The sequence below is a fragment of the Xanthobacter sp. NM-59 genome, assembly GCF_021401125.1.
GTDB lineage: Bacteria > Pseudomonadota > Alphaproteobacteria > Rhizobiales > Xanthobacteraceae > Xanthobacter.
Genome location: NZ_JACBFQ010000008.1, coordinates 54,331 through 111,217 on the forward strand (window position 1 = coordinate 54,331; position 56,887 = coordinate 111,217).

The 56,887-nt window shown below is 64.7% G+C and carries 53 protein-coding genes (1 of these 53 cut by a window edge); 8 read left to right on the plus strand and 45 right to left on the minus strand.

Annotation, left to right across the window (positions count from 1 at the left end):
• A protein-coding gene (locus L0966_RS14740; protein ID WP_234052707.1) for a hypothetical protein crosses the window boundary here: on the plus strand, window positions 1-914 show its 3' portion. The gene continues 520 nt to the left of window position 1, outside the view; only the last 914 of its 1,434 coding nucleotides appear in the window; its start codon lies beyond the left edge, outside the window; the stop codon is at window positions 912-914.
• 12 nt (window positions 915-926) lie between these two features.
• Here the strand turns inward: L0966_RS14740 and L0966_RS14745 are convergent, their stop codons facing one another.
• The 11 genes from L0966_RS14745 to trbB are packed head-to-tail and all read right to left on the minus strand — an operon-like array spanning window position 927 to window position 10,524.
• The gene (locus L0966_RS14745; RefSeq protein ID WP_234052708.1) at window positions 927-1,160 is read right to left on the minus strand and encodes a DUF2274 domain-containing protein; all 234 of its coding nucleotides are present in this window, start codon (window positions 1,158-1,160) and stop codon (window positions 927-929) included.
• Window positions 1,161-1,162: 2 nt separating this feature from the next.
• Window positions 1,163-2,299: a TrbI/VirB10 family protein gene (locus L0966_RS14750; protein WP_234052709.1), complete on the minus strand. Its 1,137-nt coding sequence runs from the start codon at window positions 2,297-2,299 to the stop codon at window positions 1,163-1,165.
• Entirely contained in the window at window positions 2,296-3,291 is a 996-nt protein-coding gene (gene trbG, locus L0966_RS14755; protein ID WP_234052710.1) for a P-type conjugative transfer protein TrbG, read from the minus strand. Before trbG ends, L0966_RS14750 begins: the two co-directional genes overlap by 4 nt.
• On the minus strand, window positions 3,288-3,977 hold the full coding sequence (trbF, locus tag L0966_RS14760) for a conjugal transfer protein TrbF (protein WP_234052711.1): 690 nt from the start codon (window positions 3,975-3,977) through the stop codon (window positions 3,288-3,290). The genes trbG and trbF overlap by 4 nt, the downstream gene beginning before the upstream one ends.
• Window positions 3,974-5,359, minus strand: coding sequence for a P-type conjugative transfer protein TrbL (trbL, locus tag L0966_RS14765; protein ID WP_234052712.1), 1,386 nt, complete (start codon window positions 5,357-5,359; stop codon window positions 3,974-3,976). The genes trbF and trbL overlap by 4 nt, the downstream gene beginning before the upstream one ends.
• Before the next feature lie 2 nt (window positions 5,360-5,361).
• Window positions 5,362-5,649, minus strand: a complete 288-nt coding sequence (gene trbK-alt, locus L0966_RS14770; RefSeq protein ID WP_234052713.1) for a putative entry exclusion protein TrbK-alt — start codon at window positions 5,647-5,649, stop codon at window positions 5,362-5,364.
• Between the two features lie 14 nt (window positions 5,650-5,663).
• Entirely contained in the window at window positions 5,664-6,431 is a 768-nt protein-coding gene (gene trbJ, locus L0966_RS14775) for a P-type conjugative transfer protein TrbJ (RefSeq protein WP_234052715.1), read from the minus strand.
• A gap of 50 nt (window positions 6,432-6,481) precedes the next feature.
• The gene (trbE, locus tag L0966_RS14780; RefSeq protein WP_234052716.1) at window positions 6,482-8,920 is read right to left on the minus strand and encodes a conjugal transfer protein TrbE; all 2,439 of its coding nucleotides are present in this window, start codon (window positions 8,918-8,920) and stop codon (window positions 6,482-6,484) included.
• A gap of 13 nt (window positions 8,921-8,933) precedes the next feature.
• Entirely contained in the window at window positions 8,934-9,215 is a 282-nt protein-coding gene (locus tag L0966_RS14785; RefSeq protein ID WP_234052717.1) for a VirB3 family type IV secretion system protein, read from the minus strand.
• On the minus strand, window positions 9,215-9,547 hold the full coding sequence (locus tag L0966_RS14790) for a TrbC/VirB2 family protein (protein ID WP_234052718.1): 333 nt from the start codon (window positions 9,545-9,547) through the stop codon (window positions 9,215-9,217). Before L0966_RS14790 ends, L0966_RS14785 begins: the two co-directional genes overlap by 1 nt.
• Window positions 9,544-10,524 carry a P-type conjugative transfer ATPase TrbB gene (gene trbB, locus L0966_RS14795; protein ID WP_234052719.1) on the minus strand — a complete coding sequence of 327 codons (981 nt, stop codon included), beginning with the start codon at window positions 10,522-10,524 and terminating at the stop codon, window positions 9,544-9,546. The genes L0966_RS14790 and trbB overlap by 4 nt, the downstream gene beginning before the upstream one ends.
• A gap of 209 nt (window positions 10,525-10,733) precedes the next feature.
• Here trbB and L0966_RS14800 point away from each other — a divergent pair, with 209 nt between their 5' ends.
• Window positions 10,734-11,303, plus strand: coding sequence for an adenylate kinase (locus L0966_RS14800; protein ID WP_234052720.1), 570 nt, complete (start codon window positions 10,734-10,736; stop codon window positions 11,301-11,303).
• A gap of 17 nt (window positions 11,304-11,320) precedes the next feature.
• Here the strand turns inward: L0966_RS14800 and L0966_RS14805 are convergent, their stop codons facing one another.
• The 13 genes from L0966_RS14805 to L0966_RS14865 all read right to left on the minus strand — a co-directional run bounded on the left by L0966_RS14805 (window position 11,321) and on the right by L0966_RS14865 (window position 22,562).
• Window positions 11,321-11,773, minus strand: a complete 453-nt coding sequence (locus L0966_RS14805; RefSeq protein WP_234052721.1) for a GNAT family N-acetyltransferase — start codon at window positions 11,771-11,773, stop codon at window positions 11,321-11,323.
• A 127-nt stretch (window positions 11,774-11,900) separates the two neighbouring features.
• The gene (locus L0966_RS14810; RefSeq protein ID WP_234052722.1) at window positions 11,901-12,380 is read right to left on the minus strand and encodes a CopG family transcriptional regulator; all 480 of its coding nucleotides are present in this window, start codon (window positions 12,378-12,380) and stop codon (window positions 11,901-11,903) included.
• Between the two features lie 10 nt (window positions 12,381-12,390).
• Complete coding sequence (locus tag L0966_RS14815; protein WP_234052723.1) at window positions 12,391-14,376, minus strand: conjugal transfer protein TraG; 1,986 nt, start codon at window positions 14,374-14,376, stop codon at window positions 12,391-12,393.
• Between the two features lie 130 nt (window positions 14,377-14,506).
• Complete coding sequence (locus L0966_RS14820; RefSeq protein ID WP_234052724.1) at window positions 14,507-15,430, minus strand: LysR family transcriptional regulator; 924 nt, start codon at window positions 15,428-15,430, stop codon at window positions 14,507-14,509.
• Between the two features lie 134 nt (window positions 15,431-15,564).
• The gene (locus tag L0966_RS14825) at window positions 15,565-15,924 is read right to left on the minus strand and encodes a helix-turn-helix transcriptional regulator (RefSeq protein ID WP_234052725.1); all 360 of its coding nucleotides are present in this window, start codon (window positions 15,922-15,924) and stop codon (window positions 15,565-15,567) included.
• Window positions 15,902-16,360 (minus strand): SRPBCC family protein, encoded by a 459-nt coding sequence (locus L0966_RS14830; RefSeq protein ID WP_234052726.1) that lies wholly within the window; start codon window positions 16,358-16,360, stop codon window positions 15,902-15,904. Before L0966_RS14830 ends, L0966_RS14825 begins: the two co-directional genes overlap by 23 nt.
• Window positions 16,361-16,429: 69 nt before the next feature.
• Window positions 16,430-18,337: a relaxase/mobilization nuclease domain-containing protein gene (locus L0966_RS22555; protein ID WP_370640981.1), complete on the minus strand. Its 1,908-nt coding sequence runs from the start codon at window positions 18,335-18,337 to the stop codon at window positions 16,430-16,432.
• 460 nt (window positions 18,338-18,797) lie between these two features.
• Window positions 18,798-19,571 (minus strand): lytic transglycosylase domain-containing protein, encoded by a 774-nt coding sequence (locus L0966_RS14840; protein ID WP_234052727.1) that lies wholly within the window; start codon window positions 19,569-19,571, stop codon window positions 18,798-18,800.
• A complete protein-coding gene (locus L0966_RS14845) occupies window positions 19,568-20,062 on the minus strand; it encodes a DUF736 domain-containing protein (RefSeq protein WP_234052728.1) in 495 nt (164 codons plus the stop codon). Before L0966_RS14845 ends, L0966_RS14840 begins: the two co-directional genes overlap by 4 nt.
• A 34-nt stretch (window positions 20,063-20,096) precedes the next feature.
• The gene (locus L0966_RS14850; RefSeq protein ID WP_234052729.1) at window positions 20,097-20,642 is read right to left on the minus strand and encodes a S26 family signal peptidase; all 546 of its coding nucleotides are present in this window, start codon (window positions 20,640-20,642) and stop codon (window positions 20,097-20,099) included.
• The gene (locus L0966_RS14855) at window positions 20,639-21,157 is read right to left on the minus strand and encodes a DUF2840 domain-containing protein (RefSeq protein WP_234052730.1); all 519 of its coding nucleotides are present in this window, start codon (window positions 21,155-21,157) and stop codon (window positions 20,639-20,641) included. Before L0966_RS14855 ends, L0966_RS14850 begins: the two co-directional genes overlap by 4 nt.
• A 58-nt stretch (window positions 21,158-21,215) precedes the next feature.
• The gene (locus L0966_RS14860; protein WP_234052731.1) at window positions 21,216-22,292 is read right to left on the minus strand and encodes a replication initiator protein A; all 1,077 of its coding nucleotides are present in this window, start codon (window positions 22,290-22,292) and stop codon (window positions 21,216-21,218) included.
• Window positions 22,293-22,562: an AlpA family transcriptional regulator gene (locus L0966_RS14865; RefSeq protein ID WP_127520390.1), complete on the minus strand. Its 270-nt coding sequence runs from the start codon at window positions 22,560-22,562 to the stop codon at window positions 22,293-22,295.
• A 457-nt stretch (window positions 22,563-23,019) separates the two neighbouring features.
• Between L0966_RS14865 and L0966_RS14870 the strand changes: the two genes are divergently transcribed.
• Window positions 23,020-23,307: a DNA -binding domain-containing protein gene (locus tag L0966_RS14870; protein ID WP_234052732.1), complete on the plus strand. Its 288-nt coding sequence runs from the start codon at window positions 23,020-23,022 to the stop codon at window positions 23,305-23,307.
• A 17-nt stretch (window positions 23,308-23,324) separates the two neighbouring features.
• Here the strand turns inward: L0966_RS14870 and L0966_RS14875 are convergent, their stop codons facing one another.
• From L0966_RS14875 to L0966_RS14915, 9 genes are all read right to left on the minus strand, one after another.
• Window positions 23,325-23,804 carry a DUF2285 domain-containing protein gene (locus tag L0966_RS14875; protein WP_234052873.1) on the minus strand — a complete coding sequence of 160 codons (480 nt, stop codon included), beginning with the start codon at window positions 23,802-23,804 and terminating at the stop codon, window positions 23,325-23,327.
• A gap of 88 nt (window positions 23,805-23,892) precedes the next feature.
• Entirely contained in the window at window positions 23,893-24,108 is a 216-nt protein-coding gene (locus tag L0966_RS14880) for a transcriptional regulator domain-containing protein (RefSeq protein WP_234052733.1), read from the minus strand.
• A gap of 194 nt (window positions 24,109-24,302) precedes the next feature.
• Window positions 24,303-24,830 carry an antirestriction protein ArdA gene (locus tag L0966_RS14885; RefSeq protein ID WP_234052734.1) on the minus strand — a complete coding sequence of 176 codons (528 nt, stop codon included), beginning with the start codon at window positions 24,828-24,830 and terminating at the stop codon, window positions 24,303-24,305.
• Between the two features lie 211 nt (window positions 24,831-25,041).
• Window positions 25,042-26,964, minus strand: a complete 1,923-nt coding sequence (locus L0966_RS14890; RefSeq protein ID WP_234052735.1) for an ATP-binding protein — start codon at window positions 26,962-26,964, stop codon at window positions 25,042-25,044.
• Between the two features lie 39 nt (window positions 26,965-27,003).
• Window positions 27,004-29,502: an ATP-binding protein gene (locus tag L0966_RS14895; RefSeq protein ID WP_234052737.1), complete on the minus strand. Its 2,499-nt coding sequence runs from the start codon at window positions 29,500-29,502 to the stop codon at window positions 27,004-27,006.
• Window positions 29,499-29,714, minus strand: coding sequence for a hypothetical protein (locus L0966_RS14900; RefSeq protein ID WP_234052738.1), 216 nt, complete (start codon window positions 29,712-29,714; stop codon window positions 29,499-29,501). Before L0966_RS14900 ends, L0966_RS14895 begins: the two co-directional genes overlap by 4 nt.
• A gap of 22 nt (window positions 29,715-29,736) precedes the next feature.
• On the minus strand, window positions 29,737-32,328 hold the full coding sequence (locus tag L0966_RS14905; RefSeq protein WP_234052739.1) for a DEAD/DEAH box helicase family protein: 2,592 nt from the start codon (window positions 32,326-32,328) through the stop codon (window positions 29,737-29,739).
• A gap of 4 nt (window positions 32,329-32,332) precedes the next feature.
• Entirely contained in the window at window positions 32,333-34,159 is a 1,827-nt protein-coding gene (locus tag L0966_RS14910; RefSeq protein WP_234052742.1) for a site-specific DNA-methyltransferase, read from the minus strand.
• Window positions 34,156-34,479, minus strand: a complete 324-nt coding sequence (locus tag L0966_RS14915) for a HigA family addiction module antitoxin (protein WP_234052743.1) — start codon at window positions 34,477-34,479, stop codon at window positions 34,156-34,158. The genes L0966_RS14910 and L0966_RS14915 overlap by 4 nt, the downstream gene beginning before the upstream one ends.
• A gap of 832 nt (window positions 34,480-35,311) precedes the next feature.
• Between L0966_RS14915 and L0966_RS14920 the strand changes: the two genes are divergently transcribed.
• Together L0966_RS14920 and L0966_RS14925 are read left to right on the plus strand one after the other, a co-directional pair.
• Window positions 35,312-36,145, plus strand: a complete 834-nt coding sequence (locus tag L0966_RS14920) for a restriction endonuclease (RefSeq protein WP_234052744.1) — start codon at window positions 35,312-35,314, stop codon at window positions 36,143-36,145.
• A gap of 55 nt (window positions 36,146-36,200) precedes the next feature.
• A complete protein-coding gene (locus L0966_RS14925) occupies window positions 36,201-36,926 on the plus strand; it encodes a hypothetical protein (protein ID WP_234052745.1) in 726 nt (241 codons plus the stop codon).
• 418 nt (window positions 36,927-37,344) lie between these two features.
• Here L0966_RS14925 and L0966_RS14930 read toward each other — a convergent pair whose 3' ends face one another.
• The 11 genes from L0966_RS14930 to L0966_RS14980 form a co-directional block, all read right to left on the minus strand.
• On the minus strand, window positions 37,345-37,743 hold the full coding sequence (locus L0966_RS14930; RefSeq protein WP_234052746.1) for a hypothetical protein: 399 nt from the start codon (window positions 37,741-37,743) through the stop codon (window positions 37,345-37,347).
• Window positions 37,744-37,760: 17 nt separating this feature from the next.
• On the minus strand, window positions 37,761-37,976 hold the full coding sequence (locus L0966_RS14935) for a hypothetical protein (RefSeq protein WP_234052748.1): 216 nt from the start codon (window positions 37,974-37,976) through the stop codon (window positions 37,761-37,763).
• 360 nt (window positions 37,977-38,336) lie between these two features.
• Window positions 38,337-39,782 carry a hypothetical protein gene (locus L0966_RS14940; protein ID WP_234052749.1) on the minus strand — a complete coding sequence of 482 codons (1,446 nt, stop codon included), beginning with the start codon at window positions 39,780-39,782 and terminating at the stop codon, window positions 38,337-38,339.
• On the minus strand, window positions 39,779-41,314 hold the full coding sequence (locus L0966_RS14945) for a VWA domain-containing protein (protein WP_234052751.1): 1,536 nt from the start codon (window positions 41,312-41,314) through the stop codon (window positions 39,779-39,781). The genes L0966_RS14940 and L0966_RS14945 overlap by 4 nt, the downstream gene beginning before the upstream one ends.
• Window positions 41,307-42,299 carry a VWA domain-containing protein gene (locus L0966_RS14950; RefSeq protein WP_234052752.1) on the minus strand — a complete coding sequence of 331 codons (993 nt, stop codon included), beginning with the start codon at window positions 42,297-42,299 and terminating at the stop codon, window positions 41,307-41,309. Before L0966_RS14950 ends, L0966_RS14945 begins: the two co-directional genes overlap by 8 nt.
• Complete coding sequence (locus tag L0966_RS14955; RefSeq protein WP_234052753.1) at window positions 42,296-42,826, minus strand: DUF4381 domain-containing protein; 531 nt, start codon at window positions 42,824-42,826, stop codon at window positions 42,296-42,298. The genes L0966_RS14950 and L0966_RS14955 overlap by 4 nt, the downstream gene beginning before the upstream one ends.
• Window positions 42,819-43,805, minus strand: a complete 987-nt coding sequence (locus L0966_RS14960) for a DUF58 domain-containing protein (RefSeq protein ID WP_234052755.1) — start codon at window positions 43,803-43,805, stop codon at window positions 42,819-42,821. The genes L0966_RS14955 and L0966_RS14960 overlap by 8 nt, the downstream gene beginning before the upstream one ends.
• A 113-nt stretch (window positions 43,806-43,918) precedes the next feature.
• A complete protein-coding gene (locus L0966_RS14965; protein ID WP_234052756.1) occupies window positions 43,919-44,896 on the minus strand; it encodes a MoxR family ATPase in 978 nt (325 codons plus the stop codon).
• The gene (locus tag L0966_RS14970) at window positions 44,893-47,442 is read right to left on the minus strand and encodes a fused MFS/spermidine synthase (protein ID WP_234052757.1); all 2,550 of its coding nucleotides are present in this window, start codon (window positions 47,440-47,442) and stop codon (window positions 44,893-44,895) included. The genes L0966_RS14965 and L0966_RS14970 overlap by 4 nt, the downstream gene beginning before the upstream one ends.
• Before the next feature lie 97 nt (window positions 47,443-47,539).
• A complete protein-coding gene (locus tag L0966_RS14975) occupies window positions 47,540-49,156 on the minus strand; it encodes an arylsulfatase (RefSeq protein WP_370640753.1) in 1,617 nt (538 codons plus the stop codon).
• A 537-nt stretch (window positions 49,157-49,693) separates the two neighbouring features.
• Window positions 49,694-50,449, minus strand: coding sequence for a hypothetical protein (locus L0966_RS14980; protein ID WP_234052758.1), 756 nt, complete (start codon window positions 50,447-50,449; stop codon window positions 49,694-49,696).
• A 593-nt stretch (window positions 50,450-51,042) separates the two neighbouring features.
• On the opposite strand from L0966_RS14980, the gene L0966_RS14985 reads away from it, so the two are divergent.
• Window positions 51,043-52,665, plus strand: coding sequence for an AAA family ATPase (locus L0966_RS14985; RefSeq protein ID WP_234052759.1), 1,623 nt, complete (start codon window positions 51,043-51,045; stop codon window positions 52,663-52,665).
• Entirely contained in the window at window positions 52,666-52,995 is a 330-nt protein-coding gene (locus L0966_RS14990; protein ID WP_234052760.1) for a hypothetical protein, read from the plus strand.
• An 11-nt stretch (window positions 52,996-53,006) separates the two neighbouring features.
• On the opposite strand, the gene L0966_RS14995 is transcribed toward L0966_RS14990, so the two are convergent.
• A complete protein-coding gene (locus L0966_RS14995) occupies window positions 53,007-54,032 on the minus strand; it encodes a YafY family protein (protein WP_234052761.1) in 1,026 nt (341 codons plus the stop codon).
• 286 nt (window positions 54,033-54,318) lie between these two features.
• Between L0966_RS14995 and L0966_RS15000 the strand changes: the two genes are divergently transcribed.
• Complete coding sequence (locus tag L0966_RS15000; RefSeq protein ID WP_234052762.1) at window positions 54,319-56,664, plus strand: PD-(D/E)XK nuclease family protein; 2,346 nt, start codon at window positions 54,319-54,321, stop codon at window positions 56,662-56,664.
• The last annotated feature ends 223 nt before the right edge of the window (window positions 56,665-56,887 follow it).

Here is a 56,887-nt window from a genome sequence, read left to right on the forward strand (position 1 = left end):
CCTTCGAGCTACTAGGTTGGTTGCAGACCTGTGTGCAGGACGTTCTAAACGACCGGCCAACCGAAGCGGCGCTTCAAGTTCAGGCATTTATTGCGAACCTCAAAGGCCATACGGCTCCGCTCGACCCAGCGACGAAACAGACCATTGAACGCCGCTTCACAGAACTGCCAAGCCACCTATGCGGAAGTCTGCTGAGGACTGTTTTCGGAATCTATGTCGCCCCGGATACTGACCCAGGAGTTCGAAAGAATATCGCGATCCTCGCGCCTGCGCTCTGGAATACCTGTGCGGATGAACCACGCTATCGGCTTGGGATCGTGCTGGAAGGATACAATACCAATCTTTACAAGGATAAATATACGCTCGGGGAGCAATTCTTTGCTCTAGTTTCTGGAAATGCATATCGTTCCCCGTCTGAACGCCTCGTTATAGTCGATACGCTGATTACGGAGCTACTGGATAAGCATAACGGTTGGGACAATTTTCATCATGAGGCTCCGGTTGCCGCCAACCTTTGGTCCTACGTCCCGGATCAAAACTCGATATTCGACAATCTTGCCGAACGCCTTTTCAAAACGGTGCTACTTTGCCGGATCGGCAGGGGTGTGTCTTACAACAATGGCGTTTCACCGGGTGGAAAGCGCTACTACGATGCCATCCTAAACCTCGTCGGTGACAAGTTCGCACCGCATGTTATGGCTGCGTTCACGCACTACGAGGTTTCCGGGCAGTTGGGTCGCTCGATATGCCGCACGCAGGCCAAGCAAGCTCTGGAAGCTGCTCGCGCCAATGTAATAAACCAACGGCTGATTGAGTGCATGACCTACCTCGTCGATAATATTGATACGAATCCTGCATGCGCGACCAGCACGGATTTCAAGCGACTGTCAGCCGATTACATTCGGTGGAACTGATAAGTGCTCGCCTTAAACAGATTTTAATTTTGTCTGACGCCGTGCCTTCGCGAAACCGCGATCCGTTGAGATGAACCGCTCCAGCATGGGCACGATCAGCCTGACGGGATCGGCGGCGGGCTGGCCGCTCTCGCGGGCCAGCACCTCGGCATAGGCGACCAGATCGCGGTGGAGCGGCGCAGGAAGCTCCACCGTCACCTTGACGGGCTTGTCGTCGGGCAGCGGGCCGAGTTTCAGCTTGGTCATGGTCAACCTCCTGTCAGCTCGAACACAAGGTCGCGGGTTACGATGATGCGAACCGGGAACCCCGGCCGGATGGTCAGCGTGGGCGCGACCTGCAACTGGCGCTGGACGATCTGCTGGCCCGCCTGATTGACGGTATCCTGCGCCCCGTCGCGGATGGCCCGGATAAGCCGGTCCTCGTCGCTGGTCGCCAGCTCCGTGCCGACTGCGAGCAGCGTGGACAGCCCTGCGGCTTTCATCAGATCCCACCAGTGATAATCAACACCATCCTCAAGGCCGGCGTAACCGCTGGCATCTGCGCCGGGCAGGCGCTCCAGAACAATGGAACGGCCGCCCGGCAGGATCAGGCGGTTCCACACCAGCAACACGCGGCGCTGGCCGAAGGTCACGCCATCATCATATTGGCCGATGATGCGCGTTCCCTGCGGGATCAGGAGCAGCGAGCCGGTTGGGCTGTCATAGACGTTCTCGGTCACTTGCGCTGTGATCTGGCCCGGAAGATCGGACCTGATGCCGGTGATAAGCGCGGCCGGGATCACGGCCCCGGCCTGAAGGATGTAGGGCGAGGCTGGCGGCGTGACACGATCCGGGGCGACGGTCTGCCGGTCCACGGGTCCATTGAGGAACGCCGCGTGCCGGTTCTGCGTCGCGGGCTGTCCGCCGAGGCCGAGACCGGCAAGGCCGGGCATGGCCGTTCCGGCTGGTGTTCCCGTGCGCGGCCCGGACTGAAAAAACACGTTGCTCAAGCGCGCGGCTTCTTCCTCGGCGAGACGGCGCTGTTCGTCGGGATCGACGGCGGGGGTCGCCATCGTAGGCGGTGCGACGGGCTGCCCTCGGTTCTGGGCGTCGAGGATCGGACGGCCGAGGTCGCCCGGCAGCGCCGGGCCGAGCACCGGGCCAGTGTAGTCGCGCGGCAGGCCGGATAGCCCGTCCGCCGTGGGCCGGTTCTCGGTGGAATACAGTTCTTCGCCGCCCGGTCCCGCATCGCGGGTCTGGAGCGCGTAGATCAGCGCCCCGCCGACGCCCAACAGCGCGACGGCTCCGACGCCTGCCAGCATCTTGCGAGACAGGCGGGTGACGCGGGGCGGCTCGGCGCGCAGCCGCATGGGTGCAGCGGTGTCGGTGATGGTGTTGTCGGTCATGACGGGGAGTCTCCGGTCGCGCTGGCGGGCTGCGCGGCGGCGGCCTGCGTCGGGTTAATGCGGACGATCCTGACGACCTGCTGGCGGTTGCCGCTGCCAAGGCGCAGCTCGGCCGTGCCGAACAGCCGGTCAACGATCAGGACGTTCTGGTGGACTCGACTGTTGACGATCTGCGGCTCGCCGTCCGATCCGAGCACGAAGATCGGCGGCATCTCGCCCTGCACGATTCCGGCCGGAAAGACGACATAGACGCGGCGGCCATCGTCGAAGACAGAGATGGGCCGCCATGGCGGGCTGTCGCCTGTCAGGCCATAGCGGTAGTTCCTAGCAGCCTCGGCCGGGACGACGGGCGCGGCCGGAACGGTCTGGCGCTGGCCGGCAGGCGGTGCGGGATAGGCCCATGCGACGGCAGGCATGTAGAGCGAGTCCCGCGCGCGCAGCTCGATCATGTAGGTGCGCCGGTCGGTGGTGACGACGAGGTTGGTGTAAATGTCCGGGCGCGTCGGCTTCACGAGGATATGGACGCGGCGGTTTGCGCCCGAACCGGATTCCGTATCGCCGATGACCCAGCGGGCGGTGTCGCCGGCCGCGATCGGCCCCGCGCTGGTCAGGCTCTCGCCCGGCTCCAGCGCAATGGTCGTGATCTGCCCGACTGCGGCATAGACCTGATAGAGCGCGCCTTCCGACCACGGATAAATCTGGATCGCGTTATAGTAACCTTCCCGGCGCGGCTCGACGCGGGCAGCGGCGTTGGCGTTCTCGACGCGGCCGGTCGGCGTGCCGGCGGCGGTGCCGCCGCGCGCCACGGTCCATGCCGGGGGCACATGCAGCGGCCGGGGCGTGTTGTCGGTCGCCGCCGCCTGAACGGTCGGCAGCGGTGGCACGCTGGCGTCGTAGCTGAATTGCGGCGTCCGGTTAGTGGCGCAGCCTGCGAGCATGGTAGCCGAAAGCAGCAAGGCCGCGATTGTCGGGGTGCGGGTGATCGTCCTCATTGGCTCATCTCCCGCGACCACGAAATTGCGTTGACGTAGATGCCCAAAGGATTGGCGCGCAGGCGCTCGGCGTCGCGCGGGGGCTGGATGACGATGGTGAGGATGGCCGTCCATCGTTCCGTGGTGGAAAGCTGGCCGTTCTCGAAATGGCGTTCGGTCCACGCCACGCGGAAGCTGTTGGGAGACGCCCGGATGACGCTAGAGACCTCGACGGCGACCTGCTGACGACCGACGCGCGTGAAGGGATCGTTCGCCCTTGCGTAGTCGTTCAACGCCGCCGCCCCGCGATCCGTGGTCCACTCATACGCCCGAAGCCAGTTCTGGCGGACAATGATCGCGTCGGCCGGGATCGCGCGGACCTGCTCGATGAAGCGGCCGAGATGGAAAGCGATCTGCGGATCGGTCGGGCGATAGTCGGCCACGGCCGGCGCGACGGTTTGCGCCTGTCCGAGATTATCGACCTGCACCACCCAAGGCACCACGGTCCCGCGTGCGGACTGCCACACTAGCGCCGAGGCGAAGCCGGCCGAAAGGATCAGGGAGCCGAAGGCCATGAGCCTCCAGTTCCTCGCCTGCACGCGGGCCGAGCCGATACGCTCGTCCCAAGCCTGCGCGGCCTTCTGATAGGGCGTCTCGGGTTCCGGCGATTTGCCGTAATGGGTTGCTGGTCGTTTGAAGATGCTCATGAGCGGTCACTTTCGGAAAGGTTGACGGAGGAACCGGAGCCGTGGCTGTCGCCGGAGCGGACGGCATGGGCTGTCATGGTGGTGCCGTGGTTGATTGCCTGCCGGCGCTGCATCCGCTGCGCCCAAGCCGGGGGGCTGCCGGCCGGGCTGGATGGCGCGGCTGCGGGTTCGGCGCTTGCGCCGCCGACCGTGCCCATCGTGGAGCTGCCGCCCGTCACGCCGAAACCGGCCTTTGCGCCAGCGGAGAAGCTGGACTTGACGCTTTCGCTTGCTTGGGATGTTGCGCTGGAGGCAGCACGCTTGAGCGGGGAGATAGCGGCCGAGCCTGCGGCGCGTGCAACACCGCCAAGGCCGGAAGCAACGCCTGCCGCGCCGGTCTGGCCGAGCGAGCCAAGGCTATATGCAGCGGTCGCCGCGCCCGCGGCTGTCGCGCCGCCGCGAACGGCCGCGGCTCCACCAGACAGGGCAGCAGCGCCGCCCTTCGCGGCAAGCATGGCACCGCCGCCAGCAGCCGCACCGCCGGCAAGCACCATGCCGCCGGCGGCGAGCCCCGTGCCAACGGCCGCGCCCGCGCCGAGCTGCGGGCCACCCGAGACGATGCCGTTGGCGATACCGGGACCGAAGATGCCGAGGCCGAGCAGCGACAGGGCTGCCAGCACAATCGCCATGGCGTCGTCGATGCTCGGAGTCTGGCCGCCGAAACCGGCCGTGAACTGCGAAAACAAGGTGCTGCCGATGCCAATGATGACGGCGAGCACCAGAACCTTGATGCCGGACGACACCACGTTGCCAAGCACGCGCTCGGCCATGAACGCGGTCTTGCCGAACAGGCCGAAGGGGATCAGCACAAAGCCGGCGAGCGTGGTCAGCTTGAACTCGATCAGGGTGACAAAGAGCTGGATGGCGAGGATGAAGAAGGCCACCACCACCAGCGCCCATGCAAACAGCAGGCACGCGATCTGGATGAAGTTCTCGAAGAAGGCGATCCAGCCCATAAGGTCGGAAATGGAATCGAGCAGCGGGCGGCCGGCGTCGAGGCCGGTCTGCGCGACGCGGCCGGGCCGCATCAGGTCTTCGACGGAAAAGCCGGTGCCCGACGCCATCAGGCCAAGACCGGCGAAGCTCTCGAAAACGATGCGGGCCAGATTATTCCAATTGCTGATGATGTAGGCGAAGACGCCCACGAACAGGGTCTTCTTCACCAGTCGCGCGATGATGTCGTCATCCGCGCCCCATGCCCAAAACAGCGCGGCGAGCGTCACGTCGATAACGATCAGCGTTGTGGCGATGAAGGCCACCTCGCCGCCGAGCAGGCCGAATCCGCTGTCGATATAGGAGGTGAAAACCCCGAGAAAATTGTCGATGACGCCCGTGTTGCCCATGGTCAGCGCCCTTCGCTGGATTGCGGTGCGGCGGGCGCTGGCGGGCGGCCAAGGAAGCGGTCGCGGGATTCTGCCCATGCAGCGAGGCAGTCGCCGTCATTCACCGCCGCCTCGCCGAGCCGCTGGCAACGGCGCAGGTTCTCGCGCAGCGGGTCAGTCGGCGGCTGTAGGGCCGGCGCTGGGGGTGACGCGGAAGGTTCGTCCTTCCGCGTCATGTCGATTGCGGTCGCCGTGACGGCGATGGCGACGAACACCACGCCCCCGAGCCGGGCCAGCATCTTGCCGTCCATGGCGAGCCTCCCCGTCAATTGTTGCCGTTGTTGAACATCCGCGCGTTGCCGGGCTGGTAGCCGGTGCCGGGCGTCAGGAACCGCTCGCGCTGGATGCGGCCCTGTTCGGCAGCAGTCGCGCGCTCTGCTTCGGTCAGTGCATTGGCGCGGCCGTTCGCAGAGATGACCGCGATGAGGTCGGAAAGCTGTTGCGATTGAAGCGCGAGAAGCTGGTTGCCGGCCTGCGTCGCCTGCAATGCCCCGGTCGCGCCTTGGCTCTGGCCGACAAGGGCGGCCATCTCGGCACGGTTGCTGTCGATATTGCCGACCGCCCCAGCCTGCACGCGCATAGCGTCCTGCAAGCCGCCGACCGTGTTCTCCCAACGCGAGCGCGCATCCGCGACAAGCTGGGCGTCGGTCGCCGAAAGCGAGACATTGCCATAACGCTGCTGGAACGCTTGGTCGATCTGGCCGACTTCGAACGCGATGTTCTGCGCTTGGCCGAGAAGCTGCTGCGTGCGCTGAACGCTCTGCTGAAGCTGCTGGAGCGAGGAATATGGCAGGCTCGCCAGATTGCGGGCCTGATTGATGAGCATCTGCGCCTCGTTCTGGAGCGAGGTGATCTGGTTGTTGATCTGCTCCAGCGTGCGGGCGGCCGTAAGCACGTTCTGCGCGTAGTTGGACGGGTCATAGACGATCCGACCGAAAAGCTGGGCGTGAGCCGGTGCCGCCGCCATCGGCGAAAGCGCGACGGGCACGGCAAGCGCCAGTGCGAGGGCCGAAGCCATTCTGAAATAGGTCATGGAAGAATCTCCTGTGTGGGGTGAGTATCGAGCCGGCCCGGCGCGGCGGATTACGCTCGGTCGGCAAGATTGGTGAGGTTTGGGATCAGGTCGGCCGCCCAATCGACGCCGCGCACCCGTAGCCACGCCGCGAGGAAGCCGTCGCGGCCGTGCTCGGCGACGATCTGCGCAATGAGCGTCTGGTCGGACTTGGCGGATGCGGCGCAGAGCGCGAGGCCGACTTCGGACAGGCCAAGCTCGAACAGGCGATTGCCGCGCCGCGACTGGCAGTAGTAATCCCGTTTGGGCGTGGCCCGTGCGAGGATTTCGATCTGCCTGTCATTCAATCCGAACCGCCTGTAAATCTCGGTGATCTGCGGTTCGATGGCCCGCTCGTTCGGCAGTAGGAGCCGCGTGGGGCAGCTTTCGATAATCGCGGGCGCGATGTTGCTGCCGTCGATGTCGGACAGGCTTTGCGTGGCGAAGATGACGCTGGCGTTCTTCTTGCGTAGCGTTTTCAGCCATTCGCGGAGCTGGCCGGCGAAACCTTCATCGTCCAGCGCAAGCCAACCCTCGTCGATGATGAGCAGCGTAGGGCGGCCGTCGAGCCGGTCGCCGATGCGATGGAACAGATAGGCGAGCACGGCCGGGGCCGCGCCGGTCCCGACAAGGCCCTCGATCTCGAACGCCTGCACGTCCGCCGATCCCAAGTGCTCTGCCTCGGCGTCGAGCAACCGGCCATAGGCACCGCCGACGCAGAACGGCCGGAGCGCCTGTTTCAGATCGTTGGATTGCAGCAGCACCGCAAGGCCGGTGATGGTGCGTTCTTCGACCGGCGCTGATGCGAGCGAAGTCAGCGCCGTCCAAAGATGTTCCTTCACCTCGGGCGTGATGGCGATGCCTTCCCGCATGAGGATGGCTGCGATCCAGTCCGCCGCCCATGCGCGTTCATAGGCGTCGTGGATGCGGGCAAGCGGCTGGAGCGATACGGATGCCTCGGCCCCATCGGTCAGCCCGCCACCCAAATCGTGCCAGTCGCCGCCCATGGCGAGCGCGGCCGCCCTGATGCTGCCGCCGAAGTCGAAGGCAAACACCTGCGATCCTGCATAGCGGCGGAACTGGAGCGCCATGAGGGCGAGCAGCACGGATTTGCCTGCGCCGGTGGGGCCGACGACAAGGGTGTGTCCCACGTCGCCAACATGCAAAGACAACCGGAACGGGGTTGAGCCTTCGGTCTTTCCAAAGAGCAAAGGGGGCGCACCGAAATGCTCGTCCCGTTCCGGCCCCGCCCACACCGCTGATAGCGGAATCATGTGGGCGAGATTCAAAGTGCTGATGGGTGGCTGCCGCACGTTCGCGTAGGCGTGTCCGGGCAGGCTGCCGAGCCATGCGTCAACCGCGTTGACGCTCTCGGCCATGGCGGTGAAGTCGCGGCCCTGAACGATCTTCTCGACCAGGCGCAGCTTCTCGTCGGCAATGCGCGGGTCGGCATGCCAAACGGTGACGGTCGCCGTGACGTAGGCCATGCCCGCCACGTCCGCGCCGAGTTCCTGCAACGCCATGTCGGCGTCGAGCGCCTTGTTGGCGGCATCGGTATCCACAAGCGCGGACGCCTCGTTGGTCATCACTTCTTTCAGAATCGCGGCGACGCTCTTGCGCTTGGCGAACCACTGACGGCGGATGCGGGTTAGCAGCCGGGTCGCATCGGTCTTGTCGAGCAGGATCGCGCGGGTGCTCCACCTGTAGGGGAACGGCAGCCGATTCATCTCGTCGAGCAGGCCCGGCGTGGTCGCGGTCGGGAATCCCACGATGGTCAGCACGCGCAGATGTGCGGCGCCAAGGCGCGGCTCCAGCCCGCCGGTCAAAGGCTGGTCGGCAAGCAGCGCGTCGAGGTGCATCGGCACCTCCGGCACGCGCACGCGATGCCGGTTGGTCGAGATGGTGGAATGGAGATAGGTCAGCGTCGCGCCGTCATCCATCCAACGGCACTCGGGCATGAACCCGTCGAGCAAGGCCAGCACGCGGTCGGTGCGGTCGATGAAGCCGCGCAGCAGCTCCCATGGGTCAACGCCCGTTTTCTCCCGGCCCTCGTAGAGCCATGTTTCCGCGCGGGCCGCTTCCTCGGCCGGGGGCAGCCAGAGGAAGGTCAGGAAGTAGCCCGACACGAAATGCGTGCCTGCTTCCTCGAAACCGGCCTTGCGCTCTGCATCGACCAGCGCCGATGCGGCATCGGGAAACGTGCTGCCGGGATAGGTCGCGGCCTCGCTGCGCTGCGCCTCGACGAAGATGCTCCAGCCGGAGCCGAGACGGCGCACGGCATTGTTGATGCGGCCGGCGACGGCGACCAGCTCGGCCGCGACGGCGGAATCCAGATCGGGACCGCGAAACTTCGCCGTCCTCTGAAAACTGCCGTCCTTGTTCAAGACGACGCCGGAGCCGAGCAATGCGGCCCATGGCAGATAGTCGGCGAGCCGGGCGGCGGTGCGGCGATATTCGGCAAGGTTCATCATCGACGCGCCTCCCTCAAATTGCCAGAAAAGCCGGGATGCGCAGATGCCGCCGCCCGACCTCGACAAAGAGGGGGTCACGCTTCGCCGCCCATACGGCCGCGAAATGGCCGATGGCCCATATGGCGAGGCCGACCAGCCAAAGGCGCAGGCCGAGGCCCACGGCCCCGGCCAGCGTCCCATTCAGAATCGCGATGGAGCGCGGTGCGCCGCCGAGCAGGATATGCTCGGTCAATGCCCGGTGGACCGGGATTGAAAATCCCGGCACCGCGTCGAGTTGTTCAAGGCCGGCCGCCATCAGATGAGCGCCCCGCCGCCGAACGAGAAGAACGACAGGAAGAAGCTCGACGCCGCGAAGGCAATAGACAGGCCGAACACGATCTGGATCAGCTTTCGAAAGCCGCCGCCCGTATCGCCGAAGGCCAAAGTCAGGCCGGTCACGATGATGATGATGACAGCGATGATCTTGGCGACCGGCCCCTCAATTGATTGCAGGATGCTTTGGAGGGGCGCTTCCCATGGCATCGACGAACCGGACGCATGGGCGGCCGGGGCGAGCATGAGGCTGAAGGCAAGGGCGGATGCGGCGGTCGCGGCGAAGCGATAGCCGCGCGAAAACGTGCGGATCATGAAGATTCTCCTGTGTTGGGGTTGGCTTGGATGATGCGGTAGTCGCCGTCCGGCCCCAGCCCCTCGACGCGGGCGAGTTCGGCCAGCCGGCGCGCGGAACCACGCCCGGATAGGACGGCAACAAAGTTGATGGTCTCGGCGATCAGCGCGCGCGGGACGGTGACGACAGCCTCTTGGATGAGCTGTTCAAGGCGGCGCAGCGCACCGATACCGGTGCCGGCATGGATGGTGCCGATCCCGCCGGGGTGCCCCGTGCCCCACGCTTTCAGAAGGTCGAGGGCTTCGGAACCGCGCACCTCGCCGATGGGGATGCGGTCGGGGCGCAGGCGCAGCGAGGAACGGACCAGATCGGAAAGCGTCGCCACGCCGTCTTTCGTCCGCATGGCGACAAGGTTGGGCGCGGCGCATTGCAGCTCGCGCGTATCCTCGATGATGACGACGCGATCCGCCGTCTTCGCCACCTCGGCGAGCAGCGCATTGGTCAGCGTGGTCTTGCCGGTCGAGGTGCCGCCCGCCACCAAGATATTGGCGCGGGACTGGACAGCAGCGCGCAACGTATCCGCCTGATCGGCGGACATGATGCCCGCCGCCACATAATCGTCGAGCGTGAACACCGCGACGGCGGGCTTGCGAATGGCGAAGGTCGGGGCGGCGACCACGGGTGGCAACAGGCCCTCGAACCGCTCCCCGCTCTCGGGCAGCTCGGCCGAGACGCGCGGGCTGCGGGCATGAACCTCCGCACCGACATGATGCGCGACCAACCGCACGATGCGTTCGCCATCGGCGGCGGACAAGCGCTCGCCCGTGTCGGACAGTCCTTCGGAAAGGCGGTCGATCCACAACCGACCGTCCGGGTTCAGCATCACCTCGACCACGGCCGGGTCTTCGAGCAATCGGGCGATTGCGGGGCCGAGCGCGGTACGCAACATGCGCGCGCCGCGCTGGATCGCTTCCTGTCTGTGGTGGTTGCTGGTCATGTCGGCCCCGGTTCTTGGCGGGGACGCGACAGGTGATCCCCGGATCGGGGTCGATTAAGAGAGGCCGAAATCCGGCCGCTTCAACAAGTATTTAAGTCCGTGCGGTGATCGGCGGCGGACGGCGGCAAATAGGATGGGTGGGAAAGTCTATGTTGAGCGGCTCAAGCCGCATGAATATGAAGGCAGGTGTGAAAAGGGAATCGATCTGAATGCACGGCAGGCCGAAAATATACATAACGGGAGCGTCCTGTTCGGGCGTTTCGACGCTCGGCGCGGCGCTGACAAAACGGTTCGACATTCCGCATATCGATGTCGATGACTTCTATTGGATGCTGACGGACCCGCCTTTCAGGGTCAAGCGCCCGCCCCAAGATGGCGTGAAGCTGATTGCAGAACAGCAAGCTACGTCCGATGGATGGGTATTGACCGGCTCCTTCATCGGATGGGGAGAGGCCCTGATCCGTGACGTTGATCTGATTGTCTTTCTCTACACGCCTGCCGCCATCAGACTGCGACGTTTTGACCAGCGCGAGGCAGCCCGCCATGGTGAGCGCATCCTTCCCGGTGGGGACATGCACGAAGCGCATATAGCGTTTCGGAAATGGGCATCAGGCTATGATGACCCGCAGTTCACTGGACGGAACCTCGCTCAACATGAACGATGGCTTGGCCAGCAAACGGCTCCGGTTCTCAGACTGCAAGGCGAGAAGCTGACAGAAGAGCTGGCAGACGTGGTAGCCAGCGAGATCGCAATCATTGGTGAGAGGGCGGGGAGTTAGCCCGCCCTCTCTAAAGTTCATGTGCTCAGCGTCAAGCGCGCGTTCTCGAATGGCATGCCCTCATCATCGTAAGGACGACGTGAGACTTCTCTGAAACCGAGGCCCGTATAGAAGCGGACAGCCTGTTCGTTCTGCGTATAAACTTCGAGCGAGAGTTCCCCTTTCCTTTCCAGCACATAGGAGATCAGCTGGCGTCCGACGCCCTTTCCCTGTTGTCCGGGTTCAACGGAAATGCCGCCGACGAATTTGTCGAGGAGGCTGATGAAACCGAGCGACTTGTTCCCTTGGCAGGCAACCCAGGTCTCGGAACCAGGTAGATATTTGTCTTCGATCAGCAGACGCTGTTCAAGCAGGCGCTGCCTGCCGATGAAGGGATGCGCGATGAGGGACGCCTCGAGCCATATGGCTGACAGCGTTCTTGTGTCCGCTGCCAAATTGAATGGCCGGATAATAACGTCATTTTGTGTCATGATATTCCTGCAGAAAAGACATGCGAAGAGGGTCGGCGAACCATCGTGCCGAACGACGCCGCTCAATGCGGCTCACTAGAAACCTCTGCGCATAAATCTCCTTCTGCTTCGATCAAGCATATCCGCCTCATGTGCCGCGTTCAATGGTCTGAGGCTCTGCCGCTAAACCAAGGGCCTCATCTCCGGATACATCCCGCGACAGTTCCTTGAGGAATCTGTCTCCTGTCGCCAGACGCCGGCCAAGATTTTGCATGAAGCCGTCGAACCGCTCTGCTGCTTTGGCGCGGGCTGATTGTCTCGCTGCATCCGGTAAAGGCGGTGTAATCGTCATCCAGTAATGGATGAACTGCGCGACCGTCTCACCGAGAACGGCGAGATCCCGGTCGAGCGTGTCGATCTGGCGGCCGAGCTTGTCCAGGCGGCGAGACATGGCAGCTTCAAGCTGGTCGTCGGCATCGCCGGACAGGTAGGACATGACCGCCGCCTCCACGATGGCGGATTTTGAGACATTGCGGCGCAGGGCCACCGAGCGGCGCAGCGCCATCGCCTCGATCTGCGGAATGAGCGCGGGGTCGAAATAGATATTCAGGCGGATTCTGGTTGCCATGGGCGTCTCCTCAAAGGTCGATTCCGTCATCGGGGTTCAACGCCACCTGCCGCGCCACCATCCTCATGCGCTGGCGGATAGTGCGGGCCTTGGCCGCGTCAACGTCCGGCTCGTCGTTCAGAAACTCGAACTCCTGTTCGGGCGACGGCGGCGGGGCGACGATTTCCTCTTGGCTTGGCAATTCCGGCTCGCGGCGGATACCGGCATTGGCCGGATCGCCCTCGACCTCGTTCTCGCTCGTCGCGGAACGGCTTTCCGCCGCGACCACGCGGCCGGACCAATCATCGGACGATGGGCTGGGCGCCAGCGATGCGGTGGAAAGATCAGGCGGGGTCAGAATGCGTTCCTGAAACCGCGCGTCCTCGAAATAGCGGGCCTTGGTGGCGCGGATCGGCGGCGTGCCCGCGACCATGACGATTTCATCGGTGGGCGGTAGCTGCATGATTTCGCCTGGCGTGAGTAGCGGCCGGGCCGTCTCCTGCCGCGACACCATGAGATGCCCGAGCCACGGGGCCAATCTGTGCCCGGCATAGTTGGTGGAATCGCGCAGCTCGGTCGCGGTGCCTAATGCGTCTGAAACGCGCTTAGCCGTCCTTTCGTCGTTCGTGGCGAAGCTGACGCGCACATGGCAGTTGTCGAGGATCGCGTTGTTTGGCCCATAGGCGCGCTCGATCTGGTTGAGGCTCTGCGCGATCAGGAAGCCCTTGAGGCCGTAGCCCGCCATGAAGGCGAGCGCCGATTCAAAGAAATCGAGCCGGCCGAGCGCCGGAAACTCGTCCAGCATCAACAGCAAGCGATGGCGCTTGCCGGAGCTGGTCAGTTCCTCGGTCAATCGCCTGCCGATCTGATTGAGGATCAATCGAATGAGCGGCTTGGTGCGGTTTATGTCGGACGGCGGCACGACCAGATAGAGCGTGACGGGCTGACGGCTGCCGACCAGATCGGCAATGCGCCAGTCGCACCGCTCCGTCACCCGCGCCACCACGGGATCGCGGTAGAGGCCGAGAAAGGACATGGCGGTGGAAAGCACACCCGACCGCTCGTTCTCGGATTTGTTCAGCAGCTCGCGGGCCGACGACGCGATGACGGGATGAACGCCGCTCGGCCCAAGATGCGGCGTGTCCATCATCGCCCGCAAGGTCGCCTCAACCGGACGGCGCGGATCGGACAGGAAGTTGGCGACGCCCGCCAGCGTCTTGTCCTTCTCCGCATAGAGAACATGCAGGATCGCGCCGACCAGAAGCGAATGGGAAGTCTTTTCCCAATGGTTGCGCTTGTCCAAGCTCCCTTCGGGATCGACCAGAATATCCGCAATATTCTGCACGTCGCGGACTTCCCATTCCCCTTGCCGGACCTCCAGCAGCGGGTTGTAGGCCGACGATCTGGCGTTGGTCGGATCGAACAGCAGGACGCGGCCATGCCTCGCACGAAAGCCCGCTGTCAGCGTCCAGTTCTCGCCCTTTATGTCGTGGACGATGGCGGATGCCGGCCATGTCAGCAGCGTCGGCACCACCAGTCCGACACCTTTGCCGCTGCGCGTCGGGGCGAAGCACAGGACATGCTCGGGACCGTCATGGCGCAGATAGTCCCTGTCGTATCGGCCAAGCACCACGCCATCGGGGCCGAGCAAGCCGGCGCTACGTATTTCCCGGCTCTCCGCCCATCGCGCCGATCCGTATGTGGCGACGTTGCGCGCTTCCCGCGCCCGGATGATCGACATGAAGATGGCGGCCGCGATGGCGAGGAAGCCGCCCGATACCGCGATGATGCCGCCTTCGACGAAGATCGCGGGTGCATAGGCGTCGAACGAAAACCACCACCAGAAGAAGGCCGGCGGATAATAGACCGGCCAGCCCGCCAGCTCGAACCACGGTGCTCCAAGCTGCGGCTGGAAGCCGAGGCGGAACGCCGTCCATTGCGTCGCCGCCCACGTCATCACCAGAACGATGGCAAAGACAACGGCGATCTGACCCCAAAGGATTCGGCCTCCGCGCATACGGGCTCCAGTCGGCAAAAAAGACGGAGCCGATCAGAGAGTAGGCAAAATCGGGACAGGCAACAGGAAAGAGGATGCCGGAGGGCTGCCGGATACTATCGGCGGCAAATAGGACTGATTACCTTAATCGCTATCCCGCCGGGTAGTCGCCGCCGCGCGACTGGCCGGGCGAATCGCTGTCACGGCTCATCTTGCCTGCGAGGTCGAGCAGGTTTTGCAATGTGGCGCTGCGGTTGAACGGCGACCATATAGCGGTGAAGGCAATCGGCTCCGGTTCATCGGCGAAGGGTAGGAAGACGATGCCGGCTGACGGCAGCAGCGCCGTGGCGGCCCCGACGATGGTGATGCCGAAGCCCTGTCCGACCATGGACAGCAACGTGCCACGCTCCACGTCGAAGCGCAGAATCGACGGCGCGGGCCAACGCCCGGCAAGGCGCAGCACTATATGGTCGTGGACTTGCGGGCCAGTGCCACCATGCCGGACAAGGAAGGTCTCGCCAACCAGATCGGCCCAAGTGATTGCCGATTGTCCGGCGAGGCGATGCCCGTCCGGCAGCACGGCCATTAAGGGTTCGGTCCAGATCGGACGGGTGTGGCAGTCGGGCAGCTCGGGCTTGCCGGCGACGAACGCCACGTCCAGCCGGTCGGCGCGAAGCTGCATGACCGCATCGCGGGCCGTGCCTTCGGTGATATCGACCTCGATGCCCGGATGGTCTTCCCGATATTGCGCGATCAGCTCCGAAAGGAAGCTGCCGGGGATCAGGGCATGGATGCCGACACGCAGGCGACCACATTCCCCCGCCGCCGCCATGCCTGCGGTCTTCACTGCATGGTCGAGTTGATCGACTCCGGCCGCGATCCGCTCGACGAAGCGGCGTCCGGCTTCGGTCAACCGGACGCCCCGAGCATGGCGCTCGAACAGGAGGATGCCAAGGTCTTCCTCCAGCGCCTTCACGCGCGCGCTGACGCTGGATTGCGCCACGCCAAGCGCATTGGCGGCGTTACGGAAGTTGAGATATTCGGCGACCGCAAGCGTCTGGATAAGCGAGGTCATGGGAATGCGCGACCCGAGCGGGGTTGGCAGTCCCCATGGACGTTCGATTATCTGTGCTGAATGCCGTCGTCGTCGCATGTGTCTCTTTTCGTGGCGTGCGAGAGAATGTTGGCAACATGGAGGACAAGCGTGGGTTAGGTTTTTGGCGGCGTTTCGGTCTTCGCCAGCAAGCTTTCCAGCCTGCCGAGCGTTTCGTCCCATTGCCGCGATACCCTGGCGAGGTATGCCGCGCTGTTCTCCAGAGTTTGGCGCTCGATAGAGAAATGCGTTTCCCTGCCAGTCCGCTTGCTAGCGACAATCCCGGCAGCCTCCAAGGCCGACAGGTGCTTGGTCACGCCCTGTCTCGTCAGGCCAATGCCACTGGTAAGCTGGACGATGGAATGTGCTCGCCCATCGCTCAGGCGCTCTACCAAGGCAAGGCGGGTCGGGTCGCCGAGCGCGGCAAAGACAGCAGCGGCGCTGGCCACCGCATCATTGTTCAGATGATGCGACATGCGCTGCGATATTCTCGGCCTGCGTATTCCATCCTTCGGTGTTCCCCCGCATGACTTCGATCCGGCGGGGTTCGGGTATTGAGTCGAAACCGCTCTCGGTGATGGTCAGCCTCGTCCGGTCGCCTGCGGCCGGTTCCAGCGCAAATTCAACGAGGGTGGTCGGCTGTTCGGATATGGGCAGGTCGGATTGCTCGTCATAATCGTGCCACCTAAACGAAAGCAATCGCTCCTCTTCCATGCGCTCGACGGTCGCGCGCCAAGGATAATGTTCATAGCCCGGATAGGTCATCTGTCCCGTGGACAAGCCGCCCGGCCTGAAGGGCTGATCGAGCCTAACACGAAACCACTGGCCGAACTCGTTCTCATCGGCCAGAGCACGCCAGACGCGGGAAACTGGCGCTTCGAGTATAATGGTCTTGACGATCTGATTGGTCATAATGGCAACCTCCTAGCTGCCAAAACCATAGCCGCAGCCCTAAAGAAAGGCAACCATATAGTTGCCTTATCACAAGCCTCTACCTCGCGCCCTCCCTAACTGCCACGACACCGATCCGCCTTGCACAACGCCCATGACCTCGCGGCCGAGCTGACGGTCGATAACCGGCCGCCAAGGGACAAGGGTGAACTCATACGATTTCTCCACCACGGCGAACTTGCCGCTCGATAGCTGCACAGTGCCGGTGAACTTGCCGCTGACGTTTTCGCCGTCCGTTGCGGCGCGGAACGGCAGCCCTTTGCTCTCGGCCATCTCCGCGCCGACGCGGGCCACCTCGCGCTCGCGCAAGGTGGCGAGAAGGTTGCGCCGGTAAAAGACGCGGCCATTCCGTGCTCGGGTGGCGTCGCCCTGTTCGATATGATGCTCGCGGCGCTGGTCCATGGCGTCGCGCACCTGCTGGCCGAAACCGGTCGGCGCAAGGTCGGCCGCTTCGTCATGGACCAATCGCCGATCCAGCCATGTCGCGCCGTCCGATTCGATCTGCTTTTCCAGACCGACCGGGGACAGGACGCGCACGCTGGCTTGACGGTCGCGGCCGGCGTCATAGGTGGCGGCGTGGCTGACCAGGTCGTCGGGGATGCGCCATTGGTCTGCGTCGATCCGCTCGACGATCCCGGCGCGGCGCAGCGCCTCCAGTCGGCGGACATGGGCATCGACATAGCCCTCATAGTCGCCGCCCGGAACGCGGCCCTCGAACTTGGCCTGTTCCAGATGACGGCTCGGCCGATAGATGCCTTCCTCGGCGATGGCCGTAATGGTCCGGTCGGACGGCCGGGCCGTCGCCTCGGCCGGGCCGATCTGGACGACGCTGCCGATGCGGGCATCCTCCAGCCGCTCGGGCGCGATGCCGGCGATTTTGTGGGTGCGGCCGTCGATCCCGTCCACCACAACGGTCAGGTTCTCTCCCAGCTCGTCGGACAAGTGCTTGTCCACGACGCGGCCGACGATGGGCGTCTCGGGCGCTCCGTCATGGATTCGGAAGCTCATGGGATCGCGTTCGCAGCCCTGCGGGCCGAGCGCCTTCTGCATGGTGCGGATAATGTCGCCGCGCTCACCTAGCTCGCGCAGGGCCGGCTCCATGTCCTTGCTCAATTCCCAAACGCCGGGCGCGTGCTCGGTCGCCAGCCCCATCTTCTCCAGCTTGCCGAGACGGCGCAGGCGCAGCGTCCGCTCGAACTGCCGCCTCGGCTCTGCCGGTTCATGGCGAAGGTCGAGGAAACGGGCAGCGGTTTCCTCGACCATGGCGCGGTCGATCCGGGTGAAACGGTCTTGGTCGATCTCGGCCGACAGCTTGCGCGTCTGCTCGATCTCGGTGACGGGGCCGAGTTCCAGACTGGCAAGCTCGCTGGCGCGCTCGCGCAGGCCGGCGGAAAGATAATCGCCGTTGATAACTAGATCCCGGCCGGTATCGTCGCGGCCGTTGACGACGATATGCACATGGGGATGGCCGGTATTGTAGTGATTGACGGCAACCCAATCGAGTTTCGTGCCGAGGTCGGCTTCCACCTGTTTCATAAAATCGCGAGTGTAGGCCGTGAGGTCCGATAGCTCCGCGCCGTCCTCGGGCGAGACGATGAGCCTGAATTGGTGGCGGTCGTCCTTGCCGCGATCAAGGAAGGCGTCGCCATCGGCGCGGTCGTCGGTCGCCGAATAGAGCCGGCCCCGCTCGCCATCGCGTGACGTGCCGTCGCGCTGAACATAGCGCAGGTGCGCGCGGGCGCGGCCACCCTTCCACGCAGCCCGGACGCTGCGCTGCTTGACGATCACGCGGCGGCTGCCGGGCTGGCGGTGATGCCATTGGCCGGAGATGTTCCGGGCGCGCACGAAGCTCGCGCCCCGGCCGCGCTTCACGCCCTTGCCACTGGCGACCACGGCACGGGACCGCCCCGGCGATGACGGGCGGGCAGATGACGGCATGGAAGGATCGCGGGAGGCTGCCGCCTGATGCTGGCGGGTGATCTTCCTGACCTGCGTGAAAAAGCTCTTGGTCTTGCCAGCCTTCGGCGTGTCGGATCGGATGCGGCCGGGCTTCGTACGGAAGCGGTTTTCGTCGTCGGCGCTCAAGGGCGCGACTCCTGACGAAACCGCCGAAAACAGGCCGATATGGGCCTATGGTGCCGCTCGAAACCCTGCAAAGCCAAGGCTTTGCACGAAATCGCGGCACGCGGTCCCTCAAAACCATGGTGCCGGAACCGGGCACCTAACCAGTGTGCAGACAACAATAATTTCCAGAAGCGGCCCGACATGGTGCCGTCTTCTTTAATCTTGCCCTCCGCCCTTTCTGCCTTTTCTGCCCCTCCTGCCGGGATTCCAGCCGGGCACAAACCTGCCCAACCGGATGCCGAAGCCAGCGCCGCCGAGCGCGGGAACGCCGCCCTCATGGCGTTCCCCCTTCGCTGGCGCTCGCTACGAAAATGCTGCCGTCCTGCGGCTCCGCACGGGCGGGATCGCGCGCCGGAACGGCAGCGCGGGCGTCACCTGATTGCGCCTTGGACGGCGGCGCGGCGGCAACCCGCGTGTCGGCCGGGCGCATGACGAATAACGGTGCCTCGCGCCAATCGGGCGGCGGTGCCGGTGGTTGCAACGGCGCATCCGATGGAGCCGCGCCGCCAAGGATCGGGGCGAGCGCGGCGACATAGGCGCGTGTCTCGGCGGGAAGCGGGCGGCCCGTCGCGCGGTGCTCGTCATAGCGGCCGGGGCCGGCGTTATAGGCCGCCAGCATCGCCGCGACATTGCCGTAGCGGTCGAACATCTCGCGCAGATAGGCCGTGCCTGCGAGGATGTTGTCGCGCGGGTCGTAGGGATCGCGGCCAAGGCCATGGCGGACGCGCAGGCCCGCCCATGTGTCGGGCATCACCTGCATCAATCCCATCGCCCCGGCCGACGAAACCGCGCGCACGTCGCCCGCGCTCTCGGCACGCAGCACGGCGCGAATCCAGTGCTCGGGGATGCCGAAACGCTGCGATGCATCGGCGATGTGGGCCGCATAAGGATGGGCGGCGGCCGGGCGCTCGACCGACGCGGATTGCGCGACAGCGACGCCCGATCCGATGCAGACGGAAAGCGCCCCCGCCAGCAGCAGGACGGCATAATGCCATGCAGTCCTGTCTCCGCTTCGCCGCCAGCCTGCCAGCGTGCTCGCTGCGGTCAAGGGCAAGGCGCAAGCGCCGGCCGATGGCCGCCCCTGACCTTCGCTGCGCGCGCCGGCCGTCTGGTCGCCGAGCGGGACGAAGGGATGAGACGGCTTTCCCGCGAACAAAGGGATGCCGATCTTTGACCGGATAGCGGGCCGGACGCGCGCGGCCGCCATTCCTCATCCTCGATCTTCCGGGCGTGCTTCCAACGCAGGGTCCAGACCGAAGGGGCGTCATTGGACTGGAACAGTTTGGCGCGGACCGGAGACGGGAAGATCGGCCCCTCCAGTCTCATAGAGACAAACGCGCCAGCGTTTTCGCTGGAGTCTTTCCATGCGGGGCCGGCGTCCGGGCCGTCCTCGCTATCGAGGCGCACGCGATAGTCGGGCGCGTTCTTCACGTCGCTCGGCTTGGCCGGGACGATGAACAGCTTTTCGCGGAGGCCGAACGAATGAAGCTCCCCGGCATAGCCGGTTTCGGTGCGGGTGAAGGTGCCTATTTCTGCCATGGAAAACTCCTGTGCTTGGTTCGCGGGGGTGGTTTCAGTGCGTCGGCGCGCGCCACTCGTAGCGGCCGACGCCTTCCTCGTCGGTCCAGAGCGGGACAGCTCGGCCGATGACGGAAGCTGCGGGGATGGGTCCGAAATTGCGGCCGTCGAGGCTGTCGCGGACTTCCCAATTCATGAGGAAAAGCTGGTCGTGTCCGATGACGCGGCAGCCCTGCCAGACGGGCAGATCGCGGCCGAGGCTGTCGCGCTCCAGCGCCTCGCCTATCTCGGTTCCGTTCACCGTGATCGTGCGGCCGGTGCGGCAAACCTGCTGTCCCGGCAGGCCGACGACGCGCTTCAACAGCGGGACGTCGCGCGCGATATAGCCGCGCTCGATCATGAAGGTGGCGAGCGGTTCTGGCGGCATTACGGCGACCAGCTCGGGCACCTCGATCCGGTCGGCCGGCTCGACGGTGTAGAAGCCGATGGGTGCGCTGGCGGTGGCGTTCCAGATGAGTTTCGTCGGCGTTTCGACCGCGCTGGCGGCGGCGATGCCGATGACGGCGAGCACCGTCATCGTGAGGATGCGGCGGCGCGTCATGGGGCGATCCTTTGGCGATGAAGCCACGCGGCATGCCGCTCGGGCGTGTAGGGGTGCGGCTCCATATTGGCGGTCAAACGGTTGTGGACGTGCCGCCAGTGATCCGGCGAGGCATCGGCCGGATCGAGGCCGAGCGATTCCACGGCGTCGATGGCGGCAAGCGCTCGCTGCACCTTCGTCCAGCTATCGAGGCGCAACAGGATTTCGCCGCCGGGGCGGACGAAGGGCAATGTCTGGAACGGCTCGCCCCTGCCGATGGCCCGCACAATGTCGATGCGGGAAACAACTGTGCCATGGTCGCCGCTCGCCCATCGCACGAAGGCAAAGACGCTGCCCGACGCGAAACCGACAACGCTGCGGCGACGGTCGATGATCTGCTCGTAGCTCTTGCGGCCGAAGCGTATCCAGTGCTCGACCTTGCGTTTCTCGAAGGTCAGCTCGACCAATGTGGTGAAGGGCGCAGGCCCGTCCGGCAGCGGACGGCCGTGCGCGCTGCGGTAGGCGCGACGGGTCATTGCTCGTCTCCGGTGATGTGCTGGGGGCTGCGCGGGCGCAGCGCGTCGAGCGCGGCGGTCATGGCTCGCCCCTTCGGGCAGAACCGGCACCCCGCTTCGCGTGCGCGCGCGTCAAAGAAAAAGAGTTAGATTCTCTGTTAGATAAGTTAGTGGCCGGATTCTGCGTTTCAGGCCAAAGCGTTAGCTGCGGTTCGTGCGCCTGATGTGCCGATAGTGCTGCGCCTGATGTGCCGATACCCCGTGCGCCTGATGTGCCGATGGCTTTAACAGGGTTATCAACAGTGCCTGTTGATGAGTTTCCAGGGCGGATGCGCAGCAGTTCGTGGCCGTCTTCCCGCTCGATCTGGAGTAGGTAGCCGGGGAGAGGTTGGCGGATCGCAATCCGGCGCAGATCAAGCGCGAAGTCGGACGGCCGCGCGAGGCTGCCGGATTTCTGATGAAGGTGCGCGACCTCGAAAATCCAGCCGTGGCGCTGGTGCCCGGCGTGCTTTCGGGCGACGCGGTAAAGCCACCGCTCGATGCCGCCAGTCAGCCGGAAATAGGCCGGGTCGATGGTCAGGACCAGCGAACGGTCGATGACGCTGTTGTAGAACCATTCGGGCAGGACGAACTCCATGCCCTCGACGCGGCCGGCGCGCGTCGTCATTTCCTCCCACTCGTTGATCCATGAGAATTGCCGGCGACGCCAATGCGGGCCGTTGCGGATGGTGGTGGCGATGACGGTCGATTGCAGCCGCGCCAGCGCGGCCTTGAGCAAAAGATATTGCCGGTTGCCGGTCGGTCGCCCGATGGCCCGCAACAGATGGTAGGGCGTGAAGCGGACAAAGCGCGAAGTGGCGAGGCCGTCATTCTCGGCCGCGACGATCTGCGAAGCCGCCCATATGAGCACATCGGCGTCCCATATGGTCGCCATGCCGTGTTCGGGCATCCCGAACACCTGCACCTCTATGTCGGCGGCCTTGTAAAGAATCGGCTTGGTGCGCGGGGTCTTCGCCAGCGAGAAGAACGGCCGTTCCATCAAGTCGCGCTGGTCGCGCGGCGGTGCGTCGCCGGTTGCGACCACGAAGGGGTCTAGGCGGCTGCGCTCGCTGTCCTCGGCTGGCTGCGCGGGGTCGTAATCGTCCTCGCGCAGCATCTAGCAGTCGCCCCGTTCTTCGGGCGTGAGCGGCCGCGCGGGAAAGACGGTGCCAGCGGTTTTGTCGCGGGTGGATTTGCGTTCGCCGACCGCGCTCCAGTCTTCCAGATCGCGGACGGTGTAGAGGACACGGCCACCGACCTTGCGATAGGTCGGTCCGGTGCCATAGGTGCGATGCTTCTCAAGGGTTCGGATGGATATGCCGAGGAAACGCGCGGCTTCCTTGGTGCGCAACAGGCGCGGCGGCAGGCCCGCAAGCGGGTTGGCCATGGATCACCTCCAGTCGGGATTGGGCTGCCGGGACGACAGCGGACTGTGGCGAACCATGGCGATGGATCGGCGGCGCGTAGCGTGCCGCATTTGCGCCTATGCGCAGGCGGCACCCCCTATGGGCGGCTCGGCTAATAGTTGAGGGATTTCAGCGACTCACCGCCTGCCTCACCGATAGGCAAAGACAATCGCGAGCGGTTCGGCTAAGAATGAAAGCGGAGCAGACGCGCTGCTCTGGGGCTTAGTAACCCCTGACTAGCGGTTGGTGCCGGCCGTGACGGAACCACCATCCTCGAACCTTATGGTCGGGGAGCCCATGGCGTATGTCCAGGGCTTCTCGCCTAAAGGTCATGGGGCCGTCTAGTCACGGTTACTAACTCCCCGATCACCAGGTAGAGGGGCCAATTGCGGGGGCGCACCGCAAGCTAGGCTCTCTGGAACTTTAGGGGGAATGGCTATGCGGGTTCCCGTCGAACTCGATCCCGATGTGGATGACGAAGCGCCGACCGGCGACACCATAACTGCCTATGACGAACAGCATTTCGTGAGCTATCTGCGCCTTCTTGATGCCAAGGCCGAGGGCGCGGACTGGAAGGAAGTCGCGCGGATCGTGCTGCACCGTGATCCGGTCGCCGACGAACTTCGCACCCGCCGTTGCTGGCAAAGCCATCTCGAACGCGCGCAATGGCTATCGCGTGAAGGCTATCGGAAAATTCTGGAGCAGGCGGCAGCCAACAAGGCGTAAGGGCCACGCCAGCACGATCAACGCTTGGCGGGTTTGATCGGGTAGTGAAGTAGCAGGCGATAGCCGCCTCGCATCATCCTGATACCATGCGCGACCAGGCGGCGGGCCTTGTTCTTGCGCGGGTCGTTCTCGAAGTCCTCCTTGGTGCCTTCAAAGCCGAGCAGGATTTCGGCGATGGTGCGATAGCTCTCGCCATGCAGCCGGGCGTCGAGCGCGCGCAGCGACAGGATATGCCATTGCCGAAGTTGGACGGGAACGGCACGGAAGTCGGGACCGGGCGCGCGGCCATTGAGGGACCGCCAAAGACGGCGGGCCGCGTGGGCGCGCAGTTCCAGAAACGAATCCATCGGCAACGTGACGGCGTAGAATGCGGCGGCATCGGGCACGGCATCGGGCAGCCAGAATTGATGCGCGACGCCATCCACCTGCCAGATACCGTGCCAGCCATCGGCAGCTGCGCGCAGGTCGAGGCCGTCGAGATGTGCCAACGTCAATATCGGTTCGGTGTCGTCGTCCTTGTGATCGACGGGCGACAACCTCACGGCTTGCGGTTGAAGGCGCGGGCTCCAGATCGGCGATTGCCGGTCATGCGGTGCGTCGGGATCGCACGGGAAATCGCAACCCCCAGCGATGCGCGAACGCTTCAAGGTCGCGGCTACCCGGCTGTCCGGTCAATGCGATGGTCTGGCAGTCCCGACGATATTCGTCGTTACGGCGCAAATATTCCCAAGCGAAGCCAGCGGCTGGAATGTGTTTTGTGTGCCCGTATGCCGCCGGAGATCGCCAATCGATGCTGAGCATGGCGTCACCTCCCCAAGCCGGGATGCTGGGCAGCGCCCGGCAAAAAGAGGTTCAAGGATCACCGGAAATATAGAAGCCGCTCAAAGCAGATACCTTGAGCGGCTAACCCGATCATTCTTTGGTGTTTTTAGCTTCGCAACAGCTGGTGCTTTCGAGATGCCTGCCCGTATCAGCACGGACAGGCAGTCATGTTTTCACCTGTTGGAAAACACATGGACCTCGCCGTGCGCCGTCTCGATAGTGAACAGATCGCCGCCCATCTCGGCGTCGCGCGCCATCCCCTCCCAATCGACGTAGTAGCGCAGCGCCTCGGGGATCATGACGCTCTCGGTGGTCAATTCCTCCATGTAGTCGGCGAGGCTGGCGAACTGACCATGATAGCAATCCTCCAACGTGCATTCGGCTTGGTCCATGTCGCCGCTGAACTGCTCCAGCAGGCCCGCGCCAAGTGCGCCATGCTCTGCGATGAAAGTGGCCAGCCGCGCCACGGTGTTGATGCCGGCATATTCCGAGATGCTGACGCCCTCGAAGCCCTCGTAATCGTGAATGGCGTATTCCTCCGCGTCCTCGACAGGGGAACGGGCAAGCATCGCGGCAATCGCGTCCCTAATCTGGTCCGCGTCCTGATCCGCGTCGATCCAAGCACCATGCAGAAAACCGTTATTGTAAGCTGCAAGACAGGCGACATAAATGCGGGGGCTGCTGTCGGATACGTTGGTCATGTCTCTGATCCTCGGGTCTGAAGGTCAGCGAAGCGGAACGCCGCGCCTGACCTTCTGGCCGTCGCCGAGACCGGGTGTGCAAACGGAGGGAGGCTTCGCGGGGAACCGGCTGCACGGAGCGCGGCACGCGCGAAGGAAGCTGGGCGGAAGCCTTTCGAAGTGCGCCGAGGGCAGAGCCCTAAGTTACCGAACTTTTTTCCTGCCAGATCAACTACACGTCGAAACCACCTTGGCGTGCGATTGGCTCTTTCACGAAGCTGTCGGCATCCAAGCCAGCTTGGCGCAGGAATGGTGCCTCGGAAAGCCGTGCATACAGATTAAGCATCCGAGTTTCGGCACGTCGGATAAATGTTTCATAGGCCATGGGGATAATCTTGGTCCGCCCTTCCTCACGGACGCCTTCACGCGGCGTTAGTCGCGATCCCAGGACAAAACAGGTCACACGCGTAGAATCGTCGATCAATCCGTGAGTCTGCAATTCAACGACATACTTCCATGCTTGGTTCTTCTGATCCATGCCGATAGGAATGCCGGGCCGCTTCAACTCGACAACAATCAAGTGCTCCACGCCAATAACTTCGTGCTGCTCATCGAACGCGGGGCGGGCAAACAGTCCTACACTGCCATCGGGTAGAATAACGAAGTCGGGCCGGTTCAGGCTGCCCTGTGCGGTTCCGCCAAGCAACCGTCTGATAACCTCCGACATGCCGCGATTCGACGTGAACTCGATGCTTTCGAACTCAGGACCGAATACCCATAGACTCCGCTCAATAAGAGGCTGAAGCTCGCGGACTTCATCGGCGCGTTCATCGCGAAGCTTTTCGTGCAATTCGCCGATCAGCCTCAGTCGATTCTGGATTTCATCTAGAGCCAGCTTAGCGGTCGCGACGCTCCAATCTGCGAGAATGCCGTCCAATTGGTCCAGCTCGCCTGGTTGAAGGCCATGCAGTCGCGCCAGCAAGCTGTATTGGGACGACGACGCCTCCAAATTAGCAAGAATGCCAGCCACTTGATCAATCTGTTCGGGAGAGATGCCGGGGCAGGTATCGATGACTTGATCGACAAAGCTGTTCCACCGCTCACGCGCGCTCGGAGCTATCCTGACGACGGTCGAAGCATAGCGTTCGCGAACCGCCTCCTTGGCTTCCGAACGCCGCTCGAAATTGAACGCAGCAATTTCTTCGCGAATTTTGTCCTGTACGGCGATCTGGGTCTTCTTCCAGATTTCATTGTTGGGCTGGAACCCCGACCAGTCTGGCAGCACGGCATCGCTGTCCGCCAAGAAGTCGGCAAAGACGATGAACGTAAAGCGCTTGGCTTCGCTCGTCCGCCCGTCGAGCACGCGTTCATAGTCGGTGCCGCGCCAGCCGCAATCACCGACCAGCCGGTTGTTGACATGCCAAGCGATGCCGTGCTGCCGCGTTGTCCGGTCGGCCCGCTGCGAGTCGATCATGAGGATTGCCGCACGACCGATATCGGGGATATCGACGAAGCTCTCCCGCAAAAAATCCTGGGGAATGTCATCGAAAGTGACGGGCTGGCTGTCCACCGACACCTTGAAGTTCGGGTCTGTCAGAAAGCGTGTTCCAAGCACCTCTCGAACATCAGCGGCGCTAAGCCGTAGCCGCGTCGATTCTACCGCGCGAATTTCCACACCGTGCCCGGTGCTCTGTTCACGCTTAATGATTTCCCAATCGAAGGGGCGCTGCCCGCCCCTGGAAACCCGATAGGCTACTTTTTCGCCAGCGGCCTCTATGATTATTTCATAGGGATTGGAGAAGGCGAAGCCGCCGTGCCGCCCTCTACCATTGCGTCCGTATACTCGGCGCGGCGCCAGTTCGGAGAGTTCTGTGGGTGGTGAGACATACTCGCCCTCGGCCTTTACCCGATTATAATCAAAGACGCCCCAGCGCTGCTCGAACTGCGCGGCGGTCATGCCGCGACCGTTATCCTTAATCGAGAATTTCCGGGCACCGTCATTTGTCGGCCAAGTTATGTCCACCTCTGTCGCGTAGGCATCCCAAGCATTCGCGACAAGTTCGACCAAGGCGACCGAAAGATCAGAAATGATCGGTCCAGCATGGCGGTCCAAGAAACGCTGATCAAATGCCAACAACTGCTGTTCGGATGCCATCGCCCACTCCCCCTTCGCCTTCTTTAGCAGTTTCGGCGATTACTGCCGATCAAGTCGTCGATAATATTTCCGCTGATTGTTGGCAGGATCGGTCCAGCAGAAACAATCGGCAAGCGCGTCCACACTTTGCAGAACGCCGAGCAAGGCATAGGCGTTGAACGGATTGCCTGCGCCTGTCTCATAGTGGCTGACATAGTTCGCCATGATGGAAGGCATGTGGTGGTTCTGAAGGTCGGCCACCTGTTGAGCGGAGAGGACGCAGCGCCCCGCCGCCTGATAGAGCGCGACCGCCGCCGTGATCGCGTCCACATACGTGGACAAGGTACGCTTGTCGCCCCGCGTCGCGTAATCGGGCGGCACCGGAACCTCTAAACGGGTGATGATCTGGCCGAGCTTGTATTCAAGATACTGGCGGACAAACGGTTCACCGATATCTATCTGCCCCGCATTCAGATATTGCTCAGCCTGCGCCTTCAGGCGATCCGCCTGTTGCGTGGCGATCATTAGCCGCCCACGGGGCGGCATGCCTTGTAGCTTTTGGTGATTCCACTCCGTCGTGCCGTTGAGCCGGTCAAAATACTTCTCAAGGCTCGTATCATGGCTGAGGATGATGAATTGAAGTCCGCCGGGCAGACCGTTCGCCGCGCCAAAGCGCAATTTCGTCCGGATCGTATCCATCAGGCTGAACTGATGTCCGGCATCGAAACTTGACGTCACATCATCCAACACCATGAAGCGCGGTACGCCCTGTTGCCGGGTAGCCGCCGCCATGAAGATGGAGGCGGCGACGGCATTGCGGTAGCTCTCCGACAGGAGCGCCCGCGCGCTTTGGTTTGGAAGGCCGAAGAAATCGGCGAGCTTCAAATCTACCTGTTCGGTATTCTGCGCCCGGTTCAGCGTCGGCCGCACGTCCGGACCGCCGCGCACCAGATGCCCGAAAAGCTCCTGACAACTAGCCTGAATATCCGTGATGCGTGCATTGGCGAGCGCGCTTTCCGCCGTTGCGAACTGCCCGGCTACGTTCGTGATGAACGTCTTCCAGCGATTGAGCTTTGCGAGCTTGGCCCGTTTGGCCGCGAGCGCCGGAAGAGTCCGCTCGTATTCGCTCATGGCGTCGCGGAATTGCTTGGCCTGCCCAAGGGTGCGGGTGACGGCGACCAGCGACGGCGGCAAGCCGGCTTGCAGCGTCGCTATCTCGGCATTGATTGCCGTGAGCACGTCAACCCGCTTCGCTTCGAGCGCGCCAAGCGCATCCTTTGCGCGTTCCAGGTCCGCCGTCGAAACCGACGACTGGCGCGCGGCCAGCGTCAGGACCGGCGCGATGCGATCAGCGTCCACAACGCCAAGACGCGCCTGCTCTTCAAGCTGCCGGAGCTTGCCAACGCATCCCGCGCTCTGCACCTGCCGTTTCAGCTCCGCGTCGAGCTGATCGGCCTCGTCGTAAAGCGCGATCTTCGCTTCCAGTTGATCCTGAAGCGGCCCGTCGCCAGCCTTTTCGCAGACAGGGCAGACCTTCGGATCGTGCCAGTCCGCACTGTTCACAACCGACAGCGCGCTTTTCAGCAAGGCGTGCAGGCTGGCGGCACCGACGTTGCGCATCGCATCATCGCGCGCCTTGGCCGCCGTCACCAGCGCGTCGATCTCGGCAAGTTCCGCCGCCGAGACCTGCAAGCCGCCGAGCGTCGTGACGGCGGTGTTGAGGCCGTCGAGAGTTTTCCGCGCCGCGCCGCCTTCTTCCTGATCGACGATCTTTTCAGCGGCGTCAAAATCGAAGTCCATCACCGAGGCGTTGGCGAGCAACGGCGTGAAAAGCGCGATGCCCGCCAATCCGGCCGTCACCTGCGCTTTCAGCGCGGCTGTATCCGCCATCTGGCCACCGGCCACGCCGGTCACTTCCTGATGCGCGGCGAGGATGCGCTGTTCAACAACCACCAAGGCGCGGTTTTCGGCGGTCACTTCGGTGTCAAGCGTGGACAGCCCAAGATCGCCATTGATGTTGCGGGTGTTCTTGGCCCCGTCGAGCGCCTGCCGGAGCTGGGAATACCGGCTCATGCCGACCAGCGAGGCGAAGGAGCGCCCGCGCTCCAAGGCCGAGCAGTCCACGAGGGAGGCAAAGCGCGGGTAATCGACCAGCACGAAATCCTCGCAAAGATCGGCGAGGAAGCTGTCCGGATCGGCGTGGCCGGAAGGAGACGTGACGACCCGTCCGCCCGCCGCCGTCCGGGTGACGGTGATCGACACATCGGGCGTGCCGTCATCGCTCTTGAAAACAAGGGCGACCGTCGCCTGTTGCGCCGGATGGAACTTGTTGACGATGTAACTGGCGCCCTGTTCGGCGTCCTGCATCCCTTCCAGGCGCGGCACCGTGCCGTGCAGGGCAAAGTGCAGCGCTTCGAAGATCGAGCTTTTTCCGACCCCATTGGGCGCATGGACGGAATTGACGGCATCGTGCTTGAACTTCAGCACGAGGGGATCGCCGTCATTATTGATGCCGCGAAATCCCTCAATGGCGGCGGAAGCTAGAAAATACCGGCTCATGCCGCAGGCCCTTCCGGCAGGCCGTCGAGCGCGGCGAGGATCGCCCGGTTGAACTCCTGAACGGCCTGACGGGTGCGCGTCGCATCAACGTCGCGCGCCAGCAGGGCCAAATTGTCGAAAAGAATGCGGGCGCAATCGGCATCGATGCGCTCCGCTTCCGCCCGGAAACGGGCAAGGTTGTCCGAGAATGACAATGCCGAATCAAATTCCATACGCCCCCCCAATACCGCGCCGTCAGAGATACGCGGGCAGTTTCGCCTTCCATTCGCTCATCAGGATCAAGGTGCCTTCCACGGTCTCGCCGTTATTGACCAGTTCCAGCTCGCCGACCGGAGTTGCCTCGTCCCATTCGAAATGGTCCGAGAGGAACGCCAGCGCCTCGCGCTTGTACGCCGTGTCGAGGTTGTCGAGCTGGTCGCCCTTGGTTTCCAGCACAGTGATCCGCTTCGCTTCGCCATCGCGCTGCACGGCGAAGATGAAATCCGGATAGATTTTGGCCTTCTTCCACCCCTGAATGCCGTATTGCGTCCGCGCGACATTGCGGTGCCACCAGGCCAGAGTCTTCTCACCGTCGAGATACACCGCCACATCCCGCTCGTCGCTGTTCAGCTCGTTCTCGTAGACCGGCGCGAATAGACTCTTTTCGAGCGGGCCGCCCGCGCGGTTCAGGAGCTGGCGCGCGTTCTCCGGTTCCGTCGTTTCGATGCTGAACGGCATTCGCCAGTTGCGGCCATCGAGCCGCAAGCGGAACTGGATGCGTCCCGCCGCTACCTCGGCCTTGAACAGGGCTTCGGCGCGCGCGTTCCGCGCCGCTTCGAGGCCCTTGCGCAGCTCTTCCACGATCAGGCTGGCGAGCAGGCCGAGCTTTGCGTCATCGAAACCCCGCGCCCGCAGGGCCGCAACCGTAGCGCCGACAATCTCGCGGCCGACGAAGGGATTCGGCACGATGTCGGAAATCATCCGGACAGCATGCGCCGGATCGAAGGCGAGGATTTCCGCGTTGGCAGTTACCGTCTCACCGACGAACAATTCGTCGCCGTCCTCGGCAAGTCTGATCCGTTGGAGCTGGCTTTCCGCCGCTTGGGCGTTTTCGGGTACCCGATCCGCGATGTTCTGCGGATCGAAGCCCCGCCAGTCGAGCGCGGAAAGCACATCCGTCTCGTAGTCCAGCTCGCGCGCGTCGCCGCTTTCCACCACCATCACCTTGGGCAGGTAGATTTCCGTGGAGGCGAAAGCCGGGCGGCGATTGATCGTGCGGGCCGTCTTGCCGGTCCCGCTCTTGTCGTCCTGCGTCACGCGCAGGACCAGATCGCCGAGGCCGTCCTGTTCGAGGCCGTCTTTAATGGCACCGACGACCGTCGCGGTATCGGCGTGATGCGTGATGACGTGGCACTCGTCGAGCGCTTCAACGTCCGTCTTGAGCGCGCCGGGCTGGCGGAGAATGCGGCCGACAAGCTGGGTCATGGCCTTGAGGTTGGCGCTGGCCGCAAGGCTGCACAGTACATAGGCGAAGGGGCAATCCCAGCCCTCTTGCAGAGCCTGTTTCGTGATGATCGCCCGCACGCGGTTGGTGGGCGACAAGAGGTCCTGATTTTCCGGATCGTTGAGATCGTTCTGCTGGGCGGTTTTGATCGCGATTTCCGCCTGATCGAAACCTGCCGTCAGGAGCCATTCCTTCACGTCCTCGGCGTGGATATGGCCGCTTTCGCGCTGATCCGCGCCCGTGCGCTCGACCTGGATCAGCATGATCGGGCGAATATAGCGGCCCGTATCGGCCCGCAGTTGCCGGGCTTCGGCATCGAGCGCGTTGAGCTTGGCAAGCGCCGCGTTCAGCGTCGCCTTCCAGTCATTGCCCTGCCGGGGATCAAGGTTGAGCGGCATCTTTATCATGCCTTCACGGTCCAGCTCGCGCCCCGTCACTTCCACCAGCACATTGGCATAGCGGCCTTCGCGCGGATTGCGGCCGCCGCGCGGCTGCACATCCTGGGGCGTGGCCGTCAGCTCCAGCACGAAACACGGGTTGAATCCGTAAAGCGTGCCGAAGGCGAGATCGGAAATGGCGCGGTGGCCTTCATCCATCACGACCACGGGCCGGATGATCCGAAGGGCGTTCCCGAGAGAATCCTTCACCATCGGGAACATGCCCGTATAGGCGGAGAGGTTCGGGGTGCGGTCGATGGCGGCCTGATGCGCCTGTTGTTCGCCTTCGGGCGGGAAGAAGCCGTGCACGTCGCCCCGGTCCTGAAACATTTTCAGGGAATCCTGCGTCTCGCGGTTCGCGGATTGCAGCATCAGCAGCATGACGCAGAGATTGGTTTCCACGTCCCGCGCATCGAGCCGGTCCGTTTTCTCCATGATCTTCACGCGTCCCGCCGCTGCGCGGTCAAGCGCTTGACGATAGGGGTGCTGTCGATCCTTCAGGTGCCTGAGGGTCTGCGTATAGATCGCCTCGTTCGGCACAATCCACAGGACGAAGCCGGCGTTGCGGTCGAGATAGCGGCCCATCACCCGCGAGACGGCGGAGACGGCAAGCCATGTCTTGCCGCCGCCGGTCGGCACTTTCAGCACGGCGTTAGGTACGGGCCGCTCGCAGCCGTCCATGCGCGGCGAGAACGGTATCGCGGCGCGGGAAGCAGGCAGCTTGCCTGCCGTCTTCATGGCTTCCCAAGCCTCTTTCGCGAAATCCGGAATGGCAAGGCCAAGGTCCGGGTCTTGCGCGGCGAGGGCCGCCACCTTGTCGGCGCGCGCCTTCTTTTCCTTCAAAAAGTCGAGATAGTCATCGAGCGTCTTGATGACGCGGTCCTGATAATCGAGTTGGCGAAACACGGCGTCAGCTCCGATCTATCCGATAAAGCGCGAAGGGCAGCGGCACGAACTCCACGGGGATGTTCTGTTCCGCCAGCATCTTCTGGCTCACGAAGCGCGCCGGGGCGAAGACAAGGTGGCGCTTGTCCGGATCGGACGCGGCGAATGCCTTGGCGCGCGCCAGCGTCAACGCCGCTTCCGGCGACTTCAACCAGTCGAGATCGGGCTTGTAGATCAGCCAGACATGCTGGCCTTCCATGGCACCTAGATAGAAATCATCCTCGCGCACGGCGGCGGGATCGAGCGCGTGATTGGTCGCCATGTGGAACAGCGCCGCGCCGAGACCGGCATAGGGCGGCAGGGTTTCGCCGCTCAGCACCTTGTCCAGTTCGACGGGATCGCCGAGGGTGCAATAGGTGAAAGTGCCGCCAAGACCTTCTGCGCGTTCCGCCACCGTCTTTTCGCCGGTGACGATCAACTCGCCGTCCTTCACTTCCTTCTTGATGCGGTCGAACTCGTGGCCGTGCAGATTCTCGATACCTTCGACCTTGTGCACCAGCTCTCCGGCATTGCTGAGCGCGCGCCAGTTCAGCCGCTCCCGCAACATCTCTGTTCGCTGTGTGCCCTGGAAATCATAGCCGTTGATGACACGCCGGACGCGCTCTGCCGTCAGGCTGTCGGCATATTCCTCCATTTCCACGAGAATGAAGCGGCGATTGCCGCCGTCGCGCTTGTTGGCTTCGAGCACGGCGTGAGCCGTTGTTGCAGAACCCGCAAAGGAATCTAGGATAATTGCGTCATCATCGGCAGCAATATCGATGATCCTGTCCAGAAGCTTCACGGTTTTCGGTGTGTCGAACAAATCAGACGTGCCAAATATGTTCCTGAGCATGGCCTTGGCCTGCCGCATCGTATCCACGTCGCTCCAAATCGTTGGAAACGGCCGCGTGGGATCGTCCTCGGGCGCAAACTCGCGGGTGTAAGGCTCCCACACTTCACGTCCGAGCTTTTCGATCCTCTTCCAGATCAATGTACCGGCATCTTTGTGTTTCTTGATGCCCTTCTTCCCCATCGACCATCGCGCTTCTTCCCCGTTATCATGTATGGGGAAAACCTCATTTCCATCGGGGTCTTCAAGCGGGAAGAACATGGTCGGCCGATCACGGCGGAGACTTGCCCGTCCGTTCTTCTTCAGAAGGCGATCTCTAAAAGGGCGTCCGTTCTCGTCTCGGTTCGGATAAGCTTTCAGGATGGACGGGGCGATCATCCTCTTGAACTTTGCAGAACCAATATCGCGCGCAAAACAGAGGACGTAATCATGGTCGGGTGTGATAGCTACCTTGTTATCGTTCGGGCTATCCACTTTCCGCCAGATGAAGGTGGCGACATGATTTTCCTCACCGAATATTTCGCAGCAAATATTTGTGAGGCGGTGCGCCTCGTTATCATCGATAGTTATAAAGATGACGCCATGGTCCGCCAGCAGCTCATGGAGCATCCGAAGGCGCGGCCACATCATGGCACACCATTTGTCATGACGTAGGCCGTCCTCAACACCGACCGGATTGGACTCCAGCCACTCCCGGATCATTGGCGCATTGACGTTATCGTCGTAGCACCATCCCTCGTTGCCGGTGTTGTACGGCGGATCGATAAAGATGCAGTCCACCTTGCCCGCGTAGAGCGGCAGGAGCGCTTTCAGCGCGTGCAGGTTGTCGCCGTGGATGACGAGGTTGCCGTCAAGCGCGACAGGACCGATGCCCTTGCTTTCATCGGGCACGAGCGGACGGAAGGGCACCGCCAGATGGTGGTTATACACAAACTCTTTGCCCTTGAAACTCAGCTCCGTCATGCCCGCCCCTTCGTATTCATTCCCGTGTATCGCTCGACCTTGATCTCGGCTTCCCGCTTGCGGGCCTGCGCAATGTCGTAGCTGTTCTGCATGCGCATCAGCGTCTCCATCGAGACGCCGAAGGCTTTTTCGATCCGGATCGCCATTTCCGGCGACAGGTGCGCGCGCTCGTTCAGGAGCGCCGACAGTGCCGGTCGCGTGACGCCTATCGCATCCGCCGCCTCTGTCACCGACAGGCCGAGCGGTTTCAAGACCTCTTGCTTCACGAAGCCACCCGGATGGGCGGGCGTCTTCAGCCGAAGGTCATCCTCATCGGTCATCGTGCGCTGCCCGTTGAATGTTCATCGATTCAGATGCAGCGTATCGGACGTAACGTTTCCTGTAAAGTGACGCTTTACGGATTCTGGGTATGACGCAGCCGGCTGGGGTTTGAGACTCACTTTTGGAGGGCAATAGCGTAGGTGTAGTTCTCTGTTTCGTCGGCTTCGGCCCGCCAGCTAAAGCATTTAATTTGTTGATTTTTATTGCAAAATAGCCCTTCGCATTTCGGGCACCCCCCAGAATATCCCCCAATAGTTTGAGGAGGGGCCCGGCACAAGTCGGAACGATTCGGGCACTCGATAGTGTGGAGAGCGGCCCGTTACCTATGGGATAGGCCGAGGAACGTCGCCACCCCGCCGGCGCGAAACCTCAAAAATGCAGCTCATGGCAGCCGCCCATAGCATCGCATGAAAAGCACAGGACGCGCACTGTAGGTACCGCAGCGTCAAGCTCTAAAGCCACCGGCTGTGGCGATACCGACACGCATCGCGCTGTTGATGACCGGTGTTCGCATGGCGGCCCCTAACAGATGCCCCTTACCGGTTCCGACAAGATCGTGCGCCGGGGAGGTTCCCGCCGGACCTTGGCGCGCGCCGATATTGAACTACCCTCCACAACTGCCTCGCAAAAATGTCATCGTCGCTTAATTCAAGGCATCCGAGAAGGCGCGGGACGAAGGTCAAGTGAGGCGCTCGGAGGGCAAAAGGCGACCTGATGGAAACTCCATTTTGGCGTCGGCACTCTATCGCACCGTTCGATATAACCTTGGGCCGGGCTCCACTCCCGATTGTGCTTGGGCTATCGTGCCTGCCCAATTGGTTTGGAGGCACCATGGGGCGGCGTCGAAAGGGCAGTCCTGCCCAGGGGTTCATCGCGCTTTTCGTGATTTTTGTGGTTGCGAGCGTGCTGAGCGGCGCGCTGGATTTTGCGAAGCGCATGTGGGAGCGGATCAAGGCCCCCAATGGAGGGGACGGGAGCATAGCCGTACTCATCATAGCCGGCTGTTCCGGAGTTCTGTTCCTCCTGCTCTGGATGATGCGCAGAGCCCAGACGAATGAAGAGTACCGGCTCATCGAAGCCGCCATCGTGAAGGCATGCGACCAGAACCGAGACGCGACCTTGGCGAGAAACAAGGTAAAACTCACAGCCCCGGACGAATATGGACTCGTCAATTACGCCAAATGGAACAAAGAGCTGGACAAGTTCATCATAAATTTCGTCATTCCGAGCATACCGTTCATCGCGTCGAAACCTCATTATGCCCCGCATATCCGGGGCCTTGTCGACAAGCGCTGCAATGACATCATCGCGAATGGAGCCCTCCGCCACACGGAAGCGACAGTCCGTAACGGCCTCGATTACGAGGTCTTCGTGGGGGATCTCCTGAAAGATCACGGCTGGGACGTTTCCGTGACCCCAGCCAGCGGCGACCAAGGGGCGGACGTGATCGCCCGGCGCGGCCCTGAGACCATCGTCATCCAATGCAAATTCTACGCCGGCGCCGTGGGAAACAAGGCTGTTCAGGAGGTCGCCGCCGCGCGCGTGCATTATGGCGCCACCCAGGCTGCTGTCGTCTCGAAGTCCGGCTTCACCGCGTCCGCGCGCCAGCTCGCGGCGACCAATGACGTGGCCCTCCTCCACCATGACGAGCTTTCGACGCTTTGATTCCACTCATCCGCTAACAAGTGTACCGTCGCCCCTCAACCTGAGGGGGAACGGCATGATCCGAAGGCCGGTAGTTGCAATCTGCGCCATCTTGGCGCTCGGGGGTGCGGCGCGCGGTGCCGGTGACCCAGGTATCATCGGGACTTGGTCAACGAATTGCCGAAAGCTGCCAGTCACTGAAACGCTTCATGTCGACATCGACAGCGTCCAACTCGGAGATCGCCACTGCGTTTTCGTCGATTGGAAAAATACCGTTGTGGGTTCGTATTCACCACTCGCATGCTCAACTGAAGGCCAGTTAAGCATTGGTCATTTTCTGGTCCAGAAGAAGTCTCCGACGCAAATTGCCGTCGATTTTGACGGGCTGAACGAAACGCTATCCAGGTGCGATGCGCCACGTTCTCCTACCGCAGCGGCGCCAAACGATATCAGCGCTCGCCTTAACGGCGATTGGGCTCGCGACCGCAAAGCCTGCGAACTCTATAGGTCAGGAGAGTTCGATAAGCCTGGATATGACACCGCGGCTCTTAGCCGATTTGGTGTCGCCACATTCGAAAACGGCAAGTTTGAAATGTTGGCTAGCCCGATCCGGTGCCAGATCTCACAGAGCGACAACTCGGGCAGCGGAAAGTACAGCATATCCGCCCAGTGCCAAGTAAAGGACTACCCAACGCGCCCTGCAACTGGGACGATCACTTTCCGCCAGTCCGGTGCTGCTAATCTGGAACTGCACGGCGCCGGCTTCGGTCTAATCCAGCTTATCAAATGTGACCGAGAATAGAGCCACATCACGCCACATTCGCCCCCGCCGTCACCACCCCGTCTCCAGGTTGCTCGGGGCACTTGTGACTTCCACCAGCCACTTCGTGTCACTATTGCTCATTGCTGAATTCCGGGCCAGGTCTGCCTGGATAAGGGCCGAAAGGTTCGCACCAAGTACGCACCCTCCACGCGCGCGTACGCGAGGGACATTTGAAATGGGATGAATTACCCCCTTCTCGATCGGGCACCCGTGCTGTTGCCTCGCGTAACGGCTTCTTGAAACTCAGCGGAAAATCAAAGAGCGGCCCGCAATCCGCCACGCCTTTTCTTCATTCGATAGTGATTTGATTGCGGAGCCATGCCCAGTGTGCGGGCCATCTCCGGCGCTCCGGCCCCCGCGTCCATCATGTCGCGGAAAAGGGCTTCGCCTGCCGGTGTCAGCTTCCGGCCTTTGCCAGTGCCCGTGAACAAGGTGGCGGACGCCGCGCGCGCCTGCCAATCCACCGGTTGCACCAGCGCATCGGCAAGCTTGGTGAGGTCTCGGCTTGTGCATGGCCGCCATTCACTGCTTCATACCGCACAACCTCATTGGCGGATGTCGGCGGGTTCAAGGCAGGAGAAACCGGAGTTTTCCGGAGCACCGCCGCTTCGACCGACGCAATGCGCGCGCTCATGGGGGCCATTTCATTCCGCCATGTTGCCCCGGGCTCCTCACCGGCAAGGAATGCCTCCAGTTTTGCCGTGAAGGACGGATCGGCCCGCATCAGGGCAGCGGCTTTCAACAGCACCGGACGACCATCCGCCGACACGCGGGCATTGGCCTGTATCAACTTCATTGCGCGACCTCCGGCTATCACTTGCTCTCACGCGCGATCCGTTCCGCCTTCCAGCACCGCGCGTGCAGGGTGCGCCCGCCGGCATCCCGCACGCACACATGCCAGTCGGCGGCGCCGCACACAGCGCAGGTGGCGGGATGGGTCGGAAGGCCCGCCCCCCGCGCAAGGTGGATCAGCACCGCATCGGCGGACGCGTTTGCACTGCCCGCGATAGGCGCAAGCCGCCCGCTCATGAAGCGGGCACGGCGGGAAGGACGCCGGCGCGGGAAGGAGCGGACGGGGAGACTCCCGAGAGCGTTCCGCCAGAATGGATCCCATTCAAATGAGAAGAATACGCCAGGTCCTGGCGCAAGGGGGCTCAAATGTCCGGACATGAAGTGTTTAATCGGCTACACTTAACCACTGCGGCCGGAATTACTTATGAGGCGCTTCTGGGCGGGCCATTTTAAGTTGGGCACCCTCGACTTAGACACCATTCAGGCAGCGTCGGCGGTGCTTACCCTGAGTGCCGGCGTCTTGCCCTCCGGCAGCCCGGCCACGCGAAACGGCAGCCTGTGCGTGAGCCGCGACATCGAGGCGATCATCACGCCCCATTACCTTGCCACCGGGCGCGACACGCCCTGGCGCACGGCATTGGGAAGCTCTGGATTGATGTCACCGGGCAGCGAATAAGTCCGCGTCCTGTTCCGGTGCTGAAGCTTCGCCTTGCACCGCGTTGACTTGATCGCCTGCAGCAAAGACGCGCCGGACCACCGGCTCGCTTCGGGCTCTGCGGCGAAGAGCTGACGTTCAAGCGCGGCAATCTCCTGCGCCAGGATCCTATCCCCCGCCCAGGAATTCAGCGCCTTTACGGTGTGCTCGGGCGCGGCCGGCTCGAACCGCGAGAGCCAGAGCAGAAATGCGCGATAGATCTCCCGCGGATTATCGTCGGCAGTGATGCGGCTCAGCTCACGGAAGGCGAAGGCTTCGGATTGCCGGTAGGTCTCGCGGAGATGCCGCACACGGTGCCCCAGGCTTCGCACCACCGGCGGCGTCAGCCAAACCAGGGCCGCGGTTCCGCCAATGGCCAGGATCAACAGCGGCCAGTGTTCCAGAATGGCGAGGAGGGCTCTTCGCGGCGCGGAAAGGCCGCCGTGCGGGAGAGCGCCGCCAAGGGTGGAGGCATCGCCAGCCACGGCGAAGGTCTGCGGCTCAAGTCGCGCATGCTGGATCTTCTCAGCCGCGACATCCCACCATGCAACTTCGACCGACGGCAGGGTCAGCGTGCCGGCCCCCTCCAGCATGTACACCGCGCGGTCGGTGCGCGTGGATTTCAGCACGCCCGAGTTTTCGTCCACCCCTTCGCTCAGCTCGGGCTGGCCCGGATAAACCCTGGTCCCGGCGATTGGGGCGAAGCTTGTCGGCGGCAGCAGGATCGCCGGAGTGCCTTCCGCCTGGATCGTCACGACGCGGGTCACGCTGTCGCCGATCTTCAGGGCGGGCGATGAGCGCTGGAGATCCTGGCTCAGGCTCAGGCCGGCGGCTGAAATGAACGGGTGGAGCGCGCGCGCCGCAGCGGGGATGATCGCCTCAAAATGGGCTGAGGGCACAGCCACCTTCGCCACCCGGGTCTTGGGCGGATCGTTGGCATAGGTGAGGGTGATGGCCTGGCCCGTCATGGCGTAGGCTCCGGGCTCCTGCGGTGTGATCAACAGGGTGTAGCGGATGCCGGCATAGGTGGCATCCGCCTGCCGCTCCGAAAAATTCATGGTCGGCCCGGCGCGGGTGATGGCGTTGGCCACCTGGAAATCGGGCAACATCGGGGGCTTGGTCATGTAGTTCGGAGCGAGCACCTCGACAACCAGCGTGGCAGCCTGCCCGACCACGACCTGGGCCGGCGTCAGGGTGGCGCGCACCATGGGCTGGGGGGTGGCCTGTTCGGGCGCGGCCGGCGGTGGCGCGCCGGGCTGCGCCGTGGCCGGCACGGCCGCGGACAGGAGCGCAAAGGCCAAAAAGGTCCAGGCCAGAAGGGCGGCAAGGGCCGCAGGCGCGCCTTTCATTTCTGGGCCCCCGTTCCGGCCGGTGGTTGATCGGAATTCGCCTGGATGGCGAATTTCAGCTTCAGGAAATCCGCCGGGGTGGTCTCAACCGCCCGCATCCAGGCTGCCGCCGCACCGGGGGTCGTCAGGCTTTCCGGCGTCACCTGCATGCGCTGGCCGCCTTTCTGCTGCTTGTCCACCTTGGTTTCGTCCGGGGGAAGGCCAGGCTGCTCCGGCTCGCTTTGTTCCCGCTGCCGGCGCTTGGCCTCGGCAGCCTCATAGGCTGCGGTCACGATGGCAAGGTTGGCTTTCGCGGCGGCATTGTCAGGCTGCTGGGCCAGAACCTCCTGGTAAAGCTTGATCGCCTTTTCATAGGCGTGGTTCTGCGCCTCCGCATTGCCCAGCGCGAAACGCCCTTCAACCGTATCGACCTTGCGGAATGCCTCGGCCGCCGCGATGAAATCATAGGCCCGATAGGCGGCGATGCCGCGCCACATGGGATCGCTGAAAAGGGTCGCGGCGCGGTGATAATCCCCGCGATCAAATGCGATTTGCCCCCGCTGGTCCGGCGTCAGGAACAGGCTCGTGAGATCGGAGGGCGGCTGCGCCGTCTGCGCATGTCCCGGCACCGGCTGGAGAAGAAGCAGCAGCAGGATCCACGGCACCGTGACGCCCCGGCGGAACCACAACGCGCTCAAGGCCGCGATGGGCAGCAGCAGCCAGAAGCCCTCATCCCGCCAGCGGGCGCCGATCTGCTCGGCCTGCGCATTCTCGAAATGGCTGTCGACACGCCGCTCGAGCGCCTGGATATCGCTCGAATCCACGCTGACCTCAATCGTCCCGATGGGGCTGTGCACTTTGTCGGGCGGCGCGACGGCCAGCATCAGCACATCATTGCGGCCGGCGGCGCGGTTGATGTCGGCGGCAGTGGCCTTGCCCAGGTCATCGGACACGATGAGGATGGTGCCGGCAAAGGTGTCGCCCGCCAGCGCCTGCGCCGCGAGCTCCACCGCCGCCACCGGCACCTTGCCCGGCACCGGCATCAGCCCGGGCGAGAGGGCGGCGAGGAAGGGCTCGATCACGCGCGGGTCATCGGTCAGCGGCATGACGAGATGGGCCGTGCCGGCAAAGGCGATGAGGCCGCTGCGCGCGCGGCCTCGCGCCGCCAGAAGATCGCGGATCTTCTGCTTGCCGCGCTCCAGGCGCGATGGCGCGATGTCCGTTTCGCCCATGGAGCCGGAGACGTCGAGGGCGATCATCAGCGGCGCCTTGTCCTCCACGAAAGGCGGCAGCTCGCGCCGCCAGGTGGGGCCGGACAAAGCGAGGATGGCCAAGCTCAGCACCAGGGCGACCAGCCACACGGGGCGGACATGCCAGCGCCGAGCGGGCATCACCGTCATGTATTTCAAGAGCCTGGGCGCGATGGCCGCGGTCCATTTCAGGTCGTCCTGCTCGCGGCGCAGCAGGGCCAGCAGGATCAGCGCGACGGGCACGAGGGCCAGGAGCCACCAGGGCCGCAGCAGATGGAAATGGGCGACGGCCTGTTCAAGCATGCTGCGCCCGCCTTGCCATCCAACTGCGCAGCAGCAAGACGAGCCATGCCCCGATGCCGAGCAGGGCCGCCGCGCCGAGCGGCCATTGATAGAGCGGAAGCTTCGGCCGCCAGGTCTGCGTCTGCAGCTTGACCGGTGCGAGCCGGTCGATGTCCGCGTAGATGCGTTCGAGATCGGCGCCGTTCTCCGCCCTGAAAAACTGGCCACCCGTCGCCGCGGCCACGGCCTGCAGCGTCTGGAAGTCCACCCGGTTCTCGCCGGTGGCGTCGGGGTCGCCCACACCGATGGTGTAGATGACGAGACCGTGCTCGCGCGCGATCTGGGCGGCATGGGCGGGCGGCACGCGGCTGGCTGTGTCATTGCCGTCCGTCAGCAGGATCAGCATCTTCTGCTGCGCCTTGCTGGCCTCAAATGCCTTGATCGAGAGCCCGATGGCATCGCCGATGGCGGTCTGCTGGCCCGCCATGCCCACCTCGGTCTGGTTCAAGAGCGCCTGAATGGTGGCGAGGTCCTGGGTGAACGGGCACTGGATATAGGCCTTGGTGCCGAACAGGATCAGGCCGATGCGATCACCCTTGCGGCGGGCGATGAAGGCATCGACCACCTGCTTCACCCCCGCGAGGCGCTGGATCATCTTCTTGTCGGCGGTCTGGAAATCCACCTGGTCCATGGAGCCGGAAATGTCGATGGCCAGCATCATGTCACGCGCCGAGATGTCGTGGCGGATGGGCTCGCCGACCCGTTGCGGCTGCGCCAGCGCGATGATGATGAGCACCCACATGAGCGAGGCCACGATCATCTGCAGCGCCAGCCGGCGCACCACCACCGCGCCTTTCTGCGGGGTCTGGCCGGTGGCTTCGGCCACCTTGGCGAAGAAGGGGATCTGCACCGAGGCGCGCTGCTCGCGATAGGGCGGCAGCAGCCACCATGCGAGGAGGGGCAAGGGCAGCGCCAAAAAGGCCCAGGGCCACGCGAATTCGATCATGGGCGAACCCCCCGCCGGTGGCCGCGGATCCACGCCCGCACCGCCTGGATCTGCCCCTTTGCATCGGTGCCCGCGGTCGGCCCATAGGCGGAAATTTCAAGGGCACGCCCCGGCCCCTGGGAGAAGGCGCGCGCCGTATCGGTCCGGTCGAGAAAGGCGAGCCAGGCCGCCCCGGAAAGAGCGGCCACCTCGTCGCGCGGAAAGGCGGCAAGCGCCGTGCGCCGCAGGAGCGAGGCCAGGGTGCAGGCGAGGTCCGCCGTGGACAATGTGCCCGAGCGGGCCTCGATGCCCCTGAGCTCGGACAGGGCCTGGCGGCGATAGCGATTGACGCGCCAATGGTGGATCGCGCGGACCGTGCCGACGGCAAGGCCCAGCAGCACAACCACCAGCAGGATGCGCGCCGGCCAGGTCTGGGGCCACAGGCTGACCGGCGCCGGCAACGGAATGTCGACGAGCCCGGCGACGGGATCGACCACTTGCGGGGCAGCCGCAACGGGTGCCGAAGGGGTAGCCACAGGATCAGCCAAGCGCGCCTCCCAGCACCGGGGGCTCGTTCCGCCCGTTGAGGGCGGGCAACTGCCCGATCAGCTTCTGGATCTGCCTTGCGGTCTCCTCCGCGGCGCTCAGGGGCAGAACCGGCACGCCCAGCTCCCGCGTCCAGGCGAACACGCTGCGAAGCCGCGCCTCGGTCACCTCCCGGATATTCTTGCGGACACTTTCCCGGCCCACCTCGAGGACGATCTGCAATTCGCCGTCGGTCACCGTCATGCGCGCGCTGGCGGGCAGCTCGCTTTGCAGCGGGTCGTGCACCAGCAGCGCGATAACGCTGTTGTGCCGCGAAAGATCGGCGATGATGTCATGGGTGGCCTCATCCGCCCCGTCGAAATCGCTGATGACGATCACCGTCGCATCGTGCGGAGCGAGCCGCCGCACCCGGTCCAGCGCGCGATTGAGCATGTCCGGATGGGAGACGATCCCCCGGCCGACGCCCAGCATCTGGTTGCGGGCGACGATCTGGCTGAGCAGGTGCAGGACCGTGTGGCGTGCACGCTCCGGGCGCACCTCCTCCATGTCGGTGTCGTTGAAGACGAGGCCGCCGATGCGGTCGCCAGCGGCGAGAATGCGCCAGGCGCAGATGGCGCCGGCCTGCGCCGCCGTGACCGATTTCATGGCGAGCCGGCTGCCGAAGAACATGGACAGCCGCTGGTCGATGACGAGGAGGCCCTGGCGGTCGCGCTCCTCATTGAAGACGCGGACATGGGGCTTGCGCAGCCGCGCGGTCACTTTCCAGTCGATGGAGCGCACATCGTCGCCGGGGCGATAGTCGCGGATCTCCTCGAAATTGAGGCCGCGCCCGCGCATGCGCGAGGCATAGCGGCCGGCGAGCAGGCTATGGACGGGCTGCCGCGGCAGGAAGGACACGCGCCGGCCGCGCTGCTCCAGCGCGATCAGCTCCTGGAGATCCACATAGACCCCTTCAACCGCCGCGGCGCTCGCTTCTGCCATAACGGGCTCCTTAGAGCGTTTTCGAGCGAAGCGGAGACCGGCTCGCGTGAAGAAAACGCGTTAATACAAAAGCCTAGAGCATTTGACGTGAGGCAATGTGAACGGAAAATGCTCTAGACCGACGCGACCTGCGCGACGATCTTGTCCAGGGCCTGGTCCACGCTCACCCCCTCCGACATGGCCTCGTAGCTCAGGATGATCCGATGCCGCAGGCAATCATGCAGCACGGTGCGGATGTGGTCAGGCGTGACGAAGGTCTCGCCATCGAGCCAGGCCCGCACCCGGGCGCACCGGTCGAGGGCCAGCGAGCCGCGTGGGCTTGCCCCCACCTGGATCAGCTTGCCCAAGGCATCTCCGTAGCGTTCCGGAAAGCGGGTCGCGAAGATCAGGTCGACCATGTATTTCTGCGCCGCGTCGGATACGAAAATGTCGTCGATCTCGCCACGCGCGTCGAAGACGGCCTGTTGCGGGATCGGCTCCGGCTCTGGGCCTTTGTCCTTCGCCTTGCGCGCGTTCTCGGCCCGGTTGAGCTTGATGATCTCGCCTTCCACCGCCTCGTCCGGATAGGTGATGACCACCTGCATCAGGAAGCGGTCCAGCTGGGCCTCCGGCAGGGGATAGGTGCCTTCCTGCTCGATGGGGTTTTCCGTCGCCAGAACCATGAACAGCTGAGGCAGCCTGTAGGTCTTGCCGGCAACGGTCACCTGCCGCTCTTCCATGGCCTCCAGCAGCGCGGATTGCACCTTGGCGGGGGCGCGGTTGATCTCGTCGGCCAAAAGCAGATTGGCGAAGATCGGCCCCCTCTGGAAGGTGAACTGCCCACCTTTGTCGGTCTGCACATAGATTTCCGCGCCCGTCACGTCGGAGGGCAGCAGATCGGGCGTGAACTGGATTCGCGAGAGGTCCGCGGCGAGATTCTTCGCCAGGGCCTTGACCGCCCGGGTCTTGGCGAGGCCCGGCAGGCTCTCCAGCAGAATGTTCCCGTTGGCCAAAAGGCCGATCAGCATGCTCTCCACCAGATGGTCCTGGCCGAGCACCAGCTTGCCGATGCGAGCCTTCAATTCGAGAATTGCCTCACGCGTTGCGCTCATTGGCGCGCCCCCCCAACAAACCAGAGGTAATAGGGATTTTGACCATCCTCGCGCATCACCCGGGCGATGTTGCGCGCCCAGCTCTCGCGCTCGCCCGCCTGGGCGCTCAGCGCGGCGGCGTAGAAGGCCAGCAGACGTTCATTCTCCACGGCCACCGCAGCCCGGAAGGCCGCATCGGCGCCCTCAAGGGGCGGCGGCGTGTACAAGGCCAGCAATTGGGGCAGCACGCGCGCGAACTCGCCCGGGCGGACCCAGCTTGAATATTCGATACGCGGATCATCGTCCGTCACCGCGGGGGCATTGCCGGCATAGCGCTCCAGGCCCGCCCGATCGGTGACCCAGGTGGCGAGAAGGGCGGCGGGGCTGGCAATGCCCACCTCTTTCAGCGCATGCGCCACCTGCGGCTGATCGAACCGCCGGATGATGCTCGGCACGTCCAGCGGCACGGGCGCATCGGAGCCGATCAGCAGCATTTCATGGATGTCCGTGGTCCACAGCGAGGCGTGGGGGAAGGCATCCAGGAAGCTGCGCACCAGGGAGCGCGTATCCTCGTCATTCTGCGTGCCGAGCGGCAGCCACTGGGCCATGATGCCCTGGGCCCGCAGGCGCGCGCGGGCGAGGCGATAAAAGTCGGTGGAATAGAGATTCACCACTCCCGCAGCGGCTGGCGGTGGCGGCTCCAGGGTGATGACGTCATATTGCGTCGCGCTCGCCAGCAGTTCGCGGCGACCGTCACGGAGGCGAATGTCGAGACGAGGATCTATGGCGGCGCCATAATTGCCCACGAAATCCGGTGCGGCCTTCAGGACCGCCGGAAGCAGCTCCGCCACCACCGTCTTTTCAAGGCTGGGAAAGCGCAGCAGGGCGCCGGCCGTGATGCCGGTTCCGAGCCCGATCACCAGGGCCGAGCGCGGCTCGCCCACGTGCAGGATCAACGGTAGCAGCGCCTGGAGCCGCATGTAGCGCAGCGACGGCATGGCATCGCCGGAGTTCGACACGCCCTGAATGTAGAGCCGCCGGAAATGCTGCTCGCCCCGTCCCTGCTCCAGCACGGCCACCGTGCCGCCCCAGCTCTCGTCATAGGTCACCAGCGCGCCCCGGCGCGACTGAGCGAGCAGGTCGCCGAGCCGGCTCGACGGCGTCATGACCGAAAGCGCGACCGTCGCCATCACGATCACGGCCATCACGATCGCAGGGCGCCTTCTCCCGGTCGCGGGGAACCGCCGCTGCCCGGCCACCAGGGCCGCCAATCCGAGCGCAGCGGCCGCCAGCGCCAAGGCCGCCATGGTCTTGATGAGACCCAGGCCAGGCACGAGCACGAGACCCGCGATCGCGACGCCAACAAGGCCCCCGATGGTGTTCAGGCCGATGGCGGCGCCCACATCGCGACCAACGCGGCTTTCCTGCGCCACCAGCCGGATCGCGACGGGAAAGGCCGCGCCAAGGAGCAGGGTCGGAGGAAGGACGACCCATGCGGCCGCGACCGCGAACCGGGCGCTCATGCCCGCAAGCTCGCTGCCCGTCCAGTTGAACACGATGGCCTCAAGGGCGGTCTGCGCCACCGCGACCCAGCTGCCGAGGGCCGAGATCGTTCCAAGGCCGACAAGCCCGGCGCCGGCAATCAGCACGGCAAAGGCGTTCCATGGATTGCGCAAGCGATCGACGAAACGCGTGCACACAAACGCGCCCAGGGCGAGGCCGACGAGATGGGTGGCAAGGACGATGGAGAACGCGAAGACGCGGGTGCTCAGAAATTGCACGATCGCCTGCGACCACACCACCTCATATCCCAGCGCGATGCCACCAGCCACCGCATAGAGGATGAGTGCCAGTCGCCCGCCTGAATGCCCCACGGTGCCCGTGGCATCTGGCGCCTTCGGCACCTGCTCGCGCGACTGCCGCAGCGTAAGACCCCCAACTGCCGCGGCAACATTGGCGAGGGCCGCGACAAGCGCCGTCCCCTGCACGCCGACGCCCGGAATGATCAGGAAGGTCGCCCCCAGGGCGCCGACGATGGCCCCGGCGGTATTGGCGGCGTAGAGGCGCCCCGTTGCCGTCGCGATCTCGCTGCCGCGGGGCGCGATGGCGCGCGCGAGCACCGGCAGCGTTCCGCCCATCAGGAAAGGTGGAGTCGCGACGATCGCAAACAGCATCAGCCAGGCGAGTGCGGGCTGCTGCGCCTCCAGTGTGGCGAACGGGGGGGCGATGTGCGCGAGAAGCCATGTGGTGGCGATGCCGGCTGCGGCAACGCCCAGTTCCAGGCCCGCATAAAACCGCAGCGGCCGGCCGACAGCATCCGCGAGGCGGCCAATCAGCACCCCGCCGAATCCGAGCCCCGCAAAGAATGCGCTGACCGCAATGGTGATCGCATGAATGTCGACACCGACCACCAGCGAGAGCTGCTTGGCCCAGAGCACCTGATAGACCAGGGCCGCCGCGCCGGACACGAACAGCAGGCCGGACGCAAGGGCCGTGGCGCGCGCCCGCGCCTTTGTGGCGTCTTCTTCCCTTTGTGCAGAAAGGCGCGCGCGGGAGCGATGAGACATCAGGGGTGCAACACCAATGGGCTTCAGCCTCGGGACGTTTTGACATCGCCGGCCGCATCTTCGGCGGCCGGCGATGTGGCGTTACGCTTTCCGCGTTTTACTTCTTTTCTTGCGGCTTCTGCGCCTGCTGCTTCGCCAGCTCGCTCTTGAGCTGCTGCACCGCCTGGTCGATGGAGAAGGAGGCAGGCATCTGGCTCGGCGGATACTCCACGAAGGTCTGCAGGAAGTCCGTCCCGCGCCGGATGCCCTCGAAGATCAGGTAGACATTGTCCACGTTCCACTTGTCATAGGTGGTGGTGGGACCAATGTCGCCGCGCTCATAGGGATCCATGCGCAGGTTGTAGATCTTCGGGGTGCGCAGGCAGGTGAAGGGCTGGCGCCAGATCTGGAACCCGCCCTGCGCCGTCTGCTCGCAGAAGACGATCTTCCACGCCATGGGATTGGTGGCGCCCGGCAGCACGTTGTCATAGCGCATGGCCACGAGCTCGCCGTCGTCGTCAAAATAGTAGAATTCGGTGCGGGCGGACTTGTCGGTCTGCCCGGTCAGGAGCGGCAGCTGATTGTAACCGTCCAGGTGCACCTTGAAGGTCTTGTCGCCGATCTTCGTTCCCTTCAGGAGGCGTTCCTTGATGGTGGTGTCACCCACCGCCGCCATGAGCGTGGGGAACCAGTCCAGGCCCGAGAACATGCCGTTGGAAACCTCCCCCGGCTTGATCTTGCCGGGCCAGCGCACCAGGGCCGGCACGCGGAAGGCGCCCTCCCAGTTGGAGTCCTTCTCGCTGCGGAAGGGCGAGGTCGCGGCATCGGGCCAGGTGAAGAAATTCGGCCCGTTGTCGGTGGTGAAAATGACGATGGTGTTGTCTGCGACGCCCAGATCGTCGAGCGCCTTCAGCAGCTTGCCCACATCCTGGTCCATCTCCCACATGCCGTCGGCATATTCATTGCCGCGTGGGCCGAGGCCACCCTTGCCCCGATAGGACTCGCGGACATGGGTGAAGATGTGCATCCGGGTGAAGTTCATCCAGGTGAAGAAGGGGCGCTTCGCCTTCACCTGCCGCGTCATGAAATCGATGGCCGCCTCGGTGGTCTCGTCGTCAATCGTCTCCATGCGCTTGACGGTGAGCGGACCGGTATCTTCAATCTTCCCGTCCGCCGACGATTTGATCACGCCCCGCGGATTATAGGATTTGATGAAGGCCGGGTTGTTGCTCATCCAATAGGGGCGTTCCGGCTCCTCTTCGGCGTTCAGGTGGTAGAGATTGCCGAAGAACTCGTCGAAGCCGTGATTCGTCGGCAGGAAGCGATCCTGGTCGCCCAGGTGATTCTTGCCGAACTGGCCGGTGGCATAGCCCAGCGGCTTGAGCGCCTGCGCCAGGGTCACATCACGATCCTGAAGGCCGACGGACGACCCCGGAACGCCGACCTTCGTGAGGCCCGTGCGGAAGGCGGACTGGCCCGTGATGAAGGTCGCCCGGCCGGCGGTGCAGCTGTTCTCGGCATAATAGTCCGTGAACATCATACCTTCGTTGGCGATCCGGTCGATGTTCGGCGTCTTGTAGCCGACGATGCCGTGGGTATAGGCGCTGACGTTCGACTGGCCCACATCATCGCCGAAAATGACGAGAATGTTCGGCCTTGTCGCCGTTTCCTGCGCCTCAGCGCGGGTCGAGACGCCCGCAGCCATGCCCGCGAACGCGAGCACCGCGGCCAACATCGCGCCGCCCCGCGCACTCAGTAGCGTTGCCCATCGCCGCCGGGCAGGCGGCGGGGCCGCAGTGACGCCGCAAACACCTTGTATTTCAAGGTCGCCACTCATGTGAGGCCTCCTCGTCATCTTCCGTCGCGACGCTTGCGGAACCAATGGTCCGAATCGACGCGCCGCCATGCACCGCCCCCAGGCGGCGTTGCGAAGCACTTTACCCTAAGCGGCGGAGTTCACACGTTTTAATTGTGAGAAACGAAGTCGGCTGACAAGGCGGCACCGTGGTCCCGCGACGTGGCGCGCCGATGCCCCTCTGGCGGGCGCCAAGTCTGCTGCAGATCTCCAAGCCAGGACTGAATCAAGCACCCGGACCACCGTTTGGGCTCGCCTGTGATGCCGCGTCCAGGGTCCATCTTCCCGCCGCTGGCGTAGCAGCCACCCTGCCCGCTCTTTGGCGATGGGGCGACCAATCCGCAGGCTTCGCCCGGCTCGCCGTGGTGACGGCAATGACTGCCGCAGCAGGGCACGCTGCCCGGGCAGCGCACCGCGTCAGCGCGCCGGTGTGATGACCAGGAGCTCGGTTCGGGGGGCATCGGGCAGGCATTTCAGCAGATGCGGCCCATCGACGCCCTCCGCCAATGCATGCGCGGCATCATCCACCTCCGCGAGGCTCCATGACACATCCGCGCGGATGAACTGCCCCATCACCATCCAGGGCACCCGCGAACCGCGCGCCCCGTCCCCATCCAATGACAGCCGAAGCGCCCGTGCGGCATCCCGCCCCTTGCCGGGCATGCATCGGGCGCGCGCATCCACGCGCCGGCCCTCCGCCATGCCCATGCAGCCGGTCGTCAAGTCGTGCTCATCGCTGCCAATCACTCCGGACCGCAGCAGGAAATGAGCAAGGTCCTCGGCAATGAAGCTCAGCTCCTCCCCGGGGCAGCGCAGGACGAGATGAAACGCGCCAAGGGGCGAGAGCGTGCCGGCATCCCCCTCGTCCTCGGGCAACAGCGCGATGCGCCAGGTGGCATCGGCGCGAACAAGCGCGCCCGCCGGCAGATCGCGCAACGCCGCCCCATTCTCGACAACGAGAAGAGACCACCGGGCTGGCGTCTGAGTATCCGGCTCCGGATCGGCCCATGGCGGCAGCGCCCCGCCAATCCACCGAAGCCGCAGGTCATAGGCGACAGGCTGCCGGCGCAGCTCCGAAAGCCCTCGCGCAATGGCATCCGGAAACGCCTCGATGGAGAGGGCCCGACCGATGGATGGCAAGGCAGGGGCAGGCTGAAGGCTGGGTGGAGTCATGAGGTGATCCTGGATTGGCGCGCCATTGGGTGATGATCGGGATGGCGCGCGCAAGTGTCAGAACCGGTCGCAGGCCCATGCAGGCGGCCCCGCCAATCCGGGCCGGGACGATGCGGCCGAAACCGACATGCCGTCCATCCCTACCGCACTGCGCGCCCTGGGGAGGCGGCCCGACGGGGCGGGGCTGGGCTGGGCGCAAGGCAGACATATCCAGGGAGAAATATTTCGTCGCGGCAGGGGCAATTCACAGCCCGCGACAGGTTCCCGTTTGAGGGAGGCCGCGCCGGCGGCCGCGGCCGGGCAGCTCGCGCCAGGGGGCGGCCGGCCCGCCCTCCCTCATCCACGCCCGCGGCGATGCTGCGGCGTTCGGACCTTTTTGCAGGAGATGAATGATGCACCCCTATGAACGCGCGGTCCTGCGCTCGTATCTGGTGAATCTTGCCGCCTCGCACGGTGGCGTTTGGGAGTCGCTCTGGCGCACCTCCCAACTGCCCCAATGGATCAGGCTCCACTCGGCCGCGTCCGGATTGGTGCAAGCGGTGGCCGGGATCGAAGAGAGCGCGCCGGATATGGGCCCGGGCCGCGGCGCCCGGATGGCCCGCCTGACATCGGAGCGCGACCTGGCGGAGCTCATGTCACCCCACTGGAAGGCCTCGAAATCGGCGGCCCCCGAACCCTCGGAGCGGCTCGGGGAGATCCTGCGCGCAGACCTGCGCCGCCGGCACCCCGTTGCGCTGCCACAAGGCCTTTCCTCCATCGAGCGGCGGTTGCGCTGGATTGCCACCCTCGTCGGATTGAACGCCGCGGAAAGCGCGGTCCTTGGCCTGCTGGTCCGCGCCTCGGTGAGTGAAGCCCCGCGCCAGCTCTTCCGGGCGCTGGCCGGCAATCTCAGCAATGAGGATCTGCACGAGTGCACGCCCCAGCTGGTCAGCTGCCATTTCATGCGCGCGCCACTGGGCCTTGCCAGCGCCAGGATCCGGGGTGCTCTGAAGGCGCATGGCGGCCTCAGGCTCTTCGGCCTGGTAAGGGATGCCCACGACGGCGACTTCATGATCTCGGACACCACCTTCGCCCTGGTGACCGAGCCCCGCCTGACGGCCGACCGCGCCCGCGCGATGCTGCTGGGACAGCCCCGCCGCACGCACCTCGACTGGGCCGACTTCGAGCATCTCGGCACCGATGCGGAGCTGGCCTGCGATCTCGTGCGCGAGGGCCTCGCCGCGCGGGAAAAGGGCATCAACATTCTGCTCCATGGGGCGCCCGGCACGGGCAAGACCGAGTTCGCCTGCGCGGTCGCCGAGCGGCTGGGCCTGAAGGCGCTGTTCGTGGGCGAGGCGGACAAGGCCGGCGAAGAGCCGGACCGGGAGAGCCGCGTTGCCGCCCTCACCATGGGCCAGCGCCTTGCGGCCAGTGTCCATGATGTCCTGCTGGTGGTGGACGAGGCTGATGACCTCTTCGTCGGCGTCGACGACGCCGCGGGCGCCAACCGGCAGGGTGCGAAAGTGTTCATGAATCGCTTGGTCGCCGGCAGCCCGCTGCCGACGCTGTGGATCTCCAACCATCCCGAAATCCTCGGCCCGGCGGTGCTCCGGCGCATGAGCTTCGCCCTGCATTTCCGGGCACCGGGCCGGCCCCAGCGCCAGCGCATGATCGAGCGGATCGCGCTGAGCCAGGGCTTCGACCTGCCGCAGCTGGAGCTGGCGCAGATCGCCGGCCTGCCGGCCGCGGCCGCAATTCTCGATCACGGCATCCGCGCCGCCCGCCTGTGTGGGGGCGGCGCGCGAACGGCGATCCGCTCGGCCTCTTCCATCCTGGAGGTCATGGAGGGTTGCGCCCCGCACCCTCAGGCGGAACCGGCTCCGTTCGAAGAGGACCTGTCGCGGGCGGACCGCGACCTCAGGCACCTTGCGGACCGGGTTCTCGCCAGCGGACGGCAGAAGCTGTCCTTCTGCTTCACCGGCATGCCGGGGACGGGCAAGAGCGCCTTCGCCCGCCACCTCGCCAACCGCATGGGCCTGGAGGTGATGGAGCTGCGCGCCAGCGATCTTCTGCGGCCGTTCGTCGGCGAGAGCGAGGCGCGCATCGCCGCGGCCTTCCGGGAGGCCGAGGCCCGGCGCGCGTTCCTCATCTTCGACGAGGCGGATTCCCTGCTGCAGAACCGTGCGAAAGCCACGCGCAGCTGGGAAATCACGCAGGTGAACGAGATGCTCACCTGAATGGAGCGCCACCCCCTGCCGTTCGCCTGCACCACGAACCTCGCCGACAGCCTGGACCCGGCGACGGCCCGCCGGTTTCTGTTCAAGGTCTGCTTCCTGCCCATGGCGTGGGCACAGATCCAGCTCGCCTTCCGCCGCTTCTTCGGTATCGAGGCGCCTGCGCTCCTCGCGCGCGAGGAGCGGCTGACCGCGGGGGACTTCGCGGTCGTGGCCGGCAGGGCCGCGGTGCTCGGCCTTGCCGATCCCGATGCGCTGGCCGGGGAGCTCATGGCTGAAGTGGCTGCCAAGCCGGAGGGCAAGGCCCGCCCCATCGGCTTTCGGACCGCCTGAGGGCTCGGCCGTCAGACCGGCGGCGCCGGGCGCGGATCCTGGCCCCGATGCCGCGCGAGCGCCCGTTCCAGCTCTCCGATCATGAGACGCCGGAGGGCTTCGGGAGCAAGGATTTCCACATTGTCGCCCCAGGTGAACAGGTGGTGCGCCATCTCCAGCAGGCCGCCGGCGGTGAAGCTCACCTCGACCCCTCCGTCGTCAAGATCCAGCAGCCGCTGGCTGGGATGGAACACCGTTCGCCGCGCTTCCGCGGCCGCGGCGGGAAGAAAACGCAGCACCACATGGGCGGGCTCCTCCTGGAAGGTGCCGAAAGAGCGGGCCGCATAAGCGTCAAGGTCGAAATCCACGGGCACCGGCGCCGCCTCGTCGACGATCTCCAGATCCGTCATGCGATCGAGACGCCACAGCACCGGCTGGCTGTGCTTCTCCTGCTGGCCGACCAGATAGGCGTTGCGGCCGAACAACAGGCCGTACGGTACCACGACCCGCACGATGGACGCGGCGGGCCCCGACGACGGGTAGGTGAAACGCACCTTGCGCAGGGCCAGGAGCGCCTCGCGCAACAGGTCGAGCGTGCCGGCATCGCAGATGGCGCGCGGACCCACCTGCCGGGCGATCGCTTCCGCGCGGCGCAAGGCTTCAAGGTCGGTGGCCGTGCGCGCCTTGCGGCTGTCGCGCAGCGCCGCCTTCACCTTGTCCGCCAGACGGGTGAGCGCGGCCGCGCGCTCGCTGTGCCCGGCCTGCTCCAGGGCCCGCACCTGTCCTTCTAGCTCGGCCAGCTCCACCGCCGTGGGCGCGGTGAGAAACGGGGCAAGGCCGCCCTGAATGAAGAAGCGCAGCTGGGGCCCATCGTGCCGCTGATCGAAACCGGGGAACAGGTCCCGCACCGTGTCCCGCATGCGCTCGGCCGTGCGGCGGCTGACGCGGAAGGCACCAGCGATCTCGTCCAGCGTGAGCCCCTCCCGGGAACCCGCGAGCCGAAGCGCCAACCGCAGCAGGCTGGCCACCTTCTCGAGCCTGATCGGATCATTTCCCATCGCCGCCTCCTGCCGCCGGCAGGGTATCCATGGGCTGAACCCGACTTCAATGCCAAGCTGGCGCTGCGGCAACCTTCTGGTGCATACCCGCGCACAGCACCAAGGGCGCATGACAGCAAAAGCTTTTGGCCGTGAAGATTCTCGGCCGGCAATGTCGCGTTGCGACCAAATCTGTCGGGCTGCGGGTCATCCTGAGGCAGGTGGAAGGTGGCCGCGGTTTTCGCCGCGGCCCTGTCGGGCCTGGGACAGCCCGACGGTGGCGAGGAGAGTGGCGAGGAGACAGGTGATGTTCGAGACGGTTCGGGCGCGGCCTGCGGGCGCCATCCTGCCCGGCGACGTGCCCCTCACGCTGCCGCTGCTGGCGCGCTCCTACCTGCTGCCGCCCGCCCCTGATACCAGCTTCACGGATGCCCTCCGGCCCCATCTCGGCTTCGGCCCATGGGCGGGCAGCTTTGCGGTGGCGCCGGGCGAGACCGCGCGGGTTGTGGAGCGCGCCCTTCGTGACGTGATGATGGGAACGGCCACGCTGCGCCCGGACGCAGTGGATGTGCGCGCCCTCGATCCGCAGCGCCGCGCCCATCGCCACCTCTCGGCCCTGCTCGACCTGTGGAACGCGCTGGGCGACCTGCTGCCCCCGGAGCTCGCGATCCTGCGCGCGGTGATCGAGGCGCGGGCGGACGACATTCTCGACCCCCTCCATGTGATCCATGACCCGCAGGATACGAGCCTGAGCGCGATCGAGGCCGCCGTGATCGAAACAGTCATCGCCCGTCATGGCCTGCCGGCGGATATCGCGGATCGCCGGGCGGCACTGCGCGCGGCACGGGATGCTTGCCATGGAGCGCCGGGGACGGCGCTGCGCCACCTTCAGGCGGCGCTGCTGTCACCTCAGGCGCACCGCGTCACGCGTGACCCGGGCGTGCGGGTGTTCGGCCTGCGGGATGCGGAGGCGGAAGCCCATGTGGCCGCGAGCCTCGCCCAGCGGCTGCTGGATGCCGAGCCCGACCTCTCCCCATCCGGCATCGGCCTGCTCCTGCCATCCGGTCCCACTTACGTGCCCTTCGTGCGTGAGGCGTTCGCCCGGGCGGGGCTGCCGCTCTCGGCCCTCCCGGTGGGTCAGGATGCGCGGGACCTCGCGGGCGAATGCCTGCTGCATGTCCTCACCTGCCTGCGCCCCTCGGCCCCCGTCATGGCCCGGGCCTCCCTGCTGCGCCTCGCCCTCATGCCCTGGCCGGCCGAGGTGGGGCGCAGGCTGTCGCAGGCGGCGATGGAGGGAGCAAGTCCGCTGTCCCGGCTGGCACCTTTGGATCGCCGGGGCCACGCGCTGCTGGCCCTGCTGGCGGAGCGACCCACGCGTGCCCATGACCTGGCCCAGCTGATGGAAGGATTGCCCCGCCTTCTGTCCACCGATGCCGAGGTGGCCGAGGACGTGGCGGAACTCGCGCAGCGTATCGGCGAGCTGGTGGGCATCCTGCGCGCCGCCCCTCCCGCCGCCGAGATCACATGGGACGAACTGACCGGCCGCATCGAGGTCGCAGAGGCCAAGGCTGAGGCGGACGGGCCAGCCCTGCTCGATGCGGTCACCGTCTGTGTCGATGGCACGCCCCCTGATCGTCCGGTGCGGCACCTGATGCTGCTCGGCTTTGCCGAAGGAGCATTTCCCGCATCGCCTGGCATCGGCCCGGTGTTTCTCGACAGCGAGATCGCGCTCACCCGCGCGCGCGACACGCTGGTGCTCGAATGGCCGGCAGCCGCCGTGCAAAAGGCGTTGATCCAGCCCGATGAGCCGTGCTTCTCCGCAGCCGCCCTCCTGGCCACGCGCTGCCACATGAGCGTCGAGGCGGGCGCGATCGCGATCGGCGGGAAACGCCATTCCGCAAGGGTTTCCTTCTGCGGAAAGACGATTCCACCCGAGTTCGACACGCCGCGCCCGGTGCCCGTGCCGACTTTGCCGCGCCTCGGCCGCCGCGCCGTGGCGCCATGCGCTGCGCGGGCGGACGCCGGGCCCGCTCGGCTCGTGCCCTCGCAGCTGCCCGCATCGCTCGTCGCCGCGCCGGATAAGCTCGAAACGCAGCTGCTGGACGCGGCCGAATGGCAGCTGGGCGAACGGTCATGGACCTCCGCGGCGGCACGTGGCACCGCGCTCCACGAAGCCCTGCGTCTGCTGCTGATGCGCCCAGACCTCGCGCCGCGTCTTCCCGCCCATCTCGGCCTCGTGCCGGAGGATGCGCAGATCCTGGCGGGTCGCGCACAGGCACTGCGCGCCTGGCTTGCCGCGCGCGGCCATGCGCGGATCACCACCGAGGTTCCGATGGAGGCGACCCTTGCCGGCGGAGCGCGACTTTCCGCCACCCTCGATCTTCTGGCCGAGGGCGAGGCCGGCCTCGCCCTTATCGACCACAAGAGTGATGCGGATCGGGATTTCGAGGCTGGCTTCCGGCGCCACTGGCCCCAGCTCTCGGCCTACGTCGCCGGCCTTCGCGCTCTCGATCCGCGCCGAGGGCCGGTGCTGGTCGCCATCCATTGGGTCACCGCGGGGATGATCAGCTTCGCCGAGCTCCAGGGCTCCGCACCCGACGCCGCCGTGGAGCCCCTGGGTACTTGCCTGGAAACCGTCCGCCCTCCCCGATGAGTGACCGCCGCGCGCCCGGGCTGTACTCCACATCCAGGCGTCTCCAAGCGAGAATGGACAGAACAGCGCCAACGCCCCTGGTCGCAACGAGACGGGGACCCAAAGGCGAGAAAGGCTGAGTCGAGGCCCCCCCTGGTGCTGCCGAAGGCGCCGGGCATCGGCCGCCGCCCCGCTCACGCCCTCAGGCCATGCGCCAAGCGGCGCCGCGCGCCGGCGACATGGC

Bases quoted from the DNA above. Each gene is read 5' to 3' on its own strand.
- L0966_RS14745 (WP_234052708.1), bottom strand. From the start codon at position 1,160: ATGACCAAGCTGAAACTCGGCCCGCTGCCCGACGACAAGCCCGTCAAG.
- L0966_RS14750 (WP_234052709.1), bottom strand. From the start codon at position 2,299: ATGACCGACAACACCATCACCGACACCGCTGCACCCATGCGGCTGCGC.
- trbG (WP_234052710.1), bottom strand. From the start codon at position 3,291: ATGAGGACGATCACCCGCACCCCGACAATCGCGGCCTTGCTGCTTTCG.
- trbF (WP_234052711.1), bottom strand. From the start codon at position 3,977: ATGAGCATCTTCAAACGACCAGCAACCCATTACGGCAAATCGCCGGAA.
- trbL (WP_234052712.1), bottom strand. From the start codon at position 5,359: ATGGGCAACACGGGCGTCATCGACAATTTTCTCGGGGTTTTCACCTCC.
- trbK-alt (WP_234052713.1), bottom strand. From the start codon at position 5,649: ATGGACGGCAAGATGCTGGCCCGGCTCGGGGGCGTGGTGTTCGTCGCC.
- trbJ (WP_234052715.1), bottom strand. From the start codon at position 6,431: ATGACCTATTTCAGAATGGCTTCGGCCCTCGCACTGGCGCTTGCCGTG.
- trbE (WP_234052716.1), bottom strand. From the start codon at position 8,920: ATGATGAACCTTGCCGAATATCGCCGCACCGCCGCCCGGCTCGCCGAC.
- L0966_RS14785 (WP_234052717.1), bottom strand. From the start codon at position 9,215: ATGGCGGCCGGCCTTGAACAACTCGACGCGGTGCCGGGATTTTCAATC.
- L0966_RS14790 (WP_234052718.1), bottom strand. From the start codon at position 9,547: ATGATCCGCACGTTTTCGCGCGGCTATCGCTTCGCCGCGACCGCCGCA.
- trbB (WP_234052719.1), bottom strand. From the start codon at position 10,524: ATGACCAGCAACCACCACAGACAGGAAGCGATCCAGCGCGGCGCGCGC.
- L0966_RS14800 (WP_234052720.1), top strand. From the start codon at position 10,734: ATGCACGGCAGGCCGAAAATATACATAACGGGAGCGTCCTGTTCGGGC.
- L0966_RS14805 (WP_234052721.1), bottom strand. From the start codon at position 11,773: ATGACACAAAATGACGTTATTATCCGGCCATTCAATTTGGCAGCGGAC.
- L0966_RS14810 (WP_234052722.1), bottom strand. From the start codon at position 12,380: ATGGCAACCAGAATCCGCCTGAATATCTATTTCGACCCCGCGCTCATT.
- L0966_RS14815 (WP_234052723.1), bottom strand. From the start codon at position 14,376: ATGCGCGGAGGCCGAATCCTTTGGGGTCAGATCGCCGTTGTCTTTGCC.
- L0966_RS14820 (WP_234052724.1), bottom strand. From the start codon at position 15,430: ATGACCTCGCTTATCCAGACGCTTGCGGTCGCCGAATATCTCAACTTC.
- L0966_RS14825 (WP_234052725.1), bottom strand. From the start codon at position 15,924: ATGTCGCATCATCTGAACAATGATGCGGTGGCCAGCGCCGCTGCTGTC.
- L0966_RS14830 (WP_234052726.1), bottom strand. From the start codon at position 16,360: ATGACCAATCAGATCGTCAAGACCATTATACTCGAAGCGCCAGTTTCC.
- L0966_RS22555 (WP_370640981.1), bottom strand. From the start codon at position 18,337: ATGCCGTCATCTGCCCGCCCGTCATCGCCGGGGCGGTCCCGTGCCGTG.
- L0966_RS14845 (WP_234052728.1), bottom strand. From the start codon at position 20,062: ATGGCAGAAATAGGCACCTTCACCCGCACCGAAACCGGCTATGCCGGG.
- L0966_RS14850 (WP_234052729.1), bottom strand. From the start codon at position 20,642: ATGACGCGCCGCCGCATCCTCACGATGACGGTGCTCGCCGTCATCGGC.
- L0966_RS14855 (WP_234052730.1), bottom strand. From the start codon at position 21,157: ATGACCCGTCGCGCCTACCGCAGCGCGCACGGCCGTCCGCTGCCGGAC.
- L0966_RS14860 (WP_234052731.1), bottom strand. From the start codon at position 22,292: ATGCTGCGCGAGGACGATTACGACCCCGCGCAGCCAGCCGAGGACAGC.
- L0966_RS14865 (WP_127520390.1), bottom strand. From the start codon at position 22,562: ATGGCCAACCCGCTTGCGGGCCTGCCGCCGCGCCTGTTGCGCACCAAG.
- L0966_RS14870 (WP_234052732.1), top strand. From the start codon at position 23,020: ATGCGGGTTCCCGTCGAACTCGATCCCGATGTGGATGACGAAGCGCCG.
- L0966_RS14880 (WP_234052733.1), bottom strand. From the start codon at position 24,108: ATGCTCAGCATCGATTGGCGATCTCCGGCGGCATACGGGCACACAAAA.
- L0966_RS14885 (WP_234052734.1), bottom strand. From the start codon at position 24,830: ATGACCAACGTATCCGACAGCAGCCCCCGCATTTATGTCGCCTGTCTT.
- L0966_RS14890 (WP_234052735.1), bottom strand. From the start codon at position 26,964: ATGGCATCCGAACAGCAGTTGTTGGCATTTGATCAGCGTTTCTTGGAC.
- L0966_RS14895 (WP_234052737.1), bottom strand. From the start codon at position 29,502: ATGAGCCGGTATTTTCTAGCTTCCGCCGCCATTGAGGGATTTCGCGGC.
- L0966_RS14900 (WP_234052738.1), bottom strand. From the start codon at position 29,714: ATGGAATTTGATTCGGCATTGTCATTCTCGGACAACCTTGCCCGTTTC.
- L0966_RS14910 (WP_234052742.1), bottom strand. From the start codon at position 34,159: ATGACGGAGCTGAGTTTCAAGGGCAAAGAGTTTGTGTATAACCACCAT.
- L0966_RS14915 (WP_234052743.1), bottom strand. From the start codon at position 34,479: ATGACCGATGAGGATGACCTTCGGCTGAAGACGCCCGCCCATCCGGGT.
- L0966_RS14920 (WP_234052744.1), top strand. From the start codon at position 35,312: ATGGGGCGGCGTCGAAAGGGCAGTCCTGCCCAGGGGTTCATCGCGCTT.
- L0966_RS14925 (WP_234052745.1), top strand. From the start codon at position 36,201: ATGATCCGAAGGCCGGTAGTTGCAATCTGCGCCATCTTGGCGCTCGGG.
- L0966_RS14930 (WP_234052746.1), bottom strand. From the start codon at position 37,743: ATGAAGTTGATACAGGCCAATGCCCGCGTGTCGGCGGATGGTCGTCCG.
- L0966_RS14935 (WP_234052748.1), bottom strand. From the start codon at position 37,976: ATGAGCGGGCGGCTTGCGCCTATCGCGGGCAGTGCAAACGCGTCCGCC.
- L0966_RS14940 (WP_234052749.1), bottom strand. From the start codon at position 39,782: ATGAAAGGCGCGCCTGCGGCCCTTGCCGCCCTTCTGGCCTGGACCTTT.
- L0966_RS14945 (WP_234052751.1), bottom strand. From the start codon at position 41,314: ATGCTTGAACAGGCCGTCGCCCATTTCCATCTGCTGCGGCCCTGGTGG.
- L0966_RS14950 (WP_234052752.1), bottom strand. From the start codon at position 42,299: ATGATCGAATTCGCGTGGCCCTGGGCCTTTTTGGCGCTGCCCTTGCCC.
- L0966_RS14960 (WP_234052755.1), bottom strand. From the start codon at position 43,805: ATGGCAGAAGCGAGCGCCGCGGCGGTTGAAGGGGTCTATGTGGATCTC.
- L0966_RS14965 (WP_234052756.1), bottom strand. From the start codon at position 44,896: ATGAGCGCAACGCGTGAGGCAATTCTCGAATTGAAGGCTCGCATCGGC.
- L0966_RS14970 (WP_234052757.1), bottom strand. From the start codon at position 47,442: ATGTCTCATCGCTCCCGCGCGCGCCTTTCTGCACAAAGGGAAGAAGAC.
- L0966_RS14975 (WP_370640753.1), bottom strand. From the start codon at position 49,156: ATGTTGGCCGCGGTGCTCGCGTTCGCGGGCATGGCTGCGGGCGTCTCG.
- L0966_RS14980 (WP_234052758.1), bottom strand. From the start codon at position 50,449: ATGACTCCACCCAGCCTTCAGCCTGCCCCTGCCTTGCCATCCATCGGT.
- L0966_RS14985 (WP_234052759.1), top strand. From the start codon at position 51,043: ATGGCCCGCCTGACATCGGAGCGCGACCTGGCGGAGCTCATGTCACCC.
- L0966_RS14990 (WP_234052760.1), top strand. From the start codon at position 52,666: ATGGAGCGCCACCCCCTGCCGTTCGCCTGCACCACGAACCTCGCCGAC.
- L0966_RS14995 (WP_234052761.1), bottom strand. From the start codon at position 54,032: ATGGGAAATGATCCGATCAGGCTCGAGAAGGTGGCCAGCCTGCTGCGG.
- L0966_RS15000 (WP_234052762.1), top strand. From the start codon at position 54,319: ATGTTCGAGACGGTTCGGGCGCGGCCTGCGGGCGCCATCCTGCCCGGC.